The 57,671-nt window shown below is 60.9% G+C and carries 46 protein-coding genes, 4 pseudogenes and 1 other annotated feature (1 of these 51 running past the window's edge); of the genes and pseudogenes, 25 read left to right on the top strand and 25 right to left on the bottom strand.

The genetic code is table 11. The features are described 5' to 3' along the window. Positions 1 to 8 carry the end of a phenylacetic acid degradation bifunctional protein PaaZ gene (paaZ, locus tag J4E08_RS17325; RefSeq protein WP_349539582.1) on the top strand. Its footprint begins 2,050 nt before the window's first position, so only the last 8 of its 2,058 coding nucleotides appear in the window; the start codon falls outside the window, past its left edge; its stop codon occupies positions 6 to 8. Positions 9 to 401: 393 nt separating this feature from the next. Here paaZ and J4E08_RS17320 read toward each other — a convergent pair whose 3' ends face one another. The 4 genes from J4E08_RS17320 to paaG form a co-directional block, all read right to left on the bottom strand. Further along, the gene (locus J4E08_RS17320; RefSeq protein WP_183969651.1) at positions 402 to 1,001 is read right to left on the bottom strand and encodes a TetR/AcrR family transcriptional regulator; all 600 of its coding nucleotides are present in this window, start codon (positions 999 to 1,001) and stop codon (positions 402 to 404) included. 61 nt (positions 1,002 to 1,062) lie between these two features. After that, positions 1,063 to 2,370 carry a phenylacetate--CoA ligase PaaK gene (gene paaK, locus J4E08_RS17315; RefSeq protein WP_349539581.1) on the bottom strand — a complete coding sequence of 436 codons (1,308 nt, stop codon included), beginning with the start codon at positions 2,368 to 2,370 and terminating at the stop codon, positions 1,063 to 1,065. 29 nt (positions 2,371 to 2,399) lie between these two features. Beyond that, positions 2,400 to 2,825, bottom strand: a complete 426-nt coding sequence (gene paaI / locus J4E08_RS17310) for a hydroxyphenylacetyl-CoA thioesterase PaaI (protein WP_349539580.1) — start codon at positions 2,823 to 2,825, stop codon at positions 2,400 to 2,402. Positions 2,826 to 2,827: 2 nt separating this feature from the next. Then, the gene (gene paaG / locus J4E08_RS17305; protein ID WP_349539579.1) at positions 2,828 to 3,622 is read right to left on the bottom strand and encodes a 2-(1,2-epoxy-1,2-dihydrophenyl)acetyl-CoA isomerase PaaG; all 795 of its coding nucleotides are present in this window, start codon (positions 3,620 to 3,622) and stop codon (positions 2,828 to 2,830) included. Positions 3,623 to 3,726: 104 nt separating this feature from the next. Between paaG and paaN the strand changes: the two genes are divergently transcribed. From paaN to J4E08_RS17270, 7 genes are all read left to right on the top strand, one after another. Then, entirely contained in the window at positions 3,727 to 5,370 is a 1,644-nt protein-coding gene (gene paaN / locus J4E08_RS17300) for a phenylacetic acid degradation protein PaaN (protein WP_349539578.1), read from the top strand. A 27-nt stretch (positions 5,371 to 5,397) separates the two neighbouring features. Beyond that, on the top strand, positions 5,398 to 6,534 hold the full coding sequence (locus J4E08_RS17295) for an ABC transporter substrate-binding protein (protein ID WP_349539577.1): 1,137 nt from the start codon (positions 5,398 to 5,400) through the stop codon (positions 6,532 to 6,534). A gap of 77 nt (positions 6,535 to 6,611) precedes the next feature. Then, positions 6,612 to 7,484, top strand: coding sequence for a branched-chain amino acid ABC transporter permease (locus J4E08_RS17290; RefSeq protein WP_349539576.1), 873 nt, complete (start codon positions 6,612 to 6,614; stop codon positions 7,482 to 7,484). Between the two features lie 2 nt (positions 7,485 to 7,486). Continuing rightward, complete coding sequence (locus J4E08_RS17285) at positions 7,487 to 8,437, top strand: branched-chain amino acid ABC transporter permease (protein WP_349539575.1); 951 nt, start codon at positions 7,487 to 7,489, stop codon at positions 8,435 to 8,437. Next, a complete protein-coding gene (locus J4E08_RS17280) occupies positions 8,437 to 9,216 on the top strand; it encodes an ABC transporter ATP-binding protein (RefSeq protein WP_349539574.1) in 780 nt (259 codons plus the stop codon). The genes J4E08_RS17285 and J4E08_RS17280 overlap by 1 nt, the downstream gene beginning before the upstream one ends. Continuing rightward, entirely contained in the window at positions 9,203 to 9,904 is a 702-nt protein-coding gene (locus J4E08_RS17275; RefSeq protein WP_349539573.1) for an ABC transporter ATP-binding protein, read from the top strand. The genes J4E08_RS17280 and J4E08_RS17275 overlap by 14 nt, the downstream gene beginning before the upstream one ends. 1 nt (position 9,905) lies before the next feature. After that, a complete protein-coding gene (locus J4E08_RS17270) occupies positions 9,906 to 10,034 on the top strand; it encodes a hypothetical protein (RefSeq protein WP_349539572.1) in 129 nt (42 codons plus the stop codon). Here the strand turns inward: J4E08_RS17270 and J4E08_RS17265 are convergent. The 3 genes from J4E08_RS17265 to qhpR form a co-directional block, all read right to left on the bottom strand. Next, complete coding sequence (locus J4E08_RS17265; protein WP_349539571.1) at positions 10,031 to 10,225, bottom strand: hypothetical protein; 195 nt, start codon at positions 10,223 to 10,225, stop codon at positions 10,031 to 10,033. The genes J4E08_RS17270 and J4E08_RS17265 overlap by 4 nt on opposite strands. 155 nt (positions 10,226 to 10,380) lie before the next feature. Continuing rightward, the gene (locus J4E08_RS17260; protein WP_349539570.1) at positions 10,381 to 12,351 is read right to left on the bottom strand and encodes a copper amine oxidase; all 1,971 of its coding nucleotides are present in this window, start codon (positions 12,349 to 12,351) and stop codon (positions 10,381 to 10,383) included. A gap of 110 nt (positions 12,352 to 12,461) precedes the next feature. Further along, positions 12,462 to 13,433: an AraC-like transcriptional regulator QhpR gene (gene qhpR / locus J4E08_RS17255; protein WP_349539569.1), complete on the bottom strand. Its 972-nt coding sequence runs from the start codon at positions 13,431 to 13,433 to the stop codon at positions 12,462 to 12,464. 745 nt (positions 13,434 to 14,178) lie between these two features. Between qhpR and J4E08_RS17250 the strand changes: the two genes are divergently transcribed. Continuing rightward, positions 14,179 to 14,463 carry a hypothetical protein gene (locus tag J4E08_RS17250; protein ID WP_349539568.1) on the top strand — a complete coding sequence of 95 codons (285 nt, stop codon included), beginning with the start codon at positions 14,179 to 14,181 and terminating at the stop codon, positions 14,461 to 14,463. On the opposite strand, the gene J4E08_RS17245 is transcribed toward J4E08_RS17250, so the two are convergent. Both J4E08_RS17245 and J4E08_RS17240 read right to left on the bottom strand, forming a co-directional pair. Continuing rightward, the gene (locus tag J4E08_RS17245) at positions 14,457 to 15,953 is read right to left on the bottom strand and encodes a SulP family inorganic anion transporter (protein WP_349539567.1); all 1,497 of its coding nucleotides are present in this window, start codon (positions 15,951 to 15,953) and stop codon (positions 14,457 to 14,459) included. The two genes, J4E08_RS17250 and J4E08_RS17245, sit on opposite strands and share 7 nt — an antisense overlap. A gap of 76 nt (positions 15,954 to 16,029) precedes the next feature. Next, positions 16,030 to 16,085, bottom strand: a sequence feature (sul1 is cis-regulatory element that is thought to sense ions involved in sulfur or methionine metabolism; They are found in Alphaproteobacteria). A 569-nt stretch (positions 16,086 to 16,654) separates the two neighbouring features. After that, on the bottom strand, positions 16,655 to 17,593 hold the full coding sequence (locus J4E08_RS17240; protein ID WP_349539566.1) for an isoaspartyl peptidase/L-asparaginase family protein: 939 nt from the start codon (positions 17,591 to 17,593) through the stop codon (positions 16,655 to 16,657). 165 nt (positions 17,594 to 17,758) lie between these two features. Between J4E08_RS17240 and J4E08_RS17235 the strand changes: the two genes are divergently transcribed. From J4E08_RS17235 to J4E08_RS17220, 4 genes are all read left to right on the top strand, one after another. Next, the gene (locus tag J4E08_RS17235) at positions 17,759 to 18,655 is read left to right on the top strand and encodes a cyanophycinase (RefSeq protein WP_246429540.1); all 897 of its coding nucleotides are present in this window, start codon (positions 17,759 to 17,761) and stop codon (positions 18,653 to 18,655) included. After that, positions 18,642 to 21,290 (top strand): cyanophycin synthetase, encoded by a 2,649-nt coding sequence (cphA, locus tag J4E08_RS17230; protein ID WP_349539565.1) that lies wholly within the window; start codon positions 18,642 to 18,644, stop codon positions 21,288 to 21,290. Before J4E08_RS17235 ends, cphA begins: the two co-directional genes overlap by 14 nt. A 127-nt stretch (positions 21,291 to 21,417) precedes the next feature. Then, complete coding sequence (locus J4E08_RS17225; protein ID WP_349539564.1) at positions 21,418 to 22,716, top strand: ATP-grasp domain-containing protein; 1,299 nt, start codon at positions 21,418 to 21,420, stop codon at positions 22,714 to 22,716. A 72-nt stretch (positions 22,717 to 22,788) separates the two neighbouring features. After that, entirely contained in the window at positions 22,789 to 24,801 is a 2,013-nt protein-coding gene (locus tag J4E08_RS17220) for a CocE/NonD family hydrolase (protein WP_349539563.1), read from the top strand. A 435-nt stretch (positions 24,802 to 25,236) separates the two neighbouring features. On the opposite strand, the gene J4E08_RS17215 is transcribed toward J4E08_RS17220, so the two are convergent. After that, positions 25,237 to 25,500 carry a hypothetical protein gene (locus tag J4E08_RS17215; protein ID WP_349539562.1) on the bottom strand — a complete coding sequence of 88 codons (264 nt, stop codon included), beginning with the start codon at positions 25,498 to 25,500 and terminating at the stop codon, positions 25,237 to 25,239. 709 nt (positions 25,501 to 26,209) lie between these two features. On the opposite strand from J4E08_RS17215, the gene J4E08_RS17210 reads away from it, so the two are divergent. After that, the gene (locus tag J4E08_RS17210) at positions 26,210 to 28,360 is read left to right on the top strand and encodes a methyl-accepting chemotaxis protein (RefSeq protein ID WP_349539561.1); all 2,151 of its coding nucleotides are present in this window, start codon (positions 26,210 to 26,212) and stop codon (positions 28,358 to 28,360) included. A 432-nt stretch (positions 28,361 to 28,792) separates the two neighbouring features. After that, entirely contained in the window at positions 28,793 to 30,103 is a 1,311-nt protein-coding gene (locus J4E08_RS17205) for a peptidoglycan-binding domain-containing protein (RefSeq protein ID WP_349539559.1), read from the top strand. A 128-nt stretch (positions 30,104 to 30,231) separates the two neighbouring features. On the opposite strand, the pseudogene J4E08_RS17200 reads toward J4E08_RS17205, so the two are convergent. After that, positions 30,232 to 31,030: pseudogene (locus tag J4E08_RS17200) on the bottom strand (IS5 family transposase). Between the two features lie 393 nt (positions 31,031 to 31,423). Here J4E08_RS17200 and J4E08_RS17195 point away from each other — a divergent pair. Continuing rightward, positions 31,424 to 32,056, top strand: coding sequence for a tyrosine-type recombinase/integrase (locus J4E08_RS17195; RefSeq protein WP_349539557.1), 633 nt, complete (start codon positions 31,424 to 31,426; stop codon positions 32,054 to 32,056). A gap of 487 nt (positions 32,057 to 32,543) precedes the next feature. Here J4E08_RS17195 and J4E08_RS17190 read toward each other — a convergent pair whose 3' ends face one another. The 4 genes from J4E08_RS17190 to J4E08_RS17175 are packed head-to-tail and all read right to left on the bottom strand — an operon-like array spanning position 32,544 to position 35,758. Continuing rightward, entirely contained in the window at positions 32,544 to 32,831 is a 288-nt protein-coding gene (locus J4E08_RS17190; RefSeq protein ID WP_349539556.1) for a hypothetical protein, read from the bottom strand. After that, a complete protein-coding gene (locus J4E08_RS17185; RefSeq protein WP_349539555.1) occupies positions 32,821 to 33,873 on the bottom strand; it encodes a hypothetical protein in 1,053 nt (350 codons plus the stop codon). Before J4E08_RS17185 ends, J4E08_RS17190 begins: the two co-directional genes overlap by 11 nt. After that, on the bottom strand, positions 33,870 to 34,274 hold the full coding sequence (locus J4E08_RS17180) for a hypothetical protein (RefSeq protein WP_349539554.1): 405 nt from the start codon (positions 34,272 to 34,274) through the stop codon (positions 33,870 to 33,872). The genes J4E08_RS17185 and J4E08_RS17180 overlap by 4 nt, the downstream gene beginning before the upstream one ends. Beyond that, the gene (locus J4E08_RS17175; RefSeq protein WP_349539553.1) at positions 34,271 to 35,758 is read right to left on the bottom strand and encodes an FAD-binding oxidoreductase; all 1,488 of its coding nucleotides are present in this window, start codon (positions 35,756 to 35,758) and stop codon (positions 34,271 to 34,273) included. The genes J4E08_RS17180 and J4E08_RS17175 overlap by 4 nt, the downstream gene beginning before the upstream one ends. A gap of 577 nt (positions 35,759 to 36,335) precedes the next feature. Between J4E08_RS17175 and J4E08_RS17170 the strand changes: the two are divergent. The 3 pseudogenes from J4E08_RS17170 to J4E08_RS17160 all read left to right on the top strand — a co-directional run bounded on the left by J4E08_RS17170 (position 36,336) and on the right by J4E08_RS17160 (position 39,510). Then, positions 36,336 to 37,162 (top strand): annotated as a pseudogene (locus tag J4E08_RS17170) (IS5 family transposase). A gap of 37 nt (positions 37,163 to 37,199) precedes the next feature. Then, a pseudogene (locus J4E08_RS17165) lies at positions 37,200 to 38,211 on the top strand (IS21 family transposase); the annotation flags it as partial. A gap of 343 nt (positions 38,212 to 38,554) precedes the next feature. Beyond that, a pseudogene (locus J4E08_RS17160) lies at positions 38,555 to 39,510 on the top strand (ATP-binding protein). 66 nt (positions 39,511 to 39,576) lie between these two features. Here the strand turns inward: J4E08_RS17160 and J4E08_RS17155 are convergent. The 9 genes from J4E08_RS17155 to J4E08_RS17115 form a co-directional block, all read right to left on the bottom strand. Further along, the gene (locus J4E08_RS17155) at positions 39,577 to 39,780 is read right to left on the bottom strand and encodes a formate dehydrogenase subunit delta (RefSeq protein WP_183970356.1); all 204 of its coding nucleotides are present in this window, start codon (positions 39,778 to 39,780) and stop codon (positions 39,577 to 39,579) included. Continuing rightward, positions 39,770 to 40,588 carry a formate dehydrogenase accessory sulfurtransferase FdhD gene (gene fdhD, locus J4E08_RS17150; protein ID WP_349539552.1) on the bottom strand — a complete coding sequence of 273 codons (819 nt, stop codon included), beginning with the start codon at positions 40,586 to 40,588 and terminating at the stop codon, positions 39,770 to 39,772. The genes J4E08_RS17155 and fdhD overlap by 11 nt, the downstream gene beginning before the upstream one ends. Continuing rightward, positions 40,585 to 43,479, bottom strand: a complete 2,895-nt coding sequence (gene fdhF, locus J4E08_RS17145; RefSeq protein ID WP_349539551.1) for a formate dehydrogenase subunit alpha — start codon at positions 43,477 to 43,479, stop codon at positions 40,585 to 40,587. The genes fdhD and fdhF overlap by 4 nt, the downstream gene beginning before the upstream one ends. Continuing rightward, entirely contained in the window at positions 43,476 to 44,984 is a 1,509-nt protein-coding gene (locus tag J4E08_RS17140) for a formate dehydrogenase beta subunit (RefSeq protein WP_349539550.1), read from the bottom strand. The genes fdhF and J4E08_RS17140 overlap by 4 nt, the downstream gene beginning before the upstream one ends. Further along, a complete protein-coding gene (locus J4E08_RS17135) occupies positions 44,981 to 45,457 on the bottom strand; it encodes a formate dehydrogenase subunit gamma (protein WP_349539549.1) in 477 nt (158 codons plus the stop codon). The genes J4E08_RS17140 and J4E08_RS17135 overlap by 4 nt, the downstream gene beginning before the upstream one ends. Positions 45,458 to 45,545: 88 nt before the next feature. Beyond that, positions 45,546 to 46,430: a LysR family transcriptional regulator gene (locus tag J4E08_RS17130; protein WP_349539548.1), complete on the bottom strand. Its 885-nt coding sequence runs from the start codon at positions 46,428 to 46,430 to the stop codon at positions 45,546 to 45,548. 66 nt (positions 46,431 to 46,496) lie between these two features. After that, a complete protein-coding gene (locus J4E08_RS17125) occupies positions 46,497 to 48,218 on the bottom strand; it encodes an OFA family MFS transporter (RefSeq protein WP_349539547.1) in 1,722 nt (573 codons plus the stop codon). A 165-nt stretch (positions 48,219 to 48,383) separates the two neighbouring features. Continuing rightward, positions 48,384 to 50,408 (bottom strand): sensor histidine kinase, encoded by a 2,025-nt coding sequence (locus J4E08_RS17120; protein WP_349539546.1) that lies wholly within the window; start codon positions 50,406 to 50,408, stop codon positions 48,384 to 48,386. A gap of 3 nt (positions 50,409 to 50,411) precedes the next feature. Next, the gene (locus J4E08_RS17115) at positions 50,412 to 51,770 is read right to left on the bottom strand and encodes a sigma-54-dependent transcriptional regulator (protein ID WP_349539545.1); all 1,359 of its coding nucleotides are present in this window, start codon (positions 51,768 to 51,770) and stop codon (positions 50,412 to 50,414) included. A 200-nt stretch (positions 51,771 to 51,970) separates the two neighbouring features. On the opposite strand from J4E08_RS17115, the gene tsaA reads away from it, so the two are divergent. From tsaA to J4E08_RS17090, 5 genes are read left to right on the top strand one after another with little or no spacing between them, the layout of a single operon-like run. Beyond that, complete coding sequence (gene tsaA, locus J4E08_RS17110; RefSeq protein ID WP_349539544.1) at positions 51,971 to 52,450, top strand: tRNA (N6-threonylcarbamoyladenosine(37)-N6)-methyltransferase TrmO; 480 nt, start codon at positions 51,971 to 51,973, stop codon at positions 52,448 to 52,450. Positions 52,451 to 52,468: 18 nt separating this feature from the next. Continuing rightward, positions 52,469 to 53,251 carry a molybdate ABC transporter substrate-binding protein gene (locus J4E08_RS17105; RefSeq protein ID WP_349539543.1) on the top strand — a complete coding sequence of 261 codons (783 nt, stop codon included), beginning with the start codon at positions 52,469 to 52,471 and terminating at the stop codon, positions 53,249 to 53,251. A 1-nt stretch (position 53,252) separates the two neighbouring features. Next, positions 53,253 to 54,293, top strand: coding sequence for an iron ABC transporter substrate-binding protein (locus J4E08_RS17100; RefSeq protein ID WP_349539542.1), 1,041 nt, complete (start codon positions 53,253 to 53,255; stop codon positions 54,291 to 54,293). Next, on the top strand, positions 54,266 to 55,288 hold the full coding sequence (locus J4E08_RS17095) for a FecCD family ABC transporter permease (RefSeq protein WP_349539541.1): 1,023 nt from the start codon (positions 54,266 to 54,268) through the stop codon (positions 55,286 to 55,288). Before J4E08_RS17100 ends, J4E08_RS17095 begins: the two co-directional genes overlap by 28 nt. Then, a complete protein-coding gene (locus tag J4E08_RS17090; protein ID WP_349539540.1) occupies positions 55,288 to 56,109 on the top strand; it encodes an ABC transporter ATP-binding protein in 822 nt (273 codons plus the stop codon). The genes J4E08_RS17095 and J4E08_RS17090 overlap by 1 nt, the downstream gene beginning before the upstream one ends. Here the strand turns inward: J4E08_RS17090 and J4E08_RS17085 are convergent. Next, the gene (locus tag J4E08_RS17085) at positions 56,064 to 56,273 is read right to left on the bottom strand and encodes a TOBE domain-containing protein (protein WP_349539539.1); all 210 of its coding nucleotides are present in this window, start codon (positions 56,271 to 56,273) and stop codon (positions 56,064 to 56,066) included. The genes J4E08_RS17090 and J4E08_RS17085 overlap by 46 nt on opposite strands. Positions 56,274 to 56,350: 77 nt before the next feature. Here J4E08_RS17085 and J4E08_RS17080 point away from each other — a divergent pair, with 77 nt between their 5' ends. After that, a complete protein-coding gene (locus J4E08_RS17080) occupies positions 56,351 to 57,484 on the top strand; it encodes a putative sulfate/molybdate transporter (RefSeq protein WP_349539538.1) in 1,134 nt (377 codons plus the stop codon). Positions 57,485 to 57,671: the final 187 nt, after the last annotated feature.

Genomic DNA, 57,671 nt, shown 5'->3' with positions numbered 1-57,671 from the left:
CTGCGTGAGTGCGTAACCATACCGTGACGAGGTTGCAGGTGCCGTTGACCCGACGGCCTTGCGCCTCGGGGCGCCGGGATGATCGCAGATCTGCTCATTGGACGCGTTTGCTATTTCAGGAGCGACGTTGCCCGGCGGTTGCAGGAGGGTTTCATAGCGCGGTGGTCGGACACATCGTGGCCCTGCGTCCGCCGCCATCTTTGTTCAAAGATGTGATCGTGGCGACAAGCGGCAATGCGGGGCACCGCGTTGCTGACGCTCACGCCAAAGCCAAAGTGGCAATCTGGCGAAGGTACCGATTTGGCCTAAGCGAATGAGGCCGATTTGCCGCGTGAACCAAGTCTCCGTGTTCAGACCTAGCTGAAAGGGAAAACTTTTGGGTATCTTGCTGCGGTGCACTTTCAGCGGATGCCCTTGACGCCCTCGAGCAGGATCGTAGTTGCTATCCGCGCATATTCGTCGCGGCTCACAGTGCCGTCGTCGCGAAACCACATGTAGGCCCAGTTCAGCATCCCGAACAAGGACATGGTCACCGGAGTCAAAAGTGGACGTTCCGGTGTATCAAGGTCAGGATAGATATCCTTGATGACGGCAGCAAACCGTCGCACGATCCTTCGTTCAACCTCGGTGATTTCACGGGTTTGATCCGGATTGAGGGCCAGAGCCGCATTCAGCTGAACTTTGTGATGATCATCCGCGCCGCGGTAGGCATCAAGCACGGTCGCCGAAAGCACTTGCAGACGCTGTTCCGGCGAAAGGCTGTCGTCATGCGCCTCGGCCAATTGCGTATCCAACGCGCTGAGATGCGACATGATAATCGCGAAAATCAACTCACTTTTGGAGGGATAATAGTGGTAGAGCAGCGACTTGGAAACGCCCGCCTCCTTGGCGATCTGGGACATGGACGCTTTTTCCATCCCGGTGTTTGCAAAGACGCGCGCCGCCGTCAGCAGGAGGTTGTTCTGCTTTTCTTCGAAGTCATTTGCACGGGTCCGCGCCATGGGCATTTCCTCTCGCTGCGGCGTGCGCAATAGCGCACGCCGCGGTCTTTCGCCAGTGTGGCTATTTTTCGCGGCTGTCGATGACGCGTGTGGCCTTGCCTTCGGACCGTGCGCAACTGCCGGGGTCGCCAACGTCGATCTTGGTGCTGACGCCCACGACTGACTTGATGTGATGAGCAAGTTCCCGCGCCGACGCCGCGCGGGCATCGCTGTCCGTGTGGCCTTCGCAGGCTTCGACCAGAACAGTCATCACGTCCTTGCGGTCGACAGTGTTCAGGCGGATCTGGAAATGCGGCGCAAGACCATCGCATTTCATCAACTGCTCTTCGATCTGTGTCGGAAAGACGTTGACGCCGCGCAGAATGATCATGTCATCGGAGCGGCCTGTGATCTTTTCAATTCGCCGCATCGACCGTGCAGTTCCCGGCAGAATCCGTGTCAGGTCCCGCGTGCGATAGCGGACCATCGGCAGGCCTTCCTTGGTCAGGGTGGTGAACACCAGCTCGCCCATCTCGCCGTCCGGGAGCACGTTACCGGTCTGCGGATCGATGATTTCGGGATAGAAATGATCCTCCCAGACGTGCAGCCCGTCCTTGGTCTCCACGCATTCGTTGGCGACACCCGGTCCCATGATTTCGGACAGGCCGTATATATCGACCGCGTTCATGCCGAACGCCTCTTCGATCTCTGTCCGCATTGCGTTGGTCCAGGGTTCGGCTCCGAAAATCCCGATCTCCAGAGAGCTTTCACGCGGGTCGATGCCCTGACGACGGAACTCATCAAGGATCGACAGAATGTAAGACGGTGTCACCATCAAGATGCGCGGTTTGAAATCCTGGATCAGCGTGACCTGCCGTTCGGTCATGCCGCCGGAGATCGGTACGACCGTACACCCCAGGCGTTCCGCGCCGTAATGGGCTCCCAGGCCGCCAGTGAACAGCCCGTAACCATAAGCCACGTGGCAAATGTCACCGGCCCGGCCGCCGCTGGCCCGGATTGAGCGGGCCATCACGTCGGCCCAAACGTCGATATCGTTTTTGGTATAGCCGACCACGGTTGGTTTGCCGGTGGTTCCAGACGAGGCGTGAACCCTGCTCAATTGATTTTGCGGTACGGCGAACATGCCAAAGGGGTAGGTATCGCGCAGATCCTGTTTGAGCGTAAACGGAAATTTCGCAAGATCCGCCAGCGACTTGAAGTCGTCAGGGTGGGCGCCAGCAGCATCAAACTGCTTCTTGTAGAAGGGCGAATTGTCGTAGGCATGGCGCAGCGACCATGCCAGCCGCTTTTGTTGCAGCGCGCTGATCTCGTCGCGGCTGGCGATCTCGATCGGGTCCAGGCTGTCAGGACTGGGTGTCAAATCTTTCATGGGGTCCTCCCTCAAGGTTTTGCCCCGCCTCAGGCGGGAAACAGCGTACCCTTCAGCGTGCGAGAATGGCCGCGAAAGGTTGCAATCAGGGTCCCGTCCGCCCGGGTGATTGCGATATCATAGATCCCTGACCGTCCGGTGCGAGACACTTCCTGCGCGGTCGCGGTGAGGGTGTCGCCCAACGAACCGGGCGCAATATAGGTCACGGAGCAGTGTTGGGCGACAGTGACCTGATTGTAGGTGTTGCAGGCAAAGGCAAAGGCACTGTCCGCCAGAGAGAAGATGTAGCCGCCGTGCGCGTTGCCGTGACCGTTGGTCATTTGATCCGTGATCGTCATGGTCAGCACCGCTTCTCCCGGTGCCACGCTGAGCAGCGTGATGCCCAGCCGTTGCGACGCGTTGTCGTTCTCCCAAAGGGCCTTGGCCGATCTGTCTGCGATTTCCTGGGGTGTCACTGTCAGTCTCCGCGGAATTTGGGGGCGCGTTTTTCCAGAAACGCGGTGACGCCTTCGGCATAGTCGGCCGTCTGTCCGGCCGTGCGCTGCGCATCTCTCTCTGCGTCAAGCTGCGTGTCCAAATCGCTTGTCGCAGCGGCCTGGACCAGCATCTTTGTCAGGCCCAACCCAACAGTTGGACCAGCGGCAAGGCGCAGGGCAAGGCTTTGCGCCTCTGCCATCACGTCTTCGTCCGGAATGGCGCGCCAGATCAGGCCCCAATCCATAGCAGTTTGTGCTGTCAGGGGTTCAGCGGTCATCATCAGCGCCTTGGCACGTGGCTCGCCTAGAATGCGTGTCAGTGACCACGACCCACCAGCGTCGGGAATAAGACCGATCTTCGAGAAAGCCTGAATAAATTTCGCGGATTGCGCGGCAAGGACGATATCACAAGCGAGTGCGATATTGGCTCCGGCCCCGGCGGCAACGCCGTTTACGGCACAAATCACCGGCTTGGGCAGGTCGCGCAATAGCCGCAGCGTCGGGTTATAGAATGTTTCGAGCGTATGACCCAGATCGGGGGCAGGGCCGCCTTTGCGCGGATCGCGGTCGCCGAGATCTTGCCCGGCACAGAACCCGCGCCCTTTGCCGGTCAGCAAGACGGCGCGCACGTCTGTATCGTCCCGGGCGCGCTCCAGCCCGGCGCGCAACGCCATATGCATCGCTTCGTTGAATGCGTTCAGCTTGTCGGGTCTGTTCAGAACAAGCGTCAAGACGCCCGAATCGAACGTTTCTAAAACTGCTGTTTTCTCGCTCATGTTCCCCCCGCAGTGGCTCTGTCCATCTCGGCCGAACCCTTCCTCAAATTATTTCTTGCATAAACCGTCCGGTCGGTCAATTATATTGATTGGAGGGAGGGCCTATGACAATTCGTTTCGAAACGCATTCCGAAATGCTGGCCACGGCGATCAAGGCGTTAAGCGCTCGCGATTTCTGGACGCCCTTCTCGGAAGTCCCCAGCGGCAAAATCTATGGCGAAGCAGCCAAGTCGGACGGCCTGGCAGCGTTCGATGCCCTGATTGGACAGCGTTTCCACCTGACAGATCACCCCGCTGAAACCCATATTGGTGCTGAAGCTTCTCCATGGGGGCTGAAACTGGACCTTACCTACCCGGCAGCAACCGTCGAGGCATTGATCGACGCATCCGCGGCGGCGCAAGATGCGCTGGCAGCCGCGCCGATAACCACACGCGTTGCGGTCTGTCTGGAGGCTCTGGTCCGCCTGAACAAGCTCAGTTTCCAGATGGGTCACGCCACGATGCACACAACCGGACAAGCCTTTCCGATGGCGTTTCAGGCCGGCGGCCCGCATGCGCAGGATCGCGGCTTGGAGGCGGTCGCAATGGCCTATTGCGAAATGACGCGCTTTGCCGAAGCTGCGGTTTGGACAAAGCCGCAGGGTAAGCATGATCCGATCGTGATGGAAAAACACTGGACTATTCAGCCGCGCGGCATCGCCCTGACCATTGGCTGTAACACCTTCCCGACCTGGAACTCTTATCCCGGCATTTTTGCAAGTCTTGCGACCGGAAACCCGGTAATCATAAAGCCGCATCCCAAGGCAATTCTGCCGCTTGCTTTGACGGTGCGCGTGTTGCGGGAGGTTCTGGCCGAAGCGGGCCTGCCGCGTGACGCAGTGTTGCTCGCGGTGGATACACCGGGGGCGGAGAAGACGAAGCAGTTGGTTACCCATCCGGATGTCGCAATCATCGACTACACCGGGTCATCGAATTTCGCTGATTGGATCAGGCAGAACACATCCCGCAAACGTGTCTTCACCGAAGAGACCGGGGTCAACTCGGTGGTCATCACCGGCACGGACGATTTTGACGGAATGTGCGCCAATCTGGCATTCTCACTGTCGCTCTACTCAGGGCAGATGTGCACATCACCGCAGAATATCTACATACCCGAAGTCGGCATAGACACCGATATGGGGCGCAAGAGCTTTGACGACGTGACCTCCGGTATCGTTCAGGCAATCGACGCTCTTCTGCAAGATCCACAAACCGCCGCTGGTATCTGCGGAGCGCTTGCAAACCCCGCGACACGCGACCGGATGTCCAGCGTGGCGCACGAGAGCATTGTCCTCAGGCAAAGCACGTCACCGGCCACGAATGTTGTGACACCGCTGATCCTCAAGGGGCGAAAGGATGGCCCTCAAGATGCCGAGTGCTTCGGCCCGGTGTCCTTTGTCATACCCTGCACCAGCGCAGAGGATGCGATCGCTCAGGCGGCCAATATCGCCCGCACCGAAGGCGCGATCACCGCGGCCCTTTACGCGACGGATGACAAATTGATCGCCTTGGCCGGGCAGGCATTTGCACGGGCGGCAGTGAACCTGTCCATCAATCTGACAGGTAAGATCTACGTCAATCAATCCGCTGCATTTTCGGATTTTCACGTCACAGGCGGGAACGCCTCGGGCAATGCCAGCCTGACCGACCCCGCCTTTATCGCCGGGCGGTTCACACGACCGATGAGGCGCTGGCCAAAGCGCTGCTGAATTATCGTTTCCAAGGGAGGAAAGACCATGAAAACCACTATGACACTGACCGGATTGACGCTGGCTTTGCTGGCGTCCACGGCACATGCCGAACTGCGTCTGGGGGCCAGCCTGTCGGCCACCGGACCCGCCGCGTTTCTGGGCGACCCAGAGGCAAAGACGTTGGAAATGCTGGTCGAAGAGCTGAACGCCAACGGCGGCATCAATGGCGAACAAATCGCCCTGACGCTGTACGATGATGGCGGCGACCCGAACAAGGCACGGACCTTTGCGACCCGTCTGATCGAAGATGACGGTGTCGTCGCGATCATCGGTGGGTCGACCACGGGAACGACAATGGCCATCGCCGATCTGGCTGATGGGGAGGGTATCCCTTTCATCTCGCTCGCCGGTGCCGTGTCGATCATCGACCCGGTGCGGGAATTCGTCTTCAAGACGCCGCACACCGACCGGATGGCCTGCGAGAAGATCTTTACCGACATGCAGGCGCAGGGCACCACCGTCATCGGCATGATCTCTGGCACTGACGGCTTCGGCGCCTCGATGCAGGCGCAATGCAAGGATGTCGCAGGCGACTACGACATTACCATCGCTGCGGATGAAACTTATGGCCCCGGCGACGCCGACATGACCCCGCAGCTGACAAACATCGCCAATACCGACGGCATTCAGGCCGTTTTGAACCCGGGTTTCGGTCAAGGGCCGGCGGTGGTGACACGCAACTATGCGCAGCTGGGCATCGATCTGCCGCTGTATCAAAGCCACGGTGTCGCCTCTGACGGGTTCATCGAATTGGCCGGGGCGGATGCGGCCGAAGGTGTGCGCCTGCCGGGGACAGCCCTGCTGATCGCCGACATCCTGCCTGATGACGATCCCCAAAAAGAGGTCGCAACAAAATACAAAGCGGCGTTCGAAGAGCAAACCGGTCAGACAGTTTCCACCTTTGGCGGTTATGCCCATGACGCCTTTGCGCTGATGGTCGATGCAATGACCCGTGCCGGAAGCGACGATCCACAGGACATTCGTGACGCGCTTGAGGCGACGTCGGGGCTCATCGGCACCACGGGCACCTACACGTTCAGCGAAACGGACCACCTTGGTCTGGATCTGAGCGCATTCCGGATGCTGGAAATCGTCGACGGCGGCTGGTCCGCAATCGACTGATCCAAGGCGGGGCGGCTTAACGGTCGTCCCCCCGTTTTCCGATCTTTCGCAATCACCTTCGGGTGAAGGAGGTGTTCATGGACTCCCTGCTCCAGTTCCTGTTTTCGGGTCTGACCGTTGGCGCGGTCTACGCGCTCGTCGCTTTGGGCTTTACCATTATCTACAACGCCTCTGACGTGGTTAATTTTGCGCAGGGCGAGTTTGTCATGCTGGGTGGCATGATCACCGTATTTGCTCATGAGGCGGGAATTCCACTGCCCTTGGCTGCCCTGTTGGCCATCGTGCTGACCGCGGCAATCGGGGTGGCCCTGAACAAGCTGGCGATTGAACCGGCTCGTGGCGCGCCTGTGGTGTCGATCATTATCATCACCATTGGTGCGTCGATCTTTATCCGTGGCGCATCCCAGCTGATTTTTGACAAGCAGTTGCACCGACTGCCCAGCTTTTCCGGCGACGCGCCGATCCGCATTGGCGGCGCGACCATTCTGCCGCAAAGCCTTTGGGTGATTGGCGGTGCGCTGATCGTGTTTGTAGCCTTGTGGCTGTTCTTTACCCGAACGCTGACCGGGAAGGCGGTGCTGGCCACCGCGAACAACCGGCTGGCCGCGCAACTTGTGGGCATCAATACCCGCGCAATCATGACGTTGTCCTTTGCCCTCTCTGCGGCCATCGGCGCGCTGGCCGGCGTGCTGGCGACGCCGATCACTTTGGTCAGCTACGACGTCGGCGTTGCACTCGCGCTCAAGGGGTTTGCTGCGGCCATGCTGGGGGGGATGGGTAACCCGAAGGGCGCATTGGTGGGCGGACTGCTGCTTGGCCTCTTCGAGGCGCTGACGGCGGGCTACCTCAGCTCGCAATACAAAGAGGCGGTGGCCTTCATTGTCATTCTCGCCGTGCTGTTCGCCATGCCACAAGGGCTGTTTGGCGCAAAATCGACGGAAAGGGTTTGACCATGCTGACCTCGAAATGGGTGCAACTGGCGGTTCTGGCGGTTCTGATCGCTGCCCTGCCGTTGCTGTTTCCATCTGGATACTATTATCGCATCGGTGCGCTGATCTTTGTCAACGCACTGGCCGTCACGGGGCTGGTGATCCTTGTGGGGTGGGCCGGTCAGATTTCCCTCGGCCACGCGGGGTTCGCCGGTATCGGAGCATACGCCTGCGCATTGGCGCCCGAGCATCTGGGCCTTCATCCTGTCGTCGCTATCGTACTCGGTATGGTCATCAGCGCGGGTTTGGCCGCCTTGATCGGAAAGCCGATCTTGCGACTGAAAGGGTACTACCTGGGCGTCGCGACCTTGGGGTTTGGCATTCTTGTGACCATGGTGCTTACGAATGAGCGGATCTGGACTGGCGGACCGGATGGCATGTCGGTCGCCAAGCTGGGATTGCGGGAGCTTTTGCGTGATATGGGGGTACGCGTGTCTGGCGGCGTGTTCTGGTACTGGGTATGCGGGATCGTCCTGCTTATCGGGGCGTGGCTTGCGCTCAATTTGTATAACAGCGCCACGGGCCGGGCGCTTCGGGCGCTGCATGGGTCAGAAGTCGCGGCAAGCACCATCGGTATCGACGTGCCGCGGCTGAAGCTTCAGGCCTTTGTCATCTCGGCTGTCTATGCCTCGGTTGCAGGCTCGTTTTTGGCGCTTCAGAACGGGTTTATCACTCCGGATGTCGCGGGTTTCATGCATTCGATCGAGATTGTGACGATGGCCGTTCTGGGCGGCGTCGGGTCGGTTGTGGGCGCGATCCTGGGTGCCGTGATTCTGACGCTTCTGCCTCAGGTGCTGACAGTCTTTGCCGAATACGAACAGCTGGTGCTGGGCGCGGTCATGATCCTTGTCATGATATTCCTGCCGCGGGGTCTGTTGCCGTCCATCGCTGCCCGCCTGAAAAGGAAACCATGATGACCCTGCTACACATAGAAGGTTTGGGCATTAACTTTGGCGGACTAAAGGCCGTCGATAATGTCAGCTTTGCAGCCGCAGCCGGTCAGGTCACCTCGGTCATCGGACCGAACGGGGCGGGAAAAACCACGTTGTTCAACATGATTTCTGGCGTCTACACCCCCGGTTCCGGCCGCGTGGCGCTGGATGGCGATGATGTCACCGGCATTCATCCCAGCCAGCTTGCACGGCGCGGTCTGTCGCGGACCTTCCAGAACCTGCAGATTTTTCAGGATATGAGCGTTCTGGACAATGCTCTTGCAGGGTTTCATCTGTCAGAGCGTGGGTCCGTCTGGGGCGACATGCTGTCTTTGCCGGCCGCACGTCGTCGTGCACGAGACGCCCGTGATGGCGCTATGACCCTGCTGAAACGTGTGCGTCTGGACGATCTCGCGTCCGAGGTGGCCGGCAACCTGTCCTATGGTCAGCTCAAACGGTTGGAGATCGCACGCGCCCTTGGCGTCGGCCCGCGCGTCCTGTTGCTGGACGAACCAGCCGCAGGATGCAACGCGGTTGAAACCGAAGAAATCGACACACTCATTGCCGAGCTCGCGGCGTCGGGCATCGCTGTGCTGCTGGTTGAACATGACATGAAGCTTGTCATGCGCATTTCGCATCACGTGGTGGTTCTGGACCACGGACAGATGATTGCCGAAGGCGATCCTGAATCGGTCAGTCAGAACCCCGAGGTCATCAAAGCCTATCTAGGAACGGAGGCCGTGGACAATGTTGCAGGTTAGTGGACTACGCTCGGCTTATGGCCGGATCGAGGTATTGCACGACATCGACCTGACGGTTGGTGCAGGCGAGATCGTGACCCTTGTCGGGGCCAATGGCGCCGGCAAGACGACGTTGCTGAAATGCCTGTCCGGCACCCAGCCGGTCACCGGCGGCACCGTGCAGTTCGAGGGGGCCGACATCACCGGGGTGGCGGCGCACAAACGTCCCGGTCTTGGCCTCGCACAATCGCCGGAAGGACGGCAGATCTTTACAAGCCTCAGTGTCGCGGAAAACCTGCGACTGGGAGCCTATAATTTCAACGATGCCCGTGTCGCGTCGGATATCGACGAAGCCTATGCGATGTTTCCGATCCTCAAGGAAAAGCGCAATCTGCCGGCGGGGGGCCTGTCAGGCGGGCAGCAGCAGATGCTTGCGATGGCCCGTGCGCTTATGGCGCGGCCCAAGTGCCTTTTGCTGGACGAGCCGTCGATGGGTCTGGCCCCGATCATCGTTCAGCAGATCTTTGACGTGATCGTCAGCCTGAAGGCGCGTGGCGTGACCGTTTTTCTGGTCGAACAGAATGCCTATGGCGCTCTTCGCATCGCCGACCGTGGCTATGTCATGGAGACGGGCCGGATCACGATTGAGGGGCGCGCGGCGGAGCTGCTGGCTGATCCGCGTATCCGCGAGGCCTACCTCGGCGTCTGAAATGACCGAACTGAAAACCGCGATCACCGATGGCATCGCCACACTCAAGGGGGACACTCCACAGGTAGACGGGATCTCGACCGCAGTGCGTCAGGCGCTTTGGCAGGCGGCGGTTGATATGCTTGCTTAGACGATCGCCACGATCCTGTCGTTTCCGAGGCAGTCCTCGGTTTGCCGGCGCCGCACATCGCGCCAGCAAACCAGTTGCCCCACGATGAAGTTGCCACGCACCTTGTGGACGGTATGGCGGCGCAAGGGCAGGGGATTCCAAGCGAAGGGAACGCGGCCCACCGGACAGGGATCGATCTTGTTGAACCCCATGGGTATGGCTTCCCACGTTGGAACGGCAGCCCGATGTCTGCGCGCCACTGAGCGCCCGGCATGTCGAAAAAAGGCCCCGTGACTTCACCAGGGGGCCTTTTTCTTTTCAGGATTTTTTGCGGTCACCCGGCACCATAAGATGCCGGGTCATGACTTTATTTGCGCAAGCTGATCGCCGGGTTCATCGCAAAGTAGTTATGCGGCATGATGTGAACCTGCTTCCATTCCGTCGACATGACAGGCCAATCCTCCATCCGGGGGATGTGATGAAAGCCTGCGGTGAACCAGGTCACGATATCCTTGTTTTGCAAGGCTTCGTCGCCGGAATAGGAGGCAAGCGTCTCGCTGCCGTCTGACTGCATGGCATAGGTGCCGCCAGCGTAGCGCTCATCATCCTTGTAAACCGTGTTCCACACAGAATTTTCGATCCAACGGTTCCGCATGAACGGCGGGTCGTTGGCAAAGTCGAAGGGACCGTAGGCGATGGAACCGTGATGGATCATATACCCCGGCGTGTGACCGAGATAGCTCTCGCGGTTCGGATTTTCGACCATGAAGTACCGCGGTTTCATCGCGGAAATCTGATAGGTCGCCTCGGCCTCTGTCATTGGCATGGTTTCGGCGACTTCCCACATGGAACGCCGGGGGCTATCGTCTGCGACCTCGGCCGGAACGATATCCATCGTCATGAACTTGTTGTCCGGTTGATCGATATCGAAATCTATGCGGAAGTTGAAGTAATGGTCATGGTTCGCAGCCACGAGGTTCGGTGCGATCAATGTCCCGTGCTTGGTGTCGTCGGCAGCGGTGGCATCATTCATCGACGTGGATTCGACGCCTTTCACCGCGTCCAGACCGGTCGCCCCGACCATGATCCGCATCTCGCCGTTCTGTTCAAAGCGGTAATCGATCAGATAGTCATAGTTCCCAACCTCGGAGGCCGTGCGCACCACCAACTCGGTGTGGGGACGCCCCTCGGCGGGAACAAAGTTGTCGGGCGTTTGGGCGAAGACCTCGAAGTGACGCCAGGCCGGATCACCGGTGGAGCGTTCGAAAATGCAAATGGCATCCGGAATCTCCATCGCCTGACCGGCATCGTCATTGACGACCGCAGGCATGAAGGTCGCGTATTCCGGGCAGTCGATGCCAGGGGTCAGCGGCGTCAGGAACAGGCCAAAGCCATATTCACCGCTGTCCATATAGGTGCGCCAGTACCAGTTGTCGTCTGGATCCATGTAGGGAACGAAAACTTCGGACAGGTGCGTCTGGTAGATGATCTTGCGCCACGTATCCTGATCGTCGACCCGGATATCGGATATGACCAGACCGGGGCGCTTGTCGATGCGGGTGCGGAACTTCCAGATATCCCAGGAGATCTCGCTGCCGTCGATGGTAAAGTTCGGATCGCCGGGCTGGCTGAGTTTCGCCGGATTGGTTTCTGCGCGCAGCGGCGTCCGCTCTGCGATCTCTTCTTCGGTATAGCCCCAAGGGTCGCTCGGCGTCGCCACGACGCCAGTGTCAACCACATCGGTAATCGTCGTGGTGTTCAGATCATAGGTGGCGCTAAGCCCCTCGATCGGTTTTGCATAGAAATTCGAACCCGACGGCACGACGTAACAGGGGACCTTCATCAGCCGGTTGCCTTCATATTCCGGCGTCAGAAAGTTGCCGGCAGTCAGCGGCAGGCAGAACACCTGATCCGGTGTCAGATCGCGTTTGGCGAGCGCTTCGACCATCCGGTCGTCGGTCAGGGCTGCTTCCAATGCACCGAGAAATTCGGTCAGCAATATCATTGGTTGACCGTTTGCATCGATCAGGCCGCTTTCTTCGACCTCCCCGCTGGTCAGGTTGACGATCGCCGATCCGAACCCGTCCTGTGATGTATATTGAGCGAGGGCCTTGCGATCGATCTGGGTTTCTCCATCCCAGGCCAGCATCTCTGCTTTGGGCGGTTCCTTCAGTTCAACCAGCGGAAAAAGGGTCCCGTCAGTAACGATGCCAGCGTCGCGCAGGATGGTGTTGACCTGTGCGTATTCGTCGGCTGTCAGACCATCGAGCGGGTAACTTTGCGCAAATGCGGGACCGGCGGCGAGGGCCAGACACGCAGCTGTCAGAGTATGCTTCATTGTTCACTCCATGTTGGATTTATTCGTTGACCGGTCGGTCGATTTAACCGGTGGAGTTACCTTAAACGGAATTCGCGTGGGTCATTTGACATTTCCGGCAATTTGGACTGTCAGGCCTGGAGGCGTATGGCTTCCGGTGACATGCCGAACCATCGCCGTGCAGCACGGGTAAATGCGGAGTGCTCGGAATATCCCAGCCGCCAGGCGATCTCTGCCAAGGGCAGGTTGGTCTTCTGCAGCAGCAGGGTTGAGGTCTCAGCCCGGCATTTGTCGACGACGCGGCGATAACTCGTCCCTTCTGATTGCAATTGAAGCCGCAATGACCGGTCCGAAAGTTTCAATTCCGTTGCAATATCAGCCTGATCAAGAGGTTCGCGGCCCAAACGCGATAGGATTTCGGTCCGGCATCTGTCTGCTGTACTTTGGTTGGCGCGAAGACCGCGCAACGCGTCAGAGAGCGACGTTTCCATATCACCAGAGATTTGACCGTTTTGCGCAACGTCAGGTTCGGCGCGCCTGTCCAAGGCGGACAATGGCAAAAACATCGTATTGCAGATCTCGTTCGACGCCACAGAGCAGCCAAGCTGCCGCTTCAGTCTTTCTCCAGCCGCATCGGGGGCATGTTCGAACCTCAAGTCCATTATGCTGGCAACGTCCGGTAGATAATGGCGGACGATGCCGAAAATCAGACCCATGGTAAGTTCTGCGTCTGCTTGGCGCGGCCATATGTTGGGATCGAGAACGCGGTAAGTCACCTCTACCACGGATCCTTGCGGCACAACCGACAACAGCGCGCCGCTTTGGATCAAGGGGAAGACACGTTGCAAGGCCATCAAGGAATCGCCCAGCGTCGGAGCCGCAAGAATGGCCTGGCCTGCGGGCCCAAGATTTGCCAAATCGTACTGCGCACCGACGTTCCAAAAGAGGCTTCCATCCAGCGTCATCGACCGGGCGCGTTGCAATACCGATACGAAGTCGGTTAGCCGAACCATTCCAATGTCGGCCATCGACCCTACGTCAGCGTCGGGGATGACGTCGGAAAATTCCTTGAACGGCGAATCAATGATCCAGTCCACTGCCATGCAACCTCCCGCTTTTGTTCGGCAAACTGTCGAAGCGGTCCTTCTGGTTTCGCAATCACACTGACCTTAGGCGTTCAGGCGCGTTCAGCAAACAGAGCATTGCGGCCCGGACAGGTGCTTTGGTGCGTTGCGAAAATTCAGGCGGAGCTTAAGCACTGATGCCGCTTTATATTGCATCCCCGGTTCTTTAAGCTGAACCAGATTTCTAGCCCGGTCGATGACATGGTCTTACTTGATCGTATCGACAGTGCTGTTCGTCGGCATGTCGGTCTCGATGGCTGTATCGCAAAGTAATCGCGCAATACCACCTGCAGACTGCTATAACTGGGCGACGCTTTTGAGAGTAATTCCCGGAAAGTGGGCGTGCTGTCGTGTCGATGATCTGGCACAGGAAAAATCCAGAAGCCGTTGATGCGAAAAATGCGCGATGAAGCCCCTCGGCTTGGTGCCTGGAACGTCTTTTCAGTCGCCGCCTTGAAGTTAGAGAATTGGCTTGCAGACCTCTGCGCAGCCGGGCTCCAGCGCCGTACCAGACTTGAGCGGTCCCGCGAACTGGGTCAGTGCCAGCCCGACGGCGTCTGCGGACCCTTGGCATATATGTCGTGCCACATCGTTTCCGCCTGCATAAGTTGTATTCTTCAGAGTGTTTCGGAGAGAACAGTGGCAAAGATCAGCGACCGATGCGCCGATCCACCCTTCCCCGCCCATTGTGTTGAAAAACTCCGCGAACCGGGATTTGTACCGAATGCTTGGAACTCTGTTCAATGAAATGGCAGGTCGGGAAACACTGTTTTGTACTGATCTTTTTGGACGACGAATATCCTACAAGTTCGTCGACAGCTTCCATAGCGTAGAATTTTCAACAAAAACCTGCCGTCATTTCGGTGTTAATCGTCATACTGCGGCGCGCGTCTGGGCTCGCTTCTGGATGCAAGCAGCCGCTAAGCTTCAGGCATTCCAACGAAGTGCCGTCCCCGATTTCAACAGTCCGTTCGGGGAGGGCACTTCGTTGGAAAAAGGCGCTCAGTGACCCATCAAACGCTCCATCGCGCCCGGCTTGTCATGGATCGCCAGCTTGTCCACCAAGCTCTCGGACGCGCGGTTCATGCCGATCACCTCGACATGCGCGCCTAATCTGCGGAACTTCAGGATTACCGTATCCAGCGCCTGCACCGAGCTGATGTCCCAGATATGCGCGCGGCTGACGTCAATGATGACGCATTCGGGCACCTCCACAAAGTCAAAGGCACCGGCGAAATCCTCGGCAGAGCCATAAAAGAGCTGTCCCTCGATCATATAGGTTCGGGCATGGCCACCCTCGGACAGCGAAGATGAGATCTGGAACAATTGTGCGATCTTCGCCGCAAAGAAGATTCCCGACAACAGCACCCCGGCCAGAACCCCAATGGCAAGGTTGTGTGTCCACACCACCACCCCGACCGTCGTGATCATGACGATAGAGGACGACAGCGGATGCACCCTCAGAGCGCCCAGTGACGACCAGGAGAAAGTGCCGATCGACACCATGAGCATGATCGACACCAGTGCCGGCATCGGGATCCGGGCGACCAGATCGCCCAGCCCCACCACGAGCACGAGAAGGAATACTCCGGCGGTGAAGGCCGACAGTCGGCCCCTGCCTCCGGATTTCACGTTGATGATGGACTGGCCGATCATTGCGCAGCCTGCCATCCCGCCAATGAACCCCGTCGCGGTGTTGGCAAGCCCCTGCCCAATGCACTCTTGGTCCCGGTCCGAGCGGGTGTCCGTCAGCTCGTCCACGATGTTCTGCGTCATGAGGCTTTCCAGAAGCCCCACCACGGCAACCGCTATGGAGTACGGCAGGATGATGATCAGCGTTTCGAGCGTCAGGGGGATGTCAGGGATAAGGAAGACTGGCAGCGTATCCGGCAGCGCGCCCATGTCCCCCACTGTGCGCACGTCCCAGCCCATGGCCACGACAAGCGCGGTCAGCACGACGATGGCAACCAGCGGCGACGGCACGACACGCGTGACGCGGGGCAGCAGGTAGATGATGGCAAGGCCTGCGGCGACCAGCGCATAAGTGAGCCAGGTGACTCCATCATTCGCCAGGTTAAGCTCAGGCAGCTGGGCGAGGAAGATGAGGATGGCCAGGCCGTTGACGAAGCCGGTCATCACGGACTTCGACACGTAGCGCATGAAGCGCCCCAGCTTGAGCAGCCCGGCGCCGATCTGCAGCAGGCCTGCCAGCACGGTGGCGGCCAGCAGGTATTCGAGCCCGTGTTCGCGCACCAGCGTTACCATGAGTACGGCCGTTGCGGCGGTTGCCGCCGAAATCATGCCGGGCCTGCCCCCGGTGAAGGCGATAAGCACCGCGATGGAGAACGAGGCGTAGAGACCCACCTTGGGATCGACGCCTGCGATGATGGAAAAGGCAATCGCCTCGGGGATCAGCGCCAGTGCGACGACGATACCCGCGAGCAGGTCGCCGCGAATGTTGCCGAACCATTGCCGGCGATAGTCAGAGATATAGAACATGTGAAGAATCCAAGACCCTGTGTCGGGCTGTCCTTCTCGGGACAAACCGGCAGTACATACTGTTGAGGGTCTACAGGGTTATCCGGCGGATCAGCGGCCGGAAGAGCCACCCGGGCTTTCACCGGGTCCTTACGCTATGGGTGCCTAACTACCTGAACGCGTCAGAAGTTCAAGTGCCCGGGGTGAGGGGCTTCCCGGCATCGCAGCCAAGCCGTAGCGTGAGGGGACTGCTTGTCACAAACCCTCCGCGAGATCCGCGAAAAACGCATAAGAGTGGCCGGCACGTGTACAGGGCGGATTGTGCTGAAAAATTTGGGCGGGCTCAAAACGGCCTAAATTTTCAGAACGCTTGTTTTCAACAGCGGGGATAGCGCCGCGTTGAAGAGGCGAATCCAACTTCCGGCAGAACAATATTCTGGTCCAGGGCCTGCCGACGCGGATCGAAGGTGTTTCGCCACTGAGACGGCGGAAAGAGTGGATTCGCTGCAGGTGCGAACCACGATGCAACCCGTCGCGTAAGCGGACATTCCCGGACCTTACTTGAAGCATGTTGTAGTCTGCGGAACCAAAGCGCCAATCAGCCAAAAAAAGGCGCTCAATGAGCCAAGCGCCTTATTCGGCGCGACGATCACTTCCGGGGTAGGGGATGTGGATGCCAGCGGCCTTTCCGGCGGATACTGCCCGGACTTTGGTCTTCGGCATCAATAGATTTGCGTGCCGCGCTCGCCGTTCTCGACGCTCCAGCCGCGATACATGCCTTCGCAGTTGAACGGCGCAGCAAAGCTGCCGTCTGCTGCCACCGCGATCAGCCCACCGGAGCCACCGATGGCCGTTAGATCGTCGTGGACCACTCCGTCGGCCGCGTCGACAAGAGAGGCCGACGCCAACCGTACCCGGGCTTCAATCTCGTGCGCGACAGCCAGCCGCAGGAAAGCTTCGCCGTCGCCTGTGGCCGAGACGGCGCAGCTGCGGTTGTCGGCGAAGGTACCCGCGCCGATGACCGGGGTGTCGCCCACGCGGCCGGTGCGCTTGGCAGTCATGCCGCCAGTCGAAGTGGCGGCCGCCAGCGCGCCGCGCCGGTCGCGCGCAACGGCACCCACCGTTCCGTGCCGGCGACTGGGATCGTCGTCCAGCCTTCCCGCGCGCTCCATTTCGAGCGTTTCCTGCAAGCTGTTCCAGCGCGCTTGGGTGAAAAAGTACGTGTCCTCCTCGAAAGGCAGCCCGGCCTCGGTGGCCACGGCCTGCGCGCCTTCACCTATCATCAGCACGTGTTCGGTCCGCTGCATCACCGCGCGGGCGACACGGATCGGGTTGCGCGGGCCGCAGATTCCGGCGACTGCGCCCGCGATCCTGTCGCGCCCGTCCATGATCGCGGCATCCATCTCGTGCCGTCCATCGCGGGTGAAGACAGCGCCGCGCCCCGCGTTGAACAAAGATTCATCTTCGAGCGCGCAGACCGCCGACTCGACCGCGTCCAGCGCGTTGCCATCGGCGGCCAGCACGGCCTCGCCGGCGGCCAGGGCCCTGTCGAGAGCCGCATGATAGCGCGCCTCGGCTTCGGGTTGCATCGCATCCCGGGGCAGCACGCCGGCGCCACCATGGATCACGAGAGTATAGCCACCAGTCACGTTGCACCTCATTCAAAAATTCGAGTATAGACCACCCTTCGTCTCAATGGGCTGCTGAAACAAGTGGCAGTCTGTAACGCAAAGTCAAATCTTGTGACTATGGGGTGTTGCGTACACGAAATGTTGGTAAGCTGACCCACAATATCTGGGGCAACGCCCACCAGTCAGGACAAATTGATGAACATGTCGGCAAAGGTTACCAAAGGTGCTCTCGAAACCGGCCAGCCGCCGCGGCGCGCCCACGGCGCGCTTGTCGCCATCGGCGGGGCAGAGGACAAGACCAACGAGATCGGAATTCTGCGACACGTGCTCGCGCTGGCGAATACGCCAGATCCGGTGGTGGGCGTGATTACCACTGCCAGCAGAATTCCCGACGACGTATTCGCCGCCTACGACGCTGCCTTCAACGCCATCGGGGCGTCCGATGTCCTTGACGTGCGTGTGCGTGACCGCGGTTGCGCAAATGCTCCGAACGTCATCGAGATGATCGAGAGGCTGGATGTCCTGTTCATCTCGGGAGGCGACCAGATGCGACTGACGCATGTCTTCGGCGGCTCGGTATTGCTCGACGCGATCAGGACGCGACACGAGGCGGGGATGGTAATCGCCGGAACCAGTGCGGGCGCGGCCTGTCAGTCGTCAACCATGGTGTATGGCGGCGCGGCCGGCGATGCCTTGCGCAAGGGAGCCGTCAAGATGTCGGCCGGCTTTGGGTTCGTGGATGGCGTCATCATTGACACACACTTTCTGGAACGGGGGAGGTTTTCACGCCTGATGGAGGTTGGCGCAACCAACCCAGAGTACCTCGGCGTCGGCCTCGGAGAGGACGCGGCCGTGCACTTTGACGGCAATATGATCCGGGTCTTTGGCTCGGGTCACGTTATCCTGGTTGACAGTTCGGACATTAGCGGGTCGAATGTTTATGATCTCGCCGAAGGACAAGCCGTCGCCGTTTCCGGCGTGAAAATGCATGCCCTGGTAGACAGTTATGGTTTTTGTCTACGTGACCGGCGGGTCCTCGGGCCAGATGAGCTCGAGGCACAAGGCCTGGAGCATAGGATTGCATATACTTGAACATCGCGCGCTGCGCGGCCCGAACTATTTCAGCCGCTACCAAGCGATCTACATGCGGCTCGACATCGACGATCTGGAGGATCGCCCGAGCGATAAGGTGCCCGGGATCGTGGAAGCCCTAAGGGCGCTGATACCCACCATCTACGATCATCGCTGCTCGGTCGGCGAGCCCGGAGGCTTTTTGGAGCGTGTGGCCCACGGAACATATGCCGGGCACATGGTCGAACACATCGCCATCGAGCTGCAGAACCTCGTCGGCTTCAATGTCGGGTATGGCAAGACCGTCGACAGCTACGACCGCGGCGTCTACCACGTCGTCTATCGCTACCGCGACGAGGCAACCGGAATTGCGGCCGGAGAGGCAGCCGTCGAGATCGTGCGCGGGCTGTATGACAGCCAGCCTGTCGACCTGCAGCCGCATATCGACCACCTCAAGGAAGTGCGCGACGCCAATGCGCTGGGTCCGTCGACGGGCTCAATCGTGAATGCAGCCAAGGCGCGCAACATCCCGTGGCACAACCTGACCCAAGGCACCAGCTACACCCAGTTGGGACATGGCAAGAAGCAGCGCCGTTTTCAGGCCACGGTCACGGATGCGTCGGGGATCATCGGGCACTCGATCGCCGATGACAAGGACTGGACCAAGCAGATCCTGGCAGATGCGGGGGTGCCGGTGCCACGGGGCCAGACTTGCTATTCCTTCGAAGAAGCAAAGGCCGCAGCCGAATGGATCGGCTGGCCGGTGGTGACAAAGCCGCTGTCTGGCAACCACGGCCGCGGCGTGACAACCGATATCGCCTCGGTTGAGGATCTGCGCTCGGGCTATGACGCTGCGGTTGCGCGAGCCCGCGACGAATACGCCGGCGTGATCGTCGAAAGCTACATCAACGGTGAGGATCACCGCATGCTGGTTATCGGTGGCAAGCTGGTCGCAGCGGCGCGACGCCGACCCGCCCACGTGACGGGCGACGGTACGCAAACGATACAGCAACTGATCGACATCGAGAACACCGACCCCCGGCGCGGTGTCGGACACGAGAACCTTCTGACGCAGATCGACGTCGACGACCAGACCCTGCGCATGCTGGATCAGGCGGGGCTGACACTTGACACCGTGCTGCCCGAGGGAGAGATCGCTTTTCTGAAATCGACCGCCAACATCTCGACCGGGGGCACCGCCGCCGACCTGACTGACGAGGTCCACCCCGAGGTCAAGTTCGCGATGGAGCGGATCGGAAGGTTGGTCGGGCTGGATGTCATCGGCATCGACCTGCTGTGCCAGAACGTATCAATCCCGCTGGACCAACAGCCTGCGGGCGTGGTCGAAGTCAATGCCGGACCGGGTTTCCGGATGCATATGGCGCCGACCCACGGCACGCCCCGCCCAGTCGGCGAGCACATCGTCGACATGCTGTTCCCCGATCCGACCGACGACGGGCGCATTCCGATCACGGCGATCACCGGCACCAATGGGAAGACCACGACGACGCGTCTGACCGCGCATATCCTGCGTCAGGCAGGTTGGTCGGTGGGTATGGGCTGTACCGGCACGGTCGAGATCGACAACAACGTCATCCTTCGCGGCGATTACTCGGGACCGGCGGCGGCGCAAGCTGTGCTGCGCGAACCCACTGTGGAACACGCCGTGCTTGAAGTCGCACGCGGCGGCATCATGCGCCGCGGCCTCGGTTTCGACGAGGCTGATGTGGGGGTGCTGTTGAACATTGCGTCCGACCACCTTGGCGAGCGAGGTATCCATACACTCGACGAGCTTGCGCGCTGCAAGACCGTCGTGGTGGACGCGGTCAAGCGGAAGGACGAGGGCGGCTATTGCGTGCTGAACGCCGACGACCCGCTGGTGATGGATCAGGGCACCTACTGGGCGCGCGGCGAGATCATATATTTCACCATGGACCCGGACAATCCTGCGCTGATAGACCATCTGGCTGAACTGGGCATGGTCCTGACTGTGAAGCAGGGCAAGATCGTGCTGCTGCGCGGCAAGGTCACCGTCGACATCGTCGAGGTCAACGACGTCCCCATTGCCTTTGAGGGGCACGCACCATTCAACGTGCAGAATGCGATGGCGGCGGCGGGCGCAGCCCTGGCACATGGGATCGAGCTTGATAATATCCGCGCCGGACTGCTGACCTTCCATCCGACGCCGGCACAGATGCCCGGCCGGACAAACTATTTCGAGGCCGACGGCGTGCGCTGTCTAATCGACTATGGCCACAACGTACCCGCGCTTGTGGCGCTGGAACCTCTGGTCCGGGGCCTGGGTACGCAGCGCAGGATCTCCGTCTCTACCGCGCCGGGCAACCGCCGCGACGAGGACCTGCAAGCACTGGGCGCGCAACTCGCGAAGATGTGCGACACTGTCATCGTCTACGAGACCGACGCGCGCGGCCGCGAAGAAGGCGAGGTGGCTCGACTGATCCGCGACGGCGCGGTATCCCAGGGCGGGGCCGACCGGGTCGAGATCATCATGGACGAGGCCGCAGCCGTCGATCGCGCAATGGACTCCGCCGAGCCCGGTGATTTCCTGCTGCTTTTGGTCGACGATATCGCGGGCACCACTGATCGGCTGAAGGGGCGCAGCTTTGCCACCCAGGCCGAGCTGGCGCAGACCTGAAACGGGCCCCGGTCCCTGGCCCGTGCGCGGTTCAGGGCGGGCCCAACCCCCACTTGCGCCGCGCGGCCCGTAGTCTCAAGCGCCCGTCCGGCCCATCCACGCACCGACGTCTCGGGAGGGCGCAAACATGACCAAACACGTATTCGTCATTGGACTCAACGATCTGAATGCCGAACGGCTGAAACGCCTTCGCGGCGTCGAGGATGTGAAATTCCATCCGCTGCTGAGCCCGGCCCAGGTTTCAGAAACCCAGGATTTCGACATTCCCGCGATGTTGGCCGAGGCCGAGGCAACGCTTGACGCGCATGACGGATCGATCAATGCGATCGTCGGGTACATCGACTTTCCCGTTTCGACCATGCTGCCGATCCTTTGTAAGAAATACGGCACGCCGCAGGCATCGCTGGAAAGCCTGCTGAAATGCGAGCACAAGTACTGGTCGCGTAGCGTGATGCGCGAGGCGATCCCCGACCACATCCCGAAATTCACTGCCTTCGACCCGTTCGACGAGACCGCGCTGTCAAAGATCGGCGAAGCCGACCTGCGCTTTCCGTTTTTTGTCAAACCGATCAAGTCGTCGGGTTCGCGGTTGGGCTTTCGCATCGACAGCCCCGAGGATTTCGACTTTGCCACCGAAAAGCTGCGCGCCGAGATCCGTTCAATCGGCGAGCCGTTCGACCATGTCCTGAGCCAGGCCGAGATGCCCGACGACATCCGCGCGGTCGAGGGGCACTACTGCATGGCCGAACAGGTCATCGGTGGCCGACAATGCACTGTCGAAGGCTACGTGCATGATGGCGACGTCGTGCCGTACGGCACGGTGGATTCGATCCGCTACCCGCAGGTTCTGAGCTTTTACTACTACCTGTACCCGTCGCAGCTCCCGCCCAAGGTGCAGGAAAAGATGTGGGAGATTACGCGCACGATCATGGCGCATATCGGCTATGACAATGCGGGCTTCAACATCGAGTATTACTGGGACGAGGTCCAGGACAAGATCTGGCTGCTTGAAATCAATACCCGCATTGCGCAGTCGCATTGCGACCTGTTCGAGATGGTCGACGGTGTCAGCCACCAGCAGGTGACCGTCGATCTGGGCCTGGGTCGCAAGCCGGACCTGCCCCATCGCGAGGGGCCGCAGAACGTGGCCGCAGAATTCTTCTACCGCGTGTTCTTCCGCGACGCGACAATCGCACGCACGCCCTCGCGAGCCGAGATCGAGGTCGCCGCCGAACAGGTAGAAGGAACGCGTATCAGCTCATACGTGTCGAAGGGGATGCAACTGTCCGAATTGCCCGAACAGGACGCCTACAGCTTTGCCGTCGCCTCGGTTTGGATGGGGGCGACCAAGCAGTCGAAGCTGCTGTGGAACTACGAGCAGGTGATGAAACGCCTGAATTACGAATTCACGGATATCGTCGAATAGCGCCGAATGGACTTCGTGTCCGAAACCGCCGATACGCCCCTTTGGCCCCTGCGATAATAGGCAAGCGAGCAAATGAAGATTGATACCGACCTTCCATGCGTGGTGCGCGAGATCGAGCATCTGGAGATTCCGATGCCCGACGGAACGCTGCTGGCCGCGCGCGTCTGGCTGCCCGAGAGTGCGGAGGGCTCCCCCGTTCCGGCGATCCTTGAATACATACCTTACCGCAAGAACGACAAGACGCTGGAACGGGATCACGCGCGCGCGCCGTGGATCGCGGCACAGGGCTATGCCTATGTCAGGCTGGACATTCGTGGCAGTGGCGAATCCGAAGGCGTGATGACCGATGAATACACATCGGTCGAGCTTCAGGACGGCTGCGATGCCATCGCCTGGATCGCAGAGCAGGGTTGGTGCGATGGCGGCGTCGGCATTGTCGGCATTTCCTGGGGTGGCTTCAACGGGCTGCAACTGGCCGCCTTGCAGCCGCCGGCGCTCAAGGCGGTGGTGACGATCTGTTCGACCGATGACCGTTACGCCGACGATATCCACTATATGGGCGGTGCGCTGTTAGTCGATCACCTGTCCTGGTCGTCGGTGATGTTCGGGATCAATACGCTGCCGCCTGACCCAGCTCATGTGGGCGAGCGCTGGCGCGAGATGTGGCACCAACGGCTGGACGAGTCGGGGCTGTGGCTGGACGAATGGCTGCGCCACCAAACGCGCGATGCGTTCTGGAAGCACGGCTCGGTCTGCGAGGATATCGGCGCGATCAAGATCCCGGTCTACGCGGTGTCGGGCTGGGCTGACGGGTATTGCCGCGCCGTGTTCCGGCTGGTCGAGACACTTCAGGCGCCTGTCAAGGGCATCGTCGGGCCGTGGTCCCACAAATATCCGCACCTGGGCGAACCCGGACCTGCCATCGACTGGCTCACCGAGGAAACCCGCTGGTGGGATCATTGGTTGAAGGGTGTCGATACCGGCATCATGGACGAGGACCCTTTGCGCCTGTTTCTTCAGGATCACGCCGAGCCACATGGCCATTACGCGCAGCGCGACGGGCATTGGATCACGGAACCGGCCTGGCCTTCGCCAAACATCGACCGCCAAGTTTTCTCGCTGGGCACTGATGGACGGTTGGGCGGCGATGCGGGGCAGGATGATCGGTTGCATATCAGCTCGCCGCTTTGGGTCGGGTCGCATGCGGGCAAGTGGTGTTCATACGCCAAGCGTGGCGATCAGCCGGGCGACCAGCGGCGCGAGGATGCAGGCAGCCTGGTGTTCGAGACAGCTCCGCTGACCGAAAACACGCATATGGCCGGTGACGCGACCGTGACGCTGACCTTTCAGGTGGACCGTCCCGTGGCGCAAGTCGCAGCTCGCTTGATGGACGTGGCTCCGGACGGTGCGGCCACGCGCGTCAGCTACGGCGTGCTGAACCTGACCCACCGCGACAGTCACGAGACGCCCGAAGCGCTGGTCCCCGGCGAGACCTACACCGCCGAGGTCGAGATGAAGCACGTCGCGCAGACTTTCCGCGCCGGGCATCGCATCCGCCTGAGCTTGTCCAGTTGCTATTTTCCAATCATCTGGCCCGCCCCGGAACCGGTGAGGCTGACTCTGATCCCGGCGCGCTGTGCACTGACACTGCCGATGCGCTCCGGTGATCTGACGGTGCCCGACCGTTTCGACCCGCCCCGGTCAGCGGAACCGCTGGAGGTCGATTACGATGTCGAGCCGCATTCCGGTTGGAGCGTCACCGAGGATCGCAACACCGGCCGCGTGGTCATCGAAACATTCGATCATGAGGGCGCCGCCCGCATCACGCTGCACGACCTGTTCCACTCGGCCGACGTGCGCGAACGCTACTCCGTACTGCCGCACGACCCATTGTCGGCTGAGGGGCAAGTGGTCTGGGTGCATGAGATGTCGCGTGGCGACTGGTCGATTAAGTCGGTGACGGAAACAACACTGACCAGCGACCGCGAGGCTTTCCACATCGTCGCGCGCCTGCGTGCTTGGGAAGGGGAGACACTGGTTCGCGACTTAGAGTGGACGCGGTCGATCCCCCGCCACCTTGTCTGAAGGGCGGCTTGGCCGTGCATCTAGGGCGGGCGGTCAAGCGAAAGGATCCTGACGTCTTGTCTCGGTGCGAACTCTCGCACGTCAATCGATGTTTGGTCGGACCTACGGCGTGACAGTCAACTGGTAAGACCTGCAACCAAATGGCAAGCGTTACGTTTACACGTTGGCTTTCTTCCTCCGTTCCGATCGGCTTCGACCTGCAACAAGAAGCCCGACGCAAAGCGGTAGTGGCCGTACAATGTTAAGGCCCGGGCGGTGTGTTCGCCCGAGCCTCTAGGCTCACAACCTGTAATTGCAATATGTCAATGGCGCGCGACGTCGTTCTCAGAAAAAGGTCTTTCAGAGAAACAGGGTTTCAAATGATCCAGCAAGGCGTCCAAGAGAATTGAAGGCGAGCTTATCCCGGCCGTTTCTGGGAAGCGGGAGCCTTTGCGCTCATTTCAACCATTTCCCAACAAAGCGGACGCAAAGACGGTTAAAGCCATGGTCACGGAAAAGCGGCTCACAATCAGCCTCGGCAACGATCACCGGGCAGATCAACGCCGAAATGCCGCCTATCGACCGGATGTTGGCAACATCGGAGCCCACGATATCGCCATAGGCAATGCCGGGCGAGCCGCTGAGCCCGGCCCGTACCACGCCTCGCACCGGCAATTCGCCGCAAGCAATCAGCAGCACAAACCCCGCGATGAGGGGCATCCAAGTCCCGAACCCTGAGCTCTCCGCCGGCGACCACACGGCGCATCGCGTTTGCAAGTCGTGATGCCCATGGTGGCCTTCAAAGGCCATGAAGTCGGATCGTGAGGAAATTCAAACGTATCGCCCATTGCCAACCTTCGGCCCTGTATCAGAATGCTGCAGCGTACTCCGTCAAAGCTGCCGTTCACCTGATGGTGCGCCGCCAGAATCCTTCGTCGAACGCCTCCGTCATTCGTTGATCACGATCATGACCCAAAGATATCGAAATCATCACCACAGATCTGTCCACCTCATTGAAGAAATCGCTGCCGGGCAATGAAGATGCGGATTGCTCGCCCGATCCGCCCAGTGCGGACCTCAGGTGCGAACGCGGACTCCGCTTGGCGCGAAAGACGCCTGATCCGGTGGCCACCTCAGGGGGGGCTTCCTTCCCTACTTCAGGTCACTTGGGAGACGTCAGTTAGGGTGCTTAAAAATGTGGGAAAGAAGATCACCGGGAGGTTCGCTGAACGCCGCTAGTTCATCTCCAGTAGATGAAAATTCTAAACCCAATCGTTCGGAAATCAGCGCATCCTAAGACATAGATCAGACGAAGCTTATGAGTTCATTATTCGGTTCATGGATACATGTTGGGAGAAACCTACTCCGATGGAATGTCCATTCTTTTGGAATGCGCCGATATTTAAAATTCAAACCGGAGTTCATCCCGATGAACAAGCTCTTCAGTAGGTCCCTGGCCTTCAAATTGCTGGCAGTCAGCGCAACCGCTATCACCCTGTTTCTGGCTTTGACCTTTGCAGTGGTTATCAGTCAGGTGCGCGACCGGACGCTGACCAAGACGCTTGATCGGGCAAGTGCGGATGCCAGCGCAACGGCGCAGGGCTTCAACGCCAAGATTGGCGGGCTTGCGGGTATGACCAAATCCCTGGCCGGCGCGGTGCAAAAGGGCCGTGAAGTCGGCACGATCGACCGCGCCATGGTGACAATGATGTTGCCGACACTGATCGAGAATTCCGATCTGGTGTTCGGTTCCTGGATGCTGGAAGCGGACAGGGGGTTCGATGGACAAATTGGAACTTTGTCGAATGAGGCCCAAGGCACGAATGCGCATGGCCAATTTACGCCATATTGGACCCGCGCCGACGACGGCCTTCAATTGATCCTGCCGGGTGAAATTGACTACACGGCTTCCTATTTCAATATCCCGGCGACAACTCGTCAAGCAACCGCAACCGAACCCTATCAGGAAGATTCGGTAGGCGGCCTGTTGATGATGAGCATCGCCGAACCAGTCGTTTCCAATGGTACGCTGCATGGCGTACTTGGTATCGATATTGGTCTGGGCAACCTTGCGAACTCGCTCAAGGACGAGCGGCCTTTTGGAACTGGACGCGTTTACCTGCTTTCAGCAACTGGGAAATGGCTGACAGCGCCGAACGAAAACCTGATCATGCAACCTTATGAAGCGGAAGGTGCCGACAAGGTCACGGCTGCTATGAAGGATGGTAGGATCAGCATCATCAACGATGTGGTCGGAGCAGACGGGGAAGGCGTTTACCGGGTCATTTATCCCTTTGAGCTGTCTGGTTTGAACACGCGCTGGTTCATAGTTGTAGACGTTCCGGTTTCGGCGGTTTCGACAATCGTCAACGAGCAGACCATGATTCTGATCGTCGGCGGTCTGCTGATTTTGTGCGCGGTGATCGTTTCGCTTCTACTGGCTGTCCGCAGATTTATACAAAAGCCTGTCTCGGCGCTGCTCGGGGAAGTCGTACACCTGTCTGCCGGGCATTACGAAAAGCCGGTATCCGGCCAGAACCGAGGTGACGAAATTAGTGCGCTGGCAACATCGCTCGAAGCTTTCCGTCATAAGCTTGCTGAAGGCCAGCAGCTTGAAGAAACCAATGATCTTCAGCGGCGCGCGGCTGATCAGGTGGTGGAAGCGCTCGGCTTTGGACTATCCAAACTATCGGAGGGAATTCTGACCTATCGCATCGATGGCCATTTCCCCGGCACCTATGCTGCACTTCGCGACAATTTTAATTCAACAATGCATAGCCTTGAGCAAACCATCACGCGTCTCAATACCACTATCAGCACTATCGATGCCGGATCTGGCGAGATTAGCAGTAGCGCTGATCAGCTTGCCAGGCGAACAGAGCAGCAGGCGGCGGGCTTGGAAGAAACTACTGCTGCGCTGTGTGAAATTACCCACAATCTCAATGAAAGTGCCAATAATGCCGGCCAAGCCGCCGAGACGGTCAATGGCGCTTGCGCAGATGCGGATCGCTCCGGCCAGATCGTACAGCGCGCCGCGGACGCCATGGAGAGCATCGAAGATTCTTCCGACAAGGTCGCAAAGATCATCAGCGTGATCGACGAGATAGCGTTCCAGACCAATCTTCTGGCACTGAATGCTGGTGTAGAGGCTGCGCGAGCGGGTGAGGCGGGCCGCGGTTTTGCGGTTGTAGCCCAAGAAGTCCGTGAGCTGGCGCAGCGATCGGCGCACGCGGCAAAGGAGATCAAGTCCTTGATTTCGACCTCCAGGGAACAGGTTGGACAAGGTGTAGCAATGGTCGGGGAAACCGGTGAACTGCTGACGCGCATCGCGGACCAGGTTCAGTCGATCAATGGTCTTATCCAGCACATTTCCAAGTCGGCTCAGGAGCAGTCATCAGGGCTGAAGGAAATCAACATTGCGGTGAACCAGATGGATCAGATGACCCAGCAGAATGCCGCCATGGTGGAGGAAACCTCTGCATCCTCCGGACTTCTCAATGATGAGGCCAGAGCGCTGCATGATATGGTAAAAAGCTTTCAAATAGGGGGCGGCGTCGCCCTTGGACAGCGTGCCGCCTAACCGGGCAAAGCAGTAAAGTCCGCCGTGTTTCCGGACGGGTGTGCTTGAGTGATTAAATTGCAGAGAGAGAGGGCTTCCGCGCGTGGCGTCGCATGATGAAACGTCGCCTGATCTCGTCAAAAGGCTGAGTCTGCAAGGGCAGATCCCTCCGCACCGGTCATGCTGCAACGTAACAGCGCCGCATCTGAGGTCGCCCCAGGCTCAGGGGCAGGCCCGGACCAGAGCTGCCGCTCCCGGGGTGGCCAATAACTGCGCCGCAGCTTCCCAGAAGCAGTCGCACGAACACGGTCGCAGCATCGCAGAACATCAAGCGATAGGTTATTGTGCCCTCAGACGTCGCCCCCAATCTGACGTTTTGTGAAAATCATGTTTTGCGGTTGAGAGCCTGATCGGCATTATGGGTGTGTTCAGATCTGAGGAGTTCCTGGAACAATGCCCAATCGAAATTCTTTGTTTGCTGGGGCGGCCTTTTCTCTTGGCCTGATATTTTCTGCTTCGGTTTCAGTTGGGCAGGGTGCGTCAGAAGACCTCGACTCCATCCGTTCCGGCATCGCCGTGATGGAAATGGAGATTTCTGAAATCGAGACATCAAATGAAAGCTATGAAGGCGGAGCACTCGCCCTTATTGCTTCTCTTAACCTAGAGACGTTGCGCTTGACTAAATCAATCCTGGAAGCGCGGCTCGCAGCCGAGGAATCTGGTGCGCCGATCGAGATTGTGGTTCCTGCGGTTCAGCCAGACCCGGCGCTGGCCGAGAGCATCCTCGCTGATATTCAGACCCAGCAAGAAAATGTCGATGCTGCGAAAGTTGAAGCCGATAACTCTGGTGGCCTGATGCAGGCTCTTGCACTCACGCGATACGAGACCGAGAAGTTGAGCCTCGCCCAACTGCGCCAAGCTTGGTTTCGGGCACAGTATGGGATTGCCTTCCCGACTAGTGGGCCGCCGCAGGCGCCTACGCCGATCGCGCGTACGGAAGAGGCATCCGCTACGGAAGGAATCGGAGGGGATGCCTCTTCCAAGCCGGATTGGGCGGACCCTGAGCATCCGGAGATTGACTACGACATAGACGTGTTCAAGCAGCTCGCCGACGGTGATTTTACGATCGTGGGCTGGTGGGGGATAGAGCGTTCACGAGCGGCTCTTGATGACTCCCCTCAGGTGTTCGCCATGAATGTTTCGGATTTCGGAACCGGATATTCGGATCATCCTTCACTTAAGGTGGCGTGCCATGAAAGGGAGGCACGCGTGATTTTCGATGCCGGCAGCTTCATAATGCGGGACTTCCAATCTAACACGCTGCCCGTCACAGTTCGGATTGGGAGCGAAAAAGCGATGCCGCAGCTTTGGTCTAAATTGACCAGCAACAAGGGCGCCGGGCTCTTTGGTGTCAAGGCGCAGGATTTCATCCGTAAACTTGTCGGAGAGGAAAAAATATTTTTGCGCTTGGAGGGCGACCGCGGCCAGTTTCACGATCTTTCGCTCAAGATGGATGGATCAGAGCGAGTTTTCGAAGAAGTGGCGGGCGCTTGCCATTTTAGTTTGCTCGATCTTGGTCGGGACGACTACAAGGCCATACAGACTCTACTCAATGCGGCTGGCTTCGATGCGGGGACGCCGGATGGTCAGTGGGGACCAGGATCGCGAAACGCAATGGCGGGCTACCAAGCGTCTGTCGGATTGCCCGAAACCGGGGCGCCGGATCGGGCGGCGCTTGTCAAGATGGGGATCTTGGAAGAGTAAGCTGCCAGCGTTGATGTGTGGCGTCTTCTTGCCCCGCAAAACGCATCCGCTCGACTGCGGTCAAACTGGGGCTAATGCACCACGCAGGGTGAACGATGGCTGTACGGATGCGCTGCTAGGGTCTGGACTCATAACCAATAGATGATGGTCGCAGCGAGAGCGATTGCGGACAAGAAGACCTTTGGGCACCTGTCGTACCGGGTCGCGACCCTTCTCCAATCCTTCAACCTGCCGAACATGATCTCGATTCTATTTCGGCGTTTGTAGCGGCGCTTGTCCCTTGCCCGGCAGGGCATTGCAAAGCAATGTCCCGAGAGGGGTATTTCACTGTGGTATTGCGCTGCTTACGACCCGGGATGCAGGCGCGTATCCCTTTGTCTCGCAACGCTTCTCTGAACCAATCAGCGTCATAGCCGCGGTCACCGAGCAACCAGTCGACATTTGGCACGCTGCTCAGCAAGGCCCGGGCACCGATGTAGTCGCTGACCTGCCTGGCGGTCACGAACAAGCTGATCGGCCGCCCCTGGCTATCGCAGACCGCGTGCAGCTTGGTATTCATAACGCCCTTGGTGCGCCCGATCAGGCGTCCACGCCCCCCTTTTTCACGCCCATGCTGGTCGCGGTGCGGTGTGCCTTGAGGTAAGTCGCGTCAATCATCACGGTCTTCCTTTCTCGATGCTCGGCAGCCAAGCCAGCCATGATCCGAGCAAAGACGCCCTTGTCGCTCCGCCGCTTCCATCGGTTATAGAGGGTCTTGTGAGGGCCGTATTCTTTGGGCGCATCGCGCCAGCGTAACCCATTGCGGTTGAAGAAAATAATCCCTTTGAGCACCTTGCGGTCATCACCCCTTGCCTTGCCGTAGGGCTTCGGAAAATAGGGCTTCAAACGCGTCATCTGCGGGTCGCTTAACCAGAAAAGATCAGACATGTCACCGCTCAGTTTTTCGGCGGTGAAACACGACGCTCGGCTGAGATCAATGGGTCCAGACCCTAGCAGCACTGCCCAAAGCCCCTTTGCATTTTCATCCTGTGAGGTCCTACTACCGAGCCGTTGAGCGCAGAAATTTCGTGCTATCAGATATGTTGAAAGGAGGGTTCATATCAGAACATGAAACTGAAAGCGCCATCAAGACGGCCCTAGTTATAATTCAACCTCTGGAACGCTGCGAACCTGAGGGATAGCTGACGTTCGCTCTCTGCGCAGCATCGGTCAACATGGGCTCAAAGCCGACCTCCGAGGCGCCGCAGCATCATGTGCTATAATGTCTTGTCAACGTCGGGTTGTCGATGTGGGTGGGCGTGGTGGATTGGAGGATACATCATGGAAACACCAAACTTACCCGCCATCCGCGCACTGCGTCCAGCCTGGAACAAAGGCCGGATCGTCGGCCAGAAAAGACCGCTTAAGCCCAAACATGTCTGGGCAATCAGGGTGCGGCTGGAGCTGGCCGAGAACCACCACGATCTGGCCCTTTTCAATCTTGCTATCGACAGCAAGCTGCGCGGCTGCGACTTGGTGAAGATGAAGGTGGTCGATGTCATGGCGTCAGGTCAAATTAAGGAACGCGCGTCAGTTCTACAGAGCAAGACCCAGAAACCTGTGCGCTTCGAAATCTCTGAAGGCACCCGTGCATCGCTCGTAAGGTGGATGCGGGAGCCGCTGATGGTCGGATCCGAATACCTCTGGCCTGGGCGTTTTCACGACCGGCTTCACATCTCGACCCGCCAGTACGCGCGTATTGTCCGTGACTGGGTGACATCCATCGGTCTGGAGGCCACCGCCTATGGCACGCACTCGATGCGGCGAACGAAGGTGACCCAAATCTATAAGAAGACGGGCAACCTTCGGGCAGTCCAGCTGTTGCTGGGCCATACCAAGATGGACAGCACAGTCAGATACTTGGGCGTTGAGCTTGAAGATGCGCTGGCTATCGCGGAAGCTATCGAAATCTAAAGGCATGGGCCACCTGCACGGACGGCCCATTGCCGTCATTGATCGCCCCTTAACGTTTCTGCGGTCTCAGTGCGCATGGCCGACATTCTCGGCAAACGCACACCAGCCAGTGAATATGCGCCGTAGAACAGCCTGAGCGCTGTCCAAGGTTGGAGCTGCCAGCATGTCAATCCCAGAACTCCGAACGCTAAAGAGCATATGCGTGCGAGCTATAGGTATAAACCCGACTGCTCGCGTGAAGTCGTCGCTTGCAACAGCCTTCACGGTTTCCCAACGCACAACTTTCCAATCTGTACGCGATTTCTACTGTAGAGCACCTCCCCAGATTTCGGCCCCCTACACTCTGTTGTACCAAGTGCCACCCCTAACGGGTCCGGCTCAAATCCGACCTTGGGACTGGATGGCCACGCTGCGGTGCCGTTTCACCGAGCCGAGTTTTCGTGCGTCGCTCAGCAACTTCCGACGGTCAAGGTCCAAGGGGCGTGATCTACCGCGACAAGGGCAGGCAACCTGGCAAACCTGCGGGCAAGACAATGCGCGCGCCCGAACGGTACAGCGATGCCGCAAAACTGGTACGGGGCGCGGTGAGTGTTACGCTGATGTCATTGCTGCCCAGTATGGCAACATCAGCCGGCAGGGATTGCATGAAGCTTTCAGAGGGAAACACGACCACCTGAGCCGGCGCTTCATCGGTCAGGAGGCTGACCGACATCAACGTCAGAAGCCAGCCCGTGACTGCGATCGGCAGAGTATAAAGGAGGCCCCTAATAGTCATGGACATGCTCCAAACGGGCGCCAGATACTTGTAGGTTTTGGAGTTGGTCGGAAAGTGCGGAGACTTTGACCATCACCAGATGGCGGAAGTCACCGTAGCCCTGTCTTGGGAAGCTGGCAATTGCGTCTTGATGGGTTGGGTGATCCGACAGAACGGTAAAGAGAATGTCGTCGTTGCCGGCGATCTCGCGAAATTGCCAACCGTCCTGCGCCATGGCCTCAAGCAGATGTGTCAGGGCGCGATACCGTGGGGTCTCGATGACGATGCCTTCCGGGATGGTTTCAATAAGTTGGACCGCGTCATAGGCGGCAAGGTCTTCGGCCGGTTTGCCGGACACAACCATGCGCAGGCGAAGCTCGTCGAACCCGGTTGCGGCAACGGCTTGGGCGATCAGATCCGCATAGGCTGCCTTGGCGCCATATTCGAGCCCCAGCGCAAAGCGCCGCTCGCGATCACGCAAAACGTCGGTGGCTGATTGGCGAAGGGCCTCTGCGTCTTGGCGAAAGTCCCACTGGTACCAGGGCACCTGCTGCAGAAATTCCGCGTATTCCGCCGCCTGAGCTGCCGAAAGGTCATCCAGCGGTGCGCGCTCTGCCCCCCGTTGCCATGCAAACAGCCGGCCAATTGTTTCTTCGTAGGCTGCCTTCAGCATCAGTTCGGCAGTGAAACTGACCCCAATGACAAAGACCATCTGTTTGGTGGCAAAGTCTACGTCACCAACGGTGGACGCCGTTTCATTCAAGACACAAAGCGACGACCAGAATCCCGCAACGCTCTGAACATAGCCAAATTCATGCGGGTCGCCGGTGCGGATAACCTCGGCATAGTCGTCATAGGCGTGAACAATGTGCCATTCCGGGTAGGTCAGCAGCGTGCGGGATTCCAACCGGTACGCGGAGGGCGGCAACAAGGCCGAGTAGGGCGACGGCACGCCGCGCCCCCGGCACATGGTCTCCACCCAGACCACAGGTGCAAGAAGGCCTGCGACAAGCAAAAGCGCAACGATCCCGGCCCGTCTTCCCCATATCCACAAGCGCCTCATTCCGGGGAGGACCTGAATCCTGCCCAGACCGCCAAACCGCCCAGCCCCAGATGCGGCAGGTTCGCCAGAATGCGCGGCAGGGAGACATCAAAACCGGCAGAGCGGTTGGTGAAAATCCCCAGATCGAGGAAGCCATAGCCCGTGAAGATCCCGAAAATACCATCGCCCAGATAGGCCAGACCGAAGAGGATCAGAAAGCTTCGCGCTGCCCGGTGAGACAGCAGCCCGGCCACAAGCGCCCACAAAGCCGAGGCGACGTGCAAGGCGTCATCGTAAATATCCAGCGAGAAAATACCGAACGCCAAGCCGTTTTCGTCGGTCAGCCCGGGGATGTAATTCAGCGAGGCGGCGATCATCAGCGCCACGAAATATCCCAGCGCAAGCTTTTGCAAATTGCTCATATGTGCCTCAAATAGCTGTCCCAGAGATTGTTGCGCAGGACCAAATCGCGGTCCAGATCGCGTTTTGCGCGCGAAAATTCGGCCGCTCGTTCATAGGTTTGCGACAGTTGTGCGACGGTCGCGTGTGGGCGGTACGGCAGGTAATAGGCCCCGCCGATAGAGCTGATCCTGTCAATCAACTCGCGGGTCATGCGCGCCATATCGGCCTCGGCGCGGGCGGTCATTTCCTGACTGAAGGACATCACCGCAGCGATGCGCGGCACCTTGGCGTAGGACAGTACGCTTTGATCGTCCTGCGCCACGTAACGCAAAGTGACATTCAGAAACTCCTGATAACTTGCGGGGATCACGTCCCGGCAGGCCGTCAGGAATTCGCCGAACCGGTCCAACCCAACGAAATACTCGTGCAGGATGTCGGTTCGGTCCGGGTTGCGGTCATCCAGCGTCACGACCGGTTCATTGATCAAGGAGTTGCGGGTGACGTCATGCCCACCAAGTGACGGGCCGAGGGACGTTTCATTCCACCACCTGAAGGTCTTCATTGTCTCATTGCCCAATTGTGCGCGGTAAATCCGACTGGCAATATGCGACATCCAGCCCGAACCCGACGCTGGCGGCAGGTCAGTCTGGTCTTGGGTTTCGCGGTAGCTGACAAGCAAAGCCTTGGTAAAGAACTCCTCCCGCTCCACGTTCAGACGGCCATAGGCCATTGTTACATCTGGGTCTTTGACAACCGCATCAAGGGCATCGGCAAAATTCGTGGCTTCCATGACATCAAACCGCGGAACAAGCCGGCTGTTGGGCACCATGTCGACTTCGAGATCTACGATCACACCGATCAGCCCGTATCCCCCCATCGCGAGATTAAAGAGATCGGCGTTCTGCGATGGTGAGCAAATTACCAGATCGCCGCTTGGCAGAACCATTCGCAAGGCCCGCACGGTTGCGCCCATCGGCCCATAGGGCACCGGCCAGCCGTGGGCATTCACCGAAAACGTCGCGGCGACACCGAAATCATGGTTCGATTGCATGACTGCCGGCGAAAACCCTTCAGGATCAACGGCGCTGATCACCTGAGACCAACGGGCCCCAGCATGTGCGCGATAGGTCTTGCTGGCGCTGTCCAGTTCCACATAGCCATTGTCAAAGGTCATGGCTGTACCGTTGCGGGGAATGGCTTGGCCCCCCATGGAATGCCGTGCAGCCCCGATATTCAGCGCCCGCCCGTCTTTGCGCGCGGCAGCAAGCTCTTGTCGAACAAGGGTGATCAGGGCATCGTCTGGATCTTCTGTCACAACCATGTGTTTGTGGATTGGTGTGGGCGACAGGCCGCTTGCATCGTTCAGAGTAGGTGTGCCGACCTTGGGAAAGGTGCGCTTGGTTCCTTCGTAGACAGGCAGATCTGATCCAAGCGCTCTCGACAGAGTCCAGCCCGCAACGCTGCCTGCGCCGAAAAGGGCAGCGCGTCGGGTGAATGTTTTCATGGCTGTTCTCCTCGTCGATGGCGTTGCCATTCGGGGGTTTACTTGATCCTGCCGTCGGAAGCGGCTTTTTGTTCTCAGCGGGCAATTGTGATGGGCAATCCTACGCCTGTTACGAGGATATGAAAGGTACGAAATTCCGCCTGTTGTCATGCTCTTAGTAAGACAGGTGGGGCCTTTTCGAGGCGTGGCTTATGTGCCCATATCGCCGGGAATGCAGCGCGATGGATCAACAGCACGTCTCGCAGGCCGCGACACAGATTGGATAGGTGATAGCCAACGGCAGTATTGAGCCGTTCGAGTCGGTCGACACCAAGGACGGAAAGCGGCCGTTTGCTGAGCAAGTCAAGAACGGCGGAACTGTGCAGGAAGTGGACTTGGAGACCAGCGCGTCCTACGCATTTACAGGTTTCGCCCAGAATCCATAAGCCAGTAAAGGATCACAACTTGGCAGTTGTTCATTGCGTTGCGATGATCGTGTCTAGGGTCAGGATGCATTGATTTTGGTCGTGCAGCGTGATTCACGGCTCTGAAAACGGAGCGGTGACATGAGCTATTTTTCTGGCTGACCGACGCGCAGATGGCACGCTTGGTCCCTTACTTCCCCAAGCCTCATGGCAAGCCTCGGGTCGATGATAGGCGGGTTTTGAGCGGGATTATCTTCATCAATCGCAATGGCTTGCGTTGGCGGGATGCGCCGAAGGAATATGGTCCGCATAAGACGCTCTACAGCCGGTGGAAGCGGTGGAGCGAGAAAGGCATCTTCGCGCGGAAGATGTCAGGTCTGGCCGCTGAGCATGGCGAAGAGAAGACCGTGATGATCGACGCGACACACCTCAAGGCCCATCGAGCGGCGACCAGCATGGCCGCAAAAAAGGGGGCGCGGTCGTCTGATCCCGTGCCCGGCAGGGCATTTCAGTAGGAAATGTCCCGAGAGGGGCCAAGCTGCACGCAATCTGTGACAGCCAAGGACGACCGATTGACCTGTTCGTAACCGCCGGACAGGTCAGCGATTACATCGGCGCACGCGCATTGCTCTGCGGCCTGCCAAACGTCAAATGGCTGCTCGGGGATTGTGGCTATGACGCTGACTGGTTCAGACAAGCGTTGCAGTACAAGGGGATTCGTGCCTGCATCCCAGGCCGGAAGAAGCGCAAGACGCCGGTCAAATATCCCTCTCTGGACATGCTGCGCAATACTCTGCCGGGCAGTGGACAAGCGCAGATACAAGCGGCGCAATCGCCCCTCTCGGGACATCACGTACCGTGATGCCCTGCCGGGCAGCGATGCGGGAGCATGTTCGGCAGGCTCAAGGACTGGAGGAGTGTCGCGACCCGCTATGACCGATGCGCAAAGGTGTTTCTCCCAGCCGTCGCTCTCGCAGCTCTCGTCATATATTGGTTATGAATCCTGACATTAGCTGGGGGAATTTGGAGTGATCGGCATGGGATTTTCGAGTGTCATTCGTCGCTTGGCATTGCGTGACAAAATGCCAATCAGGGAGATTGCCAGGCGGACGGGTTTGCCTCGCAACACGGTCAAGAAGTATCTGCGTGAAGGTGCGGTGGAACCGAAGTTCAAGACGCCCAAGCGTCCAAGCAAGCTGGACCCCTACGCGGATCAGCTGTCAGCCTGGCTTTTAATCCAGACGCGGAAGTCACGCAAAAAGCGGCGGACAGTGAAGCAAATGCATGCTGATCTGGTGAAGCTGGGATATGATGGCTCCTATGACCGCGTGGCAGCTTTCGCCCGGGCGTGGCGTCAAGATCGGCATCAAGCGGAACAGACGACAGGGCGCGGCATCTGCGTGCCTTTGGTGTTCGAGCCCGGCGAAGCCTTCCAATTCGATTGGAGCGAGGACTGGGGTCACGCCAAAGACGTGCTTTCACCACGACATCGGCGGTGAGCGCGTCAAACTTCAGGTCGCGCATATCAAACTGTCACACAGCCGCGCTTTCCTGGTGCGAGCCTACCCGCTGCAAACGCACGTCCCTCTCGTGCCATTTCCCATGGAAATGCACTGCCGGGCAAAGGACGTGTGGGAGGCCGAGAAGCCCAGGCTGATGGCACGGACGCCGGCATTCGATGGCTTTATCGAACACAGGAAGCGTGCGCCACCCACATGCCTGATCACTTTCTAACGTGAGGAGGGACAAGACAACAGTCCGGTGGACTGTTGTCCCCGACGCAAGGCTAAAGCGTTCCCGCCAGCTTTGCGAACCGCCGTGTCAGTTTGCATGTCTATCCCCAACGGCTGGTCGTGGTCGCTGAAAGGCAAACGGTTTGCGAGCATGCGCGGATCATTGAGCGGTCTCATCGCAAGCCCGGCAAGGTCATTTATGACTGGCGCCACTGTCTCGCGCTCGTCCATTGTCCTCGGACCAATGGCGGACAAGGCCTCGCTCCAACGCACACCGGGCGCACTTCGGAATGGTGCGCCGCTCACGGAGATGCCGGATACCCTTCGGCAGCTTCAGGATAACATGGCTCGCGTAAAGAAGGCGGTGACCGAGTCCCTCTCGTGTCCTTTTCTTCGAAAAGGCACTGCCGGCCAGTGGATGGTCGACATTCTGTCTCTGGTCCTTCAGCACAACGAAGAGGACGTTTTGTGCACAGTGGAGCTGGCACTTGAAGCGGGCGTCCCCCCAAGACGCACATCCTGAACCTGTTGTATCGATTGATCGACCGCAGATCGACAGATCCCCCCGAGGTCGATCCGCCGGACGCTCTGGCATTGCAAACAACGCCAGAGGCCAACGTCGATCGCCATGACGGGTTGCGACAGACTGAGGAGACACCATGCGTCATGACCCGGCAGGCGCCTCTATCGTCATCATGGTTCACGCAGTCTCAAGCTCTATGGCATGGCACATGCGATTGAAGACTTGGTCGCCTAGGGCGCGCCAGCGTTCGAAGCTGCCACGCCAATGCTTTCACAGCTGCTCAAGGCCGAGATTGCCGAACGCGAGGTACGGTCTATCGCCGATCACACGAAGGTCGCCGTTCGGCGGGAAAACAGTCCCCCGGACTGTTTTTTCTCCGCCTTACCCCAGCATACAAGGACCTGACGCGCTTCGACTTTGCATCGAGCGAGATCAACGAAGCGACAGTGCGGCAGCGACACCGATGCCAGTTCATCCATTGCCCGGCAGTCGTTTGCAGTGCAAACGATGAGAGGGGAAGCGGCCGAGAATGTCGTTTTGATCGGCGGCCCGTCGTCCATTGGGCTCGACCCAATGGCGCCTCGATAGACGACCGGGCAAGAGCCACACAGCCACGGCAATCGGCGTCCAAGCCATCGAACATCACCGGCGTTAGGTGCGCTTCTTCTCGACCGTGGAATTGGTCGACGCGCTGGAGCAGGAGACGGCGCTTGGAAAGCCAGGGACACTGGCTGAGATGCTGACGAAGGTCGACTTGGGCATCCTGCCCTCTCGGCAGGTTTTGCGAGCAAAATCGCCTGCCGGGGAATAGACGAACTCGGCTACCTGCCGTTCAGTTCATCTGGCGGGGCGCTGCTCTTCCATCTGCTCAGCAAGCTCTACGAGCGCACCAGCGTCATCATCACCACAAACCTCAGCTTCTCAGAATGGGCGCAGGTCTTCGGCGACGCAAAGATGACCACCGCACTCCTCGATCGGCTCACACACCGCTGTCACATCCTCGAAACCGGAAACGATAGCTACCGCTTCAAGGCCAGTTCCGAGGCAGCAACGAAAACTGCAAGGGAGACCAAAACATCGACTGCGTCATAAACCACGACGCGTAAGTGAGGGTGGGTCAAATCTCGGTGAAAATACCGGGGCAGTTCTCTGTGACAATCAACACTGTGGTATCGCCTTCATGACGATATCATCCAGCCCCGCCCCGCCGTTTTCTGCGTAGGAGCGCAATTGGCTGCGCATGCGCGGCTCCCAAAAGTCGTTGATATGTGCCGCAACCCTGGCCGGGGCGTCTTCGTTCGGCTGGGTCTTGAAGAAGGTGGCGATCTGGTTCGCCATGCGGACCATTTTTTCAGGCGACATGTTGGGCCTCGTCAGTGATGCGGTAGGGATGGGAATACAGGTCGAAGCCGCCGCCTCGGGCGAAGGCGACGAGGGTGATCCCGGCCGCTTCGGCAAGCCGGACCGCGGCACCCGTCGGGGCGGAGACGGCGATCAGCACGGGAATGCCGGCCATGGCGCATTTTTGCACCAGCTCCACCGAAAGCCGCGAGGTCATCACGGCGGCGCCGCTGCCGGGCGGGAGGCCTTGCTGCTGCAAAGCGCCGATCAGTTTGTCTAGAGCGTTGTGGCGGCCCACATCCTCGCGGGCCAATGCCACTCCGCCACCGGCCAGCAGGAACCCGGCCGCATGGGTGGCGCGGGTCAGGTCGTGCAGGTGCTGGTGATCGCGCAGCGCATCCGTCGCGCGGGCCACGTCTGCGGGCATCAGACGCAAGTCGGATTGCACCCACGGCACCGGGCGCACCGCCTCTTCAAGGCTGTCGATCCCGCACAGCCCGCACCCCACTGGCCCGGCCATGGCGCGGCGCCTTGAGGCCAGCGCTTGGGCGCGGTCCTCGGCCAGCCAAAACCGTGCTTCTATGCCCTGCGCGTGATCGACGATCTCGAAATCCTCGATCTGCGCATGATCGGTGACGATGCCCTCGGTCAAGGCAAAGCCCAGTGCGAAATCCGCCAGATCGGCGGGGGTCGCCATCATCACCGCTTGCGTCGTGCCATTGAAGACGAGCGCTATGGGCACCTCCTCTGGCAGCGCGCGGTGGATGGCGCGCATGCCTTCGGCGTGGTGGCTTTGTCCCGGCGTGCTGACATGGGCCCGCATGGTCATTCTGCCGCGGGCAGGATGCGGCGAGCGCGTTCGGCCTGTGCCGCGTAGCCTTCCTGCCAGTCGGTCGGACCATTCGAGGGCGCGACCTGCACTGCCGTCACCTTGTATTCCGGGCAGTTGGTGGCCCAGTCGGAATAGTCGGTGGTGATGACGTTGGCCTGCGTATCGGGATGGTGGAAGGTGGTGTAGACCACGCCGGGACTGACCCGATCAGTCACTTTGGCCTTCAGCGTCGTTTCACCAGAGCGCGAGGCCAGTCGCACCCAGTCGCCATCCTTCAGGCCACGGTTCTCGGCGTCATGCGGATGAATTTCCAGCACATCGCCGTCATGCCACACCACGTTGTCGGTGCGCCGCGTCTGTGCGCCGACGTTGTATTGCGACAGGATGCGCCCGGTGGTCAGCAGCAGAGGGAAGCGCGGGCCGGTCTTTTCATCCGTAGCTACGTATTCCGTGACGATGAAGCGCCCCTTGCCGCGCACGAAGCCGTCCACATGCATCAAGGGCGTGCCCTCGGGATGCGCCTCGTTGCAGGGCCATTGCACGCTGCCCTTCTCTTCGAGCAGGGCATAGTCCACCCCGGCGAAACTGGGGGTGGTCGCGGCGATTTCCTCCATGATCTGGCTGGGGTGGGTATAGGTCCAACCGGCACCCATGGCGTTTGCCAGCAGTTGCGTCACCTCCCAGTCGGCATAGCCGTTCTTCGGGGCCATGACCCGGCGCACGCGGTTGATGCGGCGCTCGGCGTTGGTGAAGGTGCCGTCCTTTTCGAGGAAGGTCGAGCCGGGCAGGAAGACATGCGCGTAATTCGCGGTCTCGTTGAGGAAGAGGTCATGCACGATAACGCAGTCCATGGCCGCAAGACCCGCCGCCACGTGTTTTGTGTCCGGGTCCGATTGCAGGATGTCCTCGCCCTGACAGTAAAGCCCCTTGAACGTGCCCTCTACGGCGGCATCCAGCATGTTGGGGATGCGCAGGCCCGGTTCCGGGTCGATCTCGACACCCCATGCATTTTCAAAGAGCTCGCGCACCTCGGGCAGTTTCACATGGCGATAGCCCGGCAGCTCATGCGGGAAGGACCCCATGTCGCACGATCCCTGCACGTTGTTCTGGCCGCGCAGCGGGTTCACGCCCACGCCGGGCTGGCCGATGTTGCCGGTCATCATGGCAAGGTTGGCAATGCTCATCACGGTGGTCGAGCCTTGGCTGTGCTCGGTCACGCCCAGCCCGTAATAGATCGCGCCATTGCCGCCACGTGCAAAGGTACGGGCCGCCGCGCGCATCTCTTCAGCCGGAACGCCGGTCAGCAGTTGCGTTGCCTCGGGGCTGTGGCGGGCTTCCGAGACGAACTCGGCATAGACCTCGAATTCGTCCCAGTCACAGCGCTCGCGGATGAATGCCTCGTCCATCAGTCCCTCGGTCACAATCACATGCGCCAGCGCGGTGACGACGGCGACATTGGTGCCTGGGGTCAGGGCAAGATGATGCGCCGCCTTGATATGCGCCGATTTCACCAGGTCGATGCGGCGCGGGTCGATGACGATCAGCTTGGCCCCGGCGCGCAGGCGTTTCTTCAGCCGAGAAGCAAAGACCGGGTGCCCGTCCGTCGGGTTCGCGCCGATGACGATGACCACGTCGGCCTGCTCGACGCTGTCGAAGTCCTGCGTGCCCGCAGAGGTGCCAAAGGTCTGGCCCAGCCCATAGCCGGTGGGCGAATGGCAGACGCGCGCGCAGGTATCGGTGTTGTTGTTGCCAAAGACCGCGCGCGTCAGCTTCTGCACGAGGTAGGTTTCCTCGTTTGTGCAGCGGCTGGACGTGATGACGCCGATGGATTTCTTGCCATAGGTCTCCTGCAACCCGCGCAGGCGGTTTGCAGCAAAGCTCAGCGCCTCGTCCCAGCTGACTTCGCGCCACGGCTGGTCGATTGTGTCGCGGATCATCGGGTTCAGGATGCGGTCACGGTGGTTGGCATAGCCATAGGCAAAGCGGCCCTTGACGCAACTGTGCCCGCGATTGGCCTTGCCGTGCTTGTAGGGAACCATGCGGACCAGATCGTCACCCTGCAATTCGGCCTTGAACGAGCAGCCCACGCCGCAATAGGCGCAAGTGGTCACGACGGACCGGTCCGGCGTGCCCATTTCGATGATGGATTTTTCCTGGAGCGTCGCGGTCGGGCAGGCCTGCACGCAGGCACCGCAGGATACGCAATCCGACGACAGGAAGTCATCGCCGGCGCTGCCTGCCGACACGCGGCTGTCGAAACCGCGCCCCGAGATGGTCAGCGCAAAGGTGCCCTGCACCTCTTCACAGGCGCGGACACAGCGATTGCAGACGATGCATTTCGACGGGTCATAGCTGAAATAGGGGTTGGACTCATCCTTGGGCAGCCATTCGGGATTGGCCTCTCCACTGGTGTTCCGCGCCGCGAAATGGTTCGCCAGCCCGCCGTTATCCGGCGCGGTGTAACGCACGTCGCGCAGGCCGACCGCGCCTGCCATGTCCTGCAATTCACAATCGCCATTGGCCGAGCAGGTCAGGCAATCCAGCGGGTGGTCGGAGATATAGAGCTCCATCACGCCCTTGCGGATCTTGCGCACCTTGGTCGAGTTGGTGTCGACCACCATCCCCGGAGCGACGGGCGTGGTGCAGGAAGCGGGCGTGCCGCGGCGACCTTCGATTTCCACGGCGCAAAGGCGGCAAGAGCCGAAGGCCTCGACATTGTCCGAGGCGCAGAGCTTGGGGATCTGGATGCCGATTTCGGCGGCCGCGCGCAGCACCGATGTGCCTTCCGGCACGGTGACGTCGAAGCCGTCGATGGACAGGGTGACCGGCTTGCCGTGCTTTGCGGGCGTGCCCATGTCGCGGTCGTCTGGAATGATGAAATCCTTCATTCTGCGGCCTCCTTCAGGCGTGCGAAATCGTCGGGGAAATGGGTCACGGCGGACATGACAGGAAAGGGCGTAAAGCCCCCCAGCGCGCAGACCGATCCGTCCTTCATCGTCTCGCAGAGGTCGGTCAGCAGCGGCAGCGCATCCGGGTCGCCCTGCGCGACGCGGTCGATGGTTTCCACGCCGCGCACCGCGCCGATCCGGCAGGGGGTGCATTTGCCACAGCTTTCGACGGCGCAGAATTCCATGGCAAAGCGCGCCATGCCCAGCATGTCGGTGGTGTCGTCGAAGACGGTCAGGCCCGCGTGGCCGATCAGCCCGCCCGCCGCGTCGAATTCTTCATAGCCCAGTGCCGTGTCGAATTTCGACACCGGCATGTAGGCACCCAGCGGCCCGCCAACCTGCGCCGCCTTGACCGGACGGCCCGACAGTGTGCCGCCGCCAAGGTCGTTCACCACCTCGCCAAGCGTGATGCCAAACGCCGTCTCGAACAGCCCGCCGCGCGCCACGTTGCCCGCGATCTGAAGCGTCACGGTGCCGCGCGACCGGCCCAGCCCGAAATCGGCATAGGCTTGCGCGCCTTTTTCAAAGATCACCGGCACGGTGGCGAGGCTTATCACGTTGTTCACAACGGTCGGACGCCCAAGAAAGCCCTCAAGCGCGGGCAGCGGCGGCTTGGCCCGGACCACGCCACGCTTGCCTTCCAAACTGTTCAGCAGGCTGGTCTCCTCGCCGCAGACATAGGCTCCAGCCCCCTTGCGGATTTCGATATCGAACGCGTGCTGTGAGCCCATGAGATTGGATCCCAACATGCCCTCGGCGCGGGCAATCTCAACGGCGCGGGTCATGACTGCAATCGCGTCAGGATACTCCGAGCGCAGGTAGACATAGCCCTTGGTGGCGCCGACACCGAGTCCCGCGATAACCATGCCTTCGATCAGGGTGAACGGATCGCCCTCCATCAACATCCGGTCGGCAAAGGTGGCACTGTCGCCCTCATCGGCGTTGCAGACGATGTATTTCTGCGGTGCTTCTGCGTCGTGAACGGTCTGCCACTTGATCCCGGTGGGGAAGCCCGCTCCACCCCGACCACGCAGGCCGGATGCCTTGACCTCGTCAACGATCTGCTGCCCGGTCATGCCCAATGCGCGCGTCAGCCCGCTCAGACCGCCCTGCGCCCGATAGTCGTCCAGCGAAAGCGAGTCGATCACGCCGACACGGGCAAATGTCAGGCGTGTCTGGCGCTTCATCCAATCGAGGTCTTCAACCGGACCAAGCGCCTTGGGGCTCGTGCCATCAAGGATGCCAGCCACATCGGACGGCTCTGCCGGGCCGAAGCCGTGGCGAACGCCGTCGATCTCGACCTCGACCAGCGGCTCCAGCCAGATCATCCCGCGCGTGCCGGTGCGAACGATCTGCGCGTCAGGGGCGGCGGCGCGCAGGGCAGTAACCACGTCCTCGGCCCCAAGCGCCTTGGCGGCGCTGTCCATGGTAACGTAAATCTTCATGCGCCCGCCTCCGCCAAGAGCCTGTCCAGTTTCGCCGCATCGACGCGACCCACGACCCGGTCATCGACCATCGCCGCCGGCGCGCAGGCGCACAGGCCAAGGCAATAGACCGGCTCGATCGTCACCGCGCCATTCGCGGTGGTGCCGTGCCAATCCAGCCCCAGCTTGGCCAGCAGCGCCTCTGCCATGTTGGTCCCTCCAACCGACTGACAAGCCTCGGCGCGGCAGATCTTGAGCACATGCCGCCCGGCGGGCTTTTCGCGGAAATCGTGGTAAAAGGTAATGACCCCGTGCAACTCTGCGCGGGTGATGTTCAACGCCTCGCAGATCGGTCCATGCGCCTGCGCCGGGATATATCCAAATGCCTCCTGCACGGCATGCAACATCGGCAAGAGCGGCCCTTCGAGGGTGCTGTGGGCATCGACGATCCGGGTGATCTCTTCGACGTCGATGGCAGTGGCGGGGTGGGCCATGGCTGTCGTCCTCCAGTTTGCCCCAACTTTGGCGGCCACCCGGTGGTCGATCAATAACGGCGTTCCGTGGGCCGATAGGGGTTTTGGATCAAACGCTGGTCAGGCGCTGCACCTCGGCCAGCATGGCTGACAGGACGGGTGTGCGCGGATCACGATGCGGCAGGATCAGGCCGACCTTCTGCTGCCGCGACGCCCCGTCCAACGGCACCAGCGCAATGTCCTTGCCGCCTGACAGAAAGCTGGCGACCTCCTTTGGAAGGACGGTCATGCAATGGCCCGACGCGACGCTGGCAACCAGAGCGATGATCGAGTTCGCCTCGATATAGGTGGCCGGGGTCACGCCGCTTTCGGCAAAAAGCTGATCGATGATGCGCCGGTTCTGCATGTCCGGTGTCAGCAGGGCCAGCGTCTGCCCGTCCAGATCGGACCAGGCGATGCTGCGCTTCTTCGCATGCGGAGAGTTCCGCGCGCAGACAAGGATATAGCTTTCGTCATACAACTCGGCGGTGTCGACCCGGCCCAGCGGTTCGTTCTCCAGATAGGAAATCCCGGCGTCGGCCTCGAAATCGTCCAGCATTTGCAGGATCTCGCGCGAGTTTCGCGACAGGATGGTAAAGCGCACGTTGGGATGGCGATGCGCGAAGGCGGTGCAGAGCCGCCCGGCCCATGTCTGCGCGGTGGGGATCACCGCCAGCCGCACCTCGCCGGTCAGCCCTTGGCGGCTGATGCGCATCTCGTCGCGCAAATGACGGGCGTCATCCACCAGACGCTTGGCCCAGACCAGCGCGGCCTGGCCTTCGGGTGTCAGCCCACCAAAGCGCGAGCCGCGATAGACCAGCTGTACACCCAGCTGCGCCTCAAGCTGCTTGATGCCGGCGGACAGCGTCGGTTGCGCGATGTTCATCCGTTCCGCAGCACGCCCGAAATGGCTTTCGCGGGCGAGAGCGATGAACATTTCCAGCTTGTCCAGCATCGGTGTCTTTCCAGTGTCATTCAGACAGAAGGACCGGGGCACGGTCGGGTGCCCCGGCCAGTTGGGTTATTCGCCCGGAACGGCTTGCAGTTCCGGTTCGTCGTGGTGGTGATGTTCCTTGACCGGCTTCATCAGCAGGTTCGCAAAGAAGGCCACGACCAGCAGAGCCGCCATGCAATACATCGTGGTATTGTAGAGCGACGGCGTCGGGTCGATCGTGCCCTCGGGGGCGATCTCCATCAGCTTGGCGATGGTGACAGTCTTGGCTGCGACCAGCTGATCCAGCTGCGCCAGCGGTGCGCCGAACATCTCGGCAAAGGCCGCCGGGTCGACCTTGGACGCCAGATCCTGGATCGCGCGCGTCACAGACATCTGCCGCAAGGAGGTGATCGCCAGGGGCCCCAAAACGCCAGCGGTGGACCATGCGGTCAGCAGGCGCCCGTGGATGCCGCCCACATGCATGGTGCCGAACATGTCCGCCAGGTAGGCCGGGATCGTCGCAAAACCGCCGCCATACATCGAGAAGATGATCATCGTCGCGGCGTAGAACCCGATCAGGTAGATCATCGCCGGGTTGGTCGCCACGGCCGAGGCGAAATAGGGGATCGACAGATACAGCGCGGTGCCCAGCACGAAGAAGCACATGTAGGTCGCCTTGCGCCCGATGTAGTCCGAGGCCGACGCCCAGAAGAACCGCCCCACCATGTTGAAGACCGAAATCATCAGCACATAGGTCGAGGCAAAAGCCGCCGTGACCACCAGCGGCATCACGGAGCCGAAGATTTCCGACATCATCGTCTTGGCCACGCCAATCACGCCGATCCCTGCCGTGACGTTGAAGCAGAGCATGATCCACATTTGCCAGAACTGCGGCGTCTTCAGCGCCTGGTCGATGTGCACGTTGTTGTGGCTGACCATGCCCGAGGCCACGGGTTTCGGGGTCCAGCCTGCGGGTTTCCAGTCCTTCGCGGGGACCCGGTACTGAAACGCAGCAAGGATCATCACGACGAAGTAGACGATGCCCAGCGTCATGAAGGTCTGCGCGGCGCCGGTTGCGCCGGTGCCGACGACATAGACACCCGCCTGCGCGCCAAAATCCGCAGCCTGCGCGGCCGAGGCGATCACCACCTCGACACGGCCCGCGGCGGTCTCGGCAAACACCCGGCCGCCCTCGACCACGGTGGCGACGGCATCCTGCGCGCCAAGGAACTCGGGCGCCTTGGCGTAAAGGCTCAGCAGCCAGCCCTTGACCGGCGCTGCGATCATCGCGCCGCCGCCAAAGCCCATGATGGCCATGCCCGTCGCCATGCCGCGCCGGTCGGGGAACCAGCGGATCAGCGTCGAGACGGGCGAGACGTAGCCCAGCCCCAGACCGCAGCCGCCCAGCACGCCGTAGCCAAGATAGACCAGCCACAGCTGATGGCTGGAAATGCCCAGCGAGCCGATGATGAACCCACCGCCCCACAGGATCGCGGCGACAACGCCGACCATGCGCGGGCCGACCTCTTCGAGCCACTTGCCCGCAAAGGCTGCGGCGAGGCCGAGAAAGACGATGGCCACGGAAAAGATCCACACCACCGAGCTGAGGCTCCAGTCATCGGCGCTGGACGCGACGACGCCCAGTTCGCGGGTCAGGGCCGGGTTGAACACCGACCAGGCATAGACCGAGCCGATGCACAGGTGGATGGCGATGGATGCCGGCGGCACGCGCCAGCGGTTGTATCCAGGTTCGGCGACGATATGGCTCTTGTGCAAGAAGCCCAACGCACCGTGTGAGGCGTTGCTCATGGATTGTCCTCCCTTTGATGTCCCCGGCGCGCCGTCCTCCCGACGTGCGTGGAGGCATGCAATGGCATGCGGAACCAGAAAAAGCTCTCGACCGCTTGCATCGTCAAGGTATTTTTAATAAATATATCAATGCTTTGATTGTCATTCCGTCTCCCCGCCCGGACGCTAGGGCGGTCTTTGTGTGTCATTCTTTCCGAGGGCCGACGCTTGCCCCGTGGGATTTCGCGACATTCTGTCCGGATCGCGCATCTGTGCATTTTCTTCGATCGGAAGCCTGACCACGAAGCGGCTGCCCTCTCCGGGCGTGGAATATGCCGTGATGGCTCCCCCGGCGCGACTCACGATCTGGCGGCTGATGGACAGCCCCAGCCCGGTGCCCTGCGTCTGTTTGGTGGTAAAGAATGGGTCGAAGATCCGGGCCAGCGTGTCGGGCGCGATCCCCGTGCCGGTATCCTGAACGGTCAGAACCACCTCCGCCCCGTCCTCAGCCGTAAGCACTCGCAGCACACCGCCGCCGGGCATGGCATGGACCGCGTTGAGGATCAGGTTCACGACCACCTGCTGCAATTCGGTGCGCGAGATATGCACCGACGACCGGCTGGCCGTCTCAAGGCTGCATCGGATGCCCGAGGCCTCGATCTGGTGCCTGGTCAGGACAAGACAATCACGAACCACCTCAGCCGGGTCTACGCTTTGATCTACGCCGGAATAGTCTTCTGGCCGGGCGAAATGCAGCAGCTTGGAGACGATCACCCCGATGCGATAGACTTGGTCGTCGATCAGGCGAAACTCCTCCTCCGCCGGGGCACCTGCCGCGCCAAGGTTGCTGCGCGCAAGATCGAGGTTGCCCTGGATCACCGCCACCGGGTTGTTGATCTCATGCGCCACCGAGGCGGTGATTTCCCCCACGGCGGCCAGTTTTTCCGACAGGATCAGACGTTCGCTCGTCTGTTCCAGTTGCCGGTGCGCCTTTTGCAATTCCTGCGTGCGCTCGGCGACCCGCTGTTCCAGCGTCTCGCCCCAGTGGCGCAATTCGCGGTCACGCTGTTCCAGCCGATCCAGAAGCCCATCGAAATGCCGTGCGACCTGCGCGATTTCGCTGTCAGTCTCGATCGGCGCGTTGCGCGCGCTCAGATCGCCATCTTCGACGCGGTCGATGGTGCGCATCATGCCTTCGAGCGGGCGAAAGATGTGCCCTGCCCATCGCAGGAACACCGGCACCGAGGCCAGCGCGATCAACACAAAGGCCAGCGCCAGCGTGATGACGGAATTCCGCTTTGCCGCGCTGAACGGCGTTTCGAGAAACCCGACGTAGAGCATCCCCACCGGCGTGCCAAAACTGTCGAAGATCGGCTCGTAGGCCGAGATATACCAGTCGTTCACCACAAAGGCGCGGTCGAGCCAGATCCGTCCTTCGCCCAGAACCTCCGCGCGCACCTCGGCAGAGACGCGGGTTCCCAGCGCGCGCACGTTTTCAAATAGGCGGACATTGGTCGAGATCCGGACGTCGTCTAGGAACAGCGTGGCCGTGCCCTGGCTGCCTTCTGGCAGGCTTTCGGCGCGGTAGACCAGGGCATTGATCGTATCGATGAAATCAAGGTTGCGGTTCAGCAGCATGCCACCCACCAGCGCCGCCCGCGTCCCGTCCGGCAGGGTCAACGGTGCGGCGGAATGGATGACCATCCCGCGGGTTTCGGCTGCGCGGCCTGTGCGCAGAGCCCCGCGCGTCGGAATCAAAGGAACCTCGGCCCGTTCCGACATCTCAGGCGACAGCGCCCGAAGCGTTCCGGCATCGAACACGTCGATGGCGCTGTGCCATTCACCATTCAGGGCCGCCTGCACGACCGGCCACTCAGAGGCACGCGCAACCCGCAGGAAATCCAGTCCCAGCCGCGCCCGTTCGCGTTCAAGATAGGCATCGGCGTCGCCCCCTTCGAGCGCGCGAAACAGCTCGACGGAGCGTGCGACCGCATCGACCCGTTCGCCGGATGTCTCGACCAAACGGCCAAGATATTGATCCGCGATGGTCAGGTCGCCCGTGACCTTGTTGACCAGTATGACGTCGACCTTGCCCGACCAGCGCAGGACGGTGCTGCCCAGTAGGATCGGCAAGTGAACCAGCATCGGCAGCAGCGCGATCACCAGCAGCCGCACCCGGACAGAGCGCAGGGCCGTGGGCAGGCGCGGCATCGACTACAACCCCCATGTCGCGCATTTGCGGTCGATGGTCTTGCGCGAGACGCCCAGTCGCCGCGCCGCCTCGGAGCGATTGCCGTCCAGCGCGTCGAGGGCGCGCAGGATCTCGCGCTTTTCCACGTCCTCCAGCAGGACGATGTCTCCGGGCGGGGCCACGGGTCCCAGTGTTTCCAGCAGGAACCGGCCAAAGATCAGCGCGCGTTCCACGAAATTGTGTAACTCGCGGATATTGCCGGGCCAATCGTGGCGCAGCATGGCCTGTCGCACGGCCGAGGACATCTCCACTTGAGGCAGGTTCAAAACGGCCGCGATTTCCGTCTGGAACAGGTCCGCCAGTTGCAAGATATCGGTTCCGCGATCTTTCAGCGGCGGCATTGCCAAGTCGATCACGTTGATCCGAAACAGCAGATCCTCGCGGAAACGGCCCGCCGCGACGGCCTCTTGCAACGGCTTGCTGGTCGCGATGACAAACCTGAGGTCAAGCTGCACGTCGCGCCCGGTTCCCATGGGGCGTATCACGCCGTCTTCCAGCACGCGCAGCAGCGCCGTCTGGGCGCTGGCCGTCAATTCGCTGACATCGTCAAGGAAAACCGTGCCGCCAGAGGCCTGCGCCAGCAAACCTTCGCATCCGGCCTGCGCGCCGGGGAAGGTGCCAGTGCCGTGTCCGAACAGTTCGTATTCGATCATGTCGGCGGGGATGGCTCCGCACTGGATCGGGACAAAGGGGGCCGCACCGCGCCCGGAATGGCCATGCAAATGGCGCGCGGCCACTTCCTTGCCCGACCCGGATGGCCCGGTGATCAGGACGGGCGTGGACAGGGGCGCAACCCGTTCCAGAAGGGCGCGCACCTCGGCGATCACCGGCGAGGCGCCGATCAGTTCCTTGCGGCGATTGCCGCTGGCGACCGTGTCCAGTTCACGCCGCAAAAGCGCATTCTCGCGCCGCAGCCGGGCCAGTTCGAGGCACTTGCGCAGGGCGTTCAGGATCTGGTTGGACCGGAACGGTTTGACGAGGAAATCCGACGCCCCGGCACGCATGGCGTCGATCGCGGTCTGCAGATCGGCATAGGCGGTGATCAGGATCGTATCGGTGAAACCACCCTTGGCGCGCCGCGCGCCGAGCCAATCGAGCCCCTTCTGCCCGGGCATGATGTTATCGAGCACCATCACATCGTATTGGCGGGAGTCCAGCAGCGTCTCGGCGGCCTGCGCATTCTCTGCACTGTCCACGCCACGGCACAGCGCCTGCAGCGTGTTGACAAGGAAGTGTCGCATCCCGGGTTCGTCATCGACGATCAGAATGCGCGCGCCGCGCAACGGGTCGGCTCCCGCGTGGGATGTGCCTGCCACTGTCATCTCCCCCTTTGCCCGACCAAAGGCAATACGCTAAATCATGCATTATTTCCGATGCGCCATATCCCTTGCGCCAAGGCTGCCAAAGTTCAAGCCTTTTAATCATCTGCTTTTCAAGACTATATTTTTGCCAAGCCGGAGAGTTTGCATGAGGCGGGGCGCCAACTTGCTGCATAATTTCCCGAACACTGATGGAGTTGCGAATGGATCTGCGTGAAAATGAACAATTTGTCCAACTCGCCCCCGCATCCGATGCGGCGCTGCGCTTTATTGGCCGGATCAGGGCACCGTGGACCACGCGCGAAGACTGTCCGCGGCAGGGGCGAATCGACGGGCCGGAATGCCGGATCGAGCTTGACCCCGACTGGCATGATGCGTTGGACGGGCTGGAGGCCTACCAGACCATCGAGGTGCTCTACTGGCTGGACCAAAGCCGTCGTGACCTGATCCGCCAAAGCCCGCGCAGTGATGGCAAGACTGTCGGCACCTTTGCCCTGCGCTCGCCCGCGCGGCCCAATCCGATCGGCACATCCAGCGTGCGCCTTCTGCGCATCGCGGACGGTGTGCTGCATGTGCAGGGGCTGGATTGCGTCGATGGAACGCCCCTGATCGACCTGAAGCCCGACCGCTGCGCCTTTACCCCGAAAGCGCCGGGACAGCCGGGTGACAGCCAGACGGCATAACCCCTTGGGAGGATATTCATGTTCAAAACGACACTTGTCGCTGCGCTTGTTGCGGCCACGATGACCCCCGCCATGGCGCAGGAGGTCACGCTTTATGCAGCGGGCAGCCTGAAGGCCGCGCTCTCGGACGTGGCGGAGGATTTCACACAGGCCACCGGCACGCCCGTCACCACCAGCTTTGGCCCCTCCGGTCTGATGCGCGAGCGGATCGAAAGCGGCGAGGCCGCCCATGTCTTTGCCTCGGCCAACATGCGCCACCCGCAAACGCTTGCGGATGCGGGCAAGGGCGGCGCGGTGACGCTGTTCGCCCGCAACCGGCTCTGTGCCCTGGCCCGGCATGAGGTCACGGTGTCGACCGATACTCTGCTCGACGTCATGCTGGACAAGGGCACCCGACTGGGCACCTCGACACCCAAGGCCGACCCGTCGGGCGACTATGCCTTTGCCCTGTTCGACAAGTCAGGCCATGCTGACACGCTCAAGGGCAAGGCGCTGCAACTGACCGGCGGGCCGGACAGTGCCAAGCCGCCGCAGGGGCGCAACAATTACGCTTGGGTGATGGACAGCGATCAGGCGGATGTCTTCCTGACCTATTGCACCAACGCGGTCCTGGCGCAGAAGGAAGTGCCCGACCTTCAGATCGTGCCTGTCCCCGAAGCGCTGTCGGTTGGCGCGGATTACGGCCTGATCGTGCTGAACGATGCGCCCGAGGGCGCGCAGGCGCTGGCCGACTACATCCTGTCGCCCGCAGGTCAGGCCGTTCTGGGTGACTATGGTTTCGACATGGTGAACGGAGGCTGAGATGCGCTACCTTCTGATGATCATCGCGCTGCTGGCGCTGCCTGCGCACGCCCGCAGTGTGACGGACAGCGCTGGCCGCGTGGTCGAGGTGCCGGATGAGGTCACCACCGTCTTTGCCGCCGGCCCCCCGGCCTCGGTGCTGGTCTATGTGCTCAAGCCCGAGGCGCTGACCGGCTGGCCGCGCGCCTTGCGCCCCGAGGAACGCGCCTACATCGCCGAGCCCTACCGCGACCTCCCCGAAACCGGCCGCCTGACCGGGCGTGGCGGCGAGGCAAACCTGGAACGGGTGCTGGAGATCAAGCCTGACCTGATCGTCGATTTCGGAAGCGTCCGCGACACCTACACCGACCTTGCCAACCGGGTGCAGGAGCAGACCGGCATCCCCTACCTGCTGATCGACGGGCGGTTCGACAACACGGCCGAGGCGCTGCGCATTCTGGGCGAGGCATTGGGCGTGCCTGAACGCGGCGAAACTCTGGCGCAGGATGTCGAGGCGCGTTTTGCCCGGCTCGACGCACTGCTGGCCGAGGTGCCCGAGGACGACCGCCCGCGCGTCTACCTTGCCCGTGGCCCCGAAGGGCTGGAAACCGGCATGAAGGGCTCGATCAACACCGAGATCATCGAACGCGCCGGGGGCCGCAACGTGGCCGACGATGGCGGCGCGACGCGGGGGCTGGTGAATGCCTCGATGGAGCAGTTGATCCTCGCCAATCCCGACACCATCGTGACCTGGGATCGGAACTTCTTTCCATCGGTGTTTGACGACCCGCTGTGGCAGGGCATCGACGCGGTGCAGACCGGGCGTGTCTACCTGTCGCCCACCGCGCCCTTTGGCTGGATCGACCGGCCGCCGTCGCTCAACCGGATGATGGGGCTGCACTGGATGGCGGGGCTGATGTATCCTGACCGCTGGCCCGAACGAAACGGGGGCGATCTGCGCGAGGATACCCGCGCCTTCTACAAGCTATATTATCATGTCGATCTCAGCGACGACGAACTGGAAAGGCTGCTCGAATGGGCCGAGGGACGACCGCCGATGTAAGCCTGCCACGACCCGGCCTGACACGGACGGGGATGCTGGCGCTGGTGCTGGTCGCGCTGGCCTTTGGCGCAGTGATGATCGGGCCCTACGGGCTGACACCGGGACAGGTGTTTTCCGCGCTGCTGGGGCAGGGCGACCGGCAGGCGCAGATCGTGGTCTGGAACATCCGCCTGCCACGCGTGGGTGCTGCACTTCTGGTGGGCGCGGCCTTGGCGGCGGCGGGGGCGACCTATCAGGCGCTGTTCCGCAACCCGTTGGTCTCGCCGGATATCCTTGGCGTGTCGGCGGGCGCGGGACTCGGCGCGGTGGCGGGCATCTTCCTGTCGCTTCCCGTCGCGGCGATTCAGGCGTCGGCCTTTATCGGTGGCATGGCAGCGGTGGGCGTGGTCATGCTGGTCGGCGCGATGGTGCGCCACACAGACCGGACCTTGACGCTAGTGCTGCTTGGGGTCGTGGTTGGCGCGCTGGCGGGGGCAGCGACCTCCTTGCTCAAGGTCATGGCCGACCCCTATGACCAGCTTCCGGCGATCACCTTCTGGCTGCTTGGCTCTCTCGCCTCGATCACGACACGCGACATTCTGCCCGCGCTGCCGATGGTGCTGGTCGGTCTGCTCCCGCTGGCGCTGCTGCGCTGGCGCATCAACGTGCTGTCGTTGGGCGACGAAGAGGCCCGCGCACTGGGGGTCGAGGCCGGGCGCACGCGCCTAATCGTGATCGCCGCCGCAACGCTGATCACCGCCAGCGTGACCGCCCTGGCCGGGGTCGTCGGCTGGGTCGGGCTGGTGATCCCGCATATCGCGCGGATGCTGGTGGGCCCCGGCTTTGGTCGCCTGCTGCCCGCGTCGGTGCTGATCGGCGCGGGCTATCTTCTGCTGGTCGATACTCTGGCGCGCACCATCGCGGCGGTCGAAGTGCCTCTCGGCGTGCTGACCGCCGTCATCGGCGCGCCGTTCTTTGTCTGGCTGCTGGCGCGCGGCAGCCGGGGGTGGTCGTGATGCTGGAGGCACGCGACCTGTCGATCGGGCATGGCAAGACCCCCATCGGCGCGGGACTGGACGTGGCGATCCGGCCGGGCGAGATCCTTTGCCTGCTGGGTCCAAACGGCTGTGGCAAGACCACGCTGTTCCGCACGCTGATGGGGTTGCTGCCCGCGCTTGACGGCACCGTACTTCTGGGCGACCAGCCGATCACCGCGCAGACTAGGGCAGAGATCGCCCGCCTCATCGCCTACGTCCCGCAGGCTCACGCGCCGCCCTTCCCGTTCGAGGCGCTTGAGGTCGTGCTGATGGGGCGCACCGCGCGGCTGGGGGCCTTTGCCCAACCCTCGGCCTCAGACCGCGCCGCGGCGCGAGCTGCCATGGACCGTCTTGGCATCGGGGAACTTGCCCGCCGCGATTATTCCCGCCTGTCCGGAGGCCAGCGGCAACTGGTCCTGATTGCCCGCGCGCTGGCGCAGGACACACAGCTGATCGTCATGGATGAGCCCACCGCCAGCCTCGATTTCGGCAATCAAGCGCAAGTGCTGGCGCAGATCGAAACCCTCGCCCGCGAAGCCGGGACCGAGGGGCGCGGCGTGATCCTGTCAACCCATGACCCCGATCAGGCCTTTGCCCTGAATGCCCGCGTCCTGCTGATGAGCCGCGGCGGCGTGCTGGCGGATGGCGCGGCGGCCGAGGTGCTGACCGACGCGACGCTGAGCGCGGTCTACGGCCTGCCTGTTACGGTCGAGACAACCCACTCGGGCCGCCGCGTCTGCCTGCCGTCGCTGCGTCAGTCCGCGCCGACCATGACATCCGATGCCTTGACGATGGCGTAGGCGGTCTTGCCAACCTCGAGCCCCAGTTCCTCGACCGAGGCATTGGTGATCATCGCCGTGACGATCACCGCCCCGCCAAGGTCGATCTGGACGGTGGCATTGACTGCGCCCTTGTCGATGCCGACCACCGTTCCGGACAGTTTGTTGCGTGCGCTGAGTTTCATGGTTTTTCCTCGTATGCTGAATTTTCTCCCTCTTCAGGGTATGATGTGGGCGGGTAATTGCAATGGGGCGGGACAGAATGGCTGAATCACGCGGACATGCATTCCGCCTCGACCCGCGCGAGGCAAACGGCGCCTTGGGCGATATCGGAACGCTCTTGCCGTTGAGCCTTGGCGCCATCGCGCTGGCAGGCCTGTCAGCGCAGATGGTGCTGGCTGGGTTCGGCCTGTTCTACATCGCCACCGGCCTTGTCTACAGGCTGCCCATCCCGGTGCAACCGATGAAGGCCGTCGCCGCCGTGGCGCTTCTGGGCGTGGTGTCCCCCGCCGAGATCGCGCTGAGCGGGGTGTTGATCGGGCTGGTTCTGCTTGTTCTGGGCGGAACGGGGCTGATTGATCGGATCGCGCGGCTCGTCCCGCAATCCGTGTTGTCGGGGCTGCAATTGGGGCTTGGCCTGTCGCTGGGATGGGTCGCGGTCTGGCTGATGCTGGACAACTGGCTGATCGGTGTGCTGTCGCTCGGGGTGGCGCTCTGGGCGCTGCATGCGGGCACGCATGCGGCGCTGCTTACGATTTGCGCGGGCGTCGCGCTTGGGTTGATCACAGGCCAGCCCGACGCGCGCATGTCACAGGCCGCACAATGGTCCATGCCCTTCGTCGATGCCGAGGGCCTGCGCCGCGCCGTCACCGACCTTGCCCTGCCGCAACTCTCCCTGACGCTGACCAACGCGGTCTTTCTGACGACGCTTGTCGCCAGCGACCTGTTCGGGGCACACGCTGGGCATGTCACCCCGCGCAAACTGTGCCTGACCACCGGCCTGGCCAACCTGCTGCTGGCACCGCTGGGGGCGCTGCCCATGTGCCATGGCGCAGGCGGTGTCGCGGCACATCATCAGTTTGGTGCCCGAACGGGTGCGGCCCCCTGCATGATCGGCATCCTGCTGGTCGGAGTCGCAATCCTGCCGATCCCCGTGCAGGGTGCCGTCCTCTCAGCCATTCCAACGGCGACCCTTGGCGCGCTGCTGCTGATCGCGGCGTGGTCCCTTGCCATCAGTCGCCGCTTGATCGACGCCCGCCCGTCGTGCCGCCCGGTCATCGCGGCGACGGCTTTGGCCACAGTCTTCCTGAACCCGCTTCTGGGCCTTTTCGCCGGCACCGTGGCCGAGCTGATCCGCAAGGTCGTCATTTCGAAGTTCATGACCCAGCGACGATAGCAAAGGTCCGCTTTAGGGATTCCGCGCTGCGGCATTGCCAAACGCTCATATGTCCGGAAAGGGCCGTTCACGTCGCTAGTATGCCGATCGGACCCCGCATGGCACATGCCTCTATCTTCGCTTGCAGCGAATGGCGACTTCGCTTCCGATCCAGAAACGGCTATGGAGCCGCGTATGGCAACACGTG

This window comes from Sagittula sp. NFXS13 (assembly GCF_040148795.1).
GTDB classification, from domain to species: Bacteria; Pseudomonadota; Alphaproteobacteria; order Rhodobacterales; family Rhodobacteraceae; genus Sagittula; species Sagittula marina.
The sequence above is the reverse complement of the archived record's forward strand: the minus strand, read 5'-3'. Positions and strand labels throughout refer to the sequence as shown.

Bases quoted from the DNA above. Each gene is read 5' to 3' on its own strand.
- J4E08_RS17320 (WP_183969651.1), bottom strand. From the start codon at position 1,001: ATGGCGCGGACCCGTGCAAATGACTTCGAAGAAAAGCAGAACAACCTC.
- paaK (WP_349539581.1), bottom strand. From the start codon at position 2,370: ATGAAAGATTTGACACCCAGTCCTGACAGCCTGGACCCGATCGAGATC.
- paaG (WP_349539579.1), bottom strand. From the start codon at position 3,622: ATGAGCGAGAAAACAGCAGTTTTAGAAACGTTCGATTCGGGCGTCTTG.
- paaN (WP_349539578.1), top strand. From the start codon at position 3,727: ATGACAATTCGTTTCGAAACGCATTCCGAAATGCTGGCCACGGCGATC.
- J4E08_RS17295 (WP_349539577.1), top strand. From the start codon at position 5,398: ATGAAAACCACTATGACACTGACCGGATTGACGCTGGCTTTGCTGGCG.
- J4E08_RS17290 (WP_349539576.1), top strand. From the start codon at position 6,612: ATGGACTCCCTGCTCCAGTTCCTGTTTTCGGGTCTGACCGTTGGCGCG.
- J4E08_RS17285 (WP_349539575.1), top strand. From the start codon at position 7,487: ATGCTGACCTCGAAATGGGTGCAACTGGCGGTTCTGGCGGTTCTGATC.
- J4E08_RS17280 (WP_349539574.1), top strand. From the start codon at position 8,437: ATGACCCTGCTACACATAGAAGGTTTGGGCATTAACTTTGGCGGACTA.
- J4E08_RS17275 (WP_349539573.1), top strand. From the start codon at position 9,203: ATGTTGCAGGTTAGTGGACTACGCTCGGCTTATGGCCGGATCGAGGTA.
- J4E08_RS17270 (WP_349539572.1), top strand. From the start codon at position 9,906: ATGACCGAACTGAAAACCGCGATCACCGATGGCATCGCCACACTCAAG.
- J4E08_RS17265 (WP_349539571.1), bottom strand. From the start codon at position 10,225: ATGGGGTTCAACAAGATCGATCCCTGTCCGGTGGGCCGCGTTCCCTTC.
- J4E08_RS17260 (WP_349539570.1), bottom strand. From the start codon at position 12,351: ATGAAGCATACTCTGACAGCTGCGTGTCTGGCCCTCGCCGCCGGTCCC.
- qhpR (WP_349539569.1), bottom strand. From the start codon at position 13,433: ATGGCAGTGGACTGGATCATTGATTCGCCGTTCAAGGAATTTTCCGAC.
- J4E08_RS17250 (WP_349539568.1), top strand. From the start codon at position 14,179: ATGCTTGGAACTCTGTTCAATGAAATGGCAGGTCGGGAAACACTGTTT.
- J4E08_RS17245 (WP_349539567.1), bottom strand. From the start codon at position 15,953: ATGTTCTATATCTCTGACTATCGCCGGCAATGGTTCGGCAACATTCGC.
- J4E08_RS17240 (WP_349539566.1), bottom strand. From the start codon at position 17,593: ATGAGGTGCAACGTGACTGGTGGCTATACTCTCGTGATCCATGGTGGC.
- J4E08_RS17235 (WP_246429540.1), top strand. From the start codon at position 17,759: ATGAACATGTCGGCAAAGGTTACCAAAGGTGCTCTCGAAACCGGCCAG.
- J4E08_RS17225 (WP_349539564.1), top strand. From the start codon at position 21,418: ATGACCAAACACGTATTCGTCATTGGACTCAACGATCTGAATGCCGAA.
- J4E08_RS17220 (WP_349539563.1), top strand. From the start codon at position 22,789: ATGAAGATTGATACCGACCTTCCATGCGTGGTGCGCGAGATCGAGCAT.
- J4E08_RS17215 (WP_349539562.1), bottom strand. From the start codon at position 25,500: ATGCCCCTCATCGCGGGGTTTGTGCTGCTGATTGCTTGCGGCGAATTG.
- J4E08_RS17210 (WP_349539561.1), top strand. From the start codon at position 26,210: ATGAACAAGCTCTTCAGTAGGTCCCTGGCCTTCAAATTGCTGGCAGTC.
- J4E08_RS17205 (WP_349539559.1), top strand. From the start codon at position 28,793: ATGCCCAATCGAAATTCTTTGTTTGCTGGGGCGGCCTTTTCTCTTGGC.
- J4E08_RS17195 (WP_349539557.1), top strand. From the start codon at position 31,424: ATGGAAACACCAAACTTACCCGCCATCCGCGCACTGCGTCCAGCCTGG.
- J4E08_RS17190 (WP_349539556.1), bottom strand. From the start codon at position 32,831: ATGACTATTAGGGGCCTCCTTTATACTCTGCCGATCGCAGTCACGGGC.
- J4E08_RS17185 (WP_349539555.1), bottom strand. From the start codon at position 33,873: ATGAGGCGCTTGTGGATATGGGGAAGACGGGCCGGGATCGTTGCGCTT.
- J4E08_RS17180 (WP_349539554.1), bottom strand. From the start codon at position 34,274: ATGAGCAATTTGCAAAAGCTTGCGCTGGGATATTTCGTGGCGCTGATG.
- J4E08_RS17175 (WP_349539553.1), bottom strand. From the start codon at position 35,758: ATGAAAACATTCACCCGACGCGCTGCCCTTTTCGGCGCAGGCAGCGTT.
- J4E08_RS17155 (WP_183970356.1), bottom strand. From the start codon at position 39,780: ATGTCGCCTGAAAAAATGGTCCGCATGGCGAACCAGATCGCCACCTTC.
- fdhD (WP_349539552.1), bottom strand. From the start codon at position 40,588: ATGACCATGCGGGCCCATGTCAGCACGCCGGGACAAAGCCACCACGCC.
- fdhF (WP_349539551.1), bottom strand. From the start codon at position 43,479: ATGAAGGATTTCATCATTCCAGACGACCGCGACATGGGCACGCCCGCA.
- J4E08_RS17140 (WP_349539550.1), bottom strand. From the start codon at position 44,984: ATGAAGATTTACGTTACCATGGACAGCGCCGCCAAGGCGCTTGGGGCC.
- J4E08_RS17135 (WP_349539549.1), bottom strand. From the start codon at position 45,457: ATGGCCCACCCCGCCACTGCCATCGACGTCGAAGAGATCACCCGGATC.
- J4E08_RS17130 (WP_349539548.1), bottom strand. From the start codon at position 46,430: ATGCTGGACAAGCTGGAAATGTTCATCGCTCTCGCCCGCGAAAGCCAT.
- J4E08_RS17125 (WP_349539547.1), bottom strand. From the start codon at position 48,218: ATGAGCAACGCCTCACACGGTGCGTTGGGCTTCTTGCACAAGAGCCAT.
- J4E08_RS17120 (WP_349539546.1), bottom strand. From the start codon at position 50,408: ATGCCGCGCCTGCCCACGGCCCTGCGCTCTGTCCGGGTGCGGCTGCTG.
- J4E08_RS17115 (WP_349539545.1), bottom strand. From the start codon at position 51,770: ATGACAGTGGCAGGCACATCCCACGCGGGAGCCGACCCGTTGCGCGGC.
- tsaA (WP_349539544.1), top strand. From the start codon at position 51,971: ATGGATCTGCGTGAAAATGAACAATTTGTCCAACTCGCCCCCGCATCC.
- J4E08_RS17105 (WP_349539543.1), top strand. From the start codon at position 52,469: ATGTTCAAAACGACACTTGTCGCTGCGCTTGTTGCGGCCACGATGACC.
- J4E08_RS17100 (WP_349539542.1), top strand. From the start codon at position 53,253: ATGCGCTACCTTCTGATGATCATCGCGCTGCTGGCGCTGCCTGCGCAC.
- J4E08_RS17095 (WP_349539541.1), top strand. From the start codon at position 54,266: ATGGGCCGAGGGACGACCGCCGATGTAAGCCTGCCACGACCCGGCCTG.
- J4E08_RS17090 (WP_349539540.1), top strand. From the start codon at position 55,288: ATGCTGGAGGCACGCGACCTGTCGATCGGGCATGGCAAGACCCCCATC.
- J4E08_RS17085 (WP_349539539.1), bottom strand. From the start codon at position 56,273: ATGAAACTCAGCGCACGCAACAAACTGTCCGGAACGGTGGTCGGCATC.
- J4E08_RS17080 (WP_349539538.1), top strand. From the start codon at position 56,351: ATGGCTGAATCACGCGGACATGCATTCCGCCTCGACCCGCGCGAGGCA.